Raw genomic sequence first — 57671 nt, forward strand, 5'->3', positions numbered from 1 at the left:
AGGAACGCAATGTAGAGAATTCCCAGATCAAACGAAACATCAGTGAACGGCAAAGTAAGTGTTGTCTGGAATGGTCCTAATCTCAATAAGAAATAAGCAATGATTGAAATAACGATTTGCCCGATCAGTTTTTGAATAGAGGTTAGACCTAAGTTCCTTTTTAACACGACTTTTATAAAGTCATCGAGGAAACCGATAAGTCCAAATCCGACTAAAACGATTAGTAAGACCACCGTTTGGGTGGTAAGTAATTCAAAGTAATAAGAAAGGACCAACGTGGTCAGAATGATTGAAACGATGAAAATCACGCCGCCCATCGTTGGTGTACCTGCTTTTTTCTGGTGAGCTTCCGGTCCTTCTTCGCGTATGCTTTGCCCAAATTTCATCTTTCGCAAAACTGGGATCAGCAAAAATCCACCGATTATTGAAATAGCGAAGGAAGTCGAAAGAATCACGAGTGTAGTAGCGAGTGTCATAAGTAATCTCCTTTAAACCAATGAAGTTCATTTATTTCTTCAACTAAATTATGTATGTTAGTGGGAATGGTCATGTGCTTGATCCTCTTTTACTGGATCAGTTTCCCCCTCTTTGTTAGAAGGATTCCCTTCTTCTGTTTGTTTATCGGCTGTGTAGTCCGTATAAACATGGATTATATCAGTATCCCGAATTAATCCGCCCGCTCTCGGAAGCTGCGTTAATATCTGGTCACCGGAACCATGCCATTCAAGCTTGAATGGGTACATGAGTTTACCAATTTCGGACTTGGTCTTGCCAGTCAGATCAGGAACTCTATACGTTAACTGATCTCCCCACCGGTATTCTTTTTCGATTTGTCCTTCACGCGGCTCAATATTGAGTATGGGCTGAATATCCTCCAAAATGTTACCGACAATCGGTGCCGCGATGACTCCGCCGAACTGCATGGCATGCTTCGGATTGTCAACAGCTACATAGACAACAATTTGTGGATCATCTGCAGGAGCGAATCCTATAAATGATACAATATATTCTCCATCTTTGTATCGGCCATTTTCTGCCTTTTGTGCAGTACCAGTTTTTCCACCTACACGAAGTTCATCAACAAAGGCATTTCTTCCAGAACCGTTTGCCACTACTGACTCCAAGGCTTCTCGAACTTGTTTGGATGTCTCTTCACTAATTACCTGCCTCTTAAGCTCTGGCTCGAACTGCTCGATGACTTCACCAGTTTCAGAGTCCTTGATGGCTTTCACGATATATGGCCGGTATAATTTACCGCCATTCACAGCAGCAGCAACTGCCTGCACTTGTTGGATCGGTGTAACTGAAATCCCTTGGCCGAATGAGGTCGTCGCATGTTCGACCGGTCCATAATTTTCTGGAGAGAATAGAATTCCCTTCGCCTCCCCGGCAATATTGGAGCCGGTTTTTTCACCGAATCCGAAATCACGTATGTATTGGCTCAGCTTTTCCTCGCCTACACGCCTTCCCAACTCAATGAAACCCGGGTTGCAAGAGTTTTCTACCACTTCCAGGAACGACTGGTGGCCATGGCCTTCTCGTTTCCAACAACGTAATCTCGTATCTTCGACAATTGCATACCCCGGATCATAGAAATGGTCATTTTGTAAATCCACTTTCCCTTCCTCTAATGCAGCACTTAATGTAATGATCTTGAATGTAGATCCCGGTTCAAACGTCATCCAGACCGGTAAGTTCCGATTATAGATGGAAGGATCCACTTTCGAGTAATTAGAAGGATGGAATGTCGGAGTAGAAGCCAATGCTAAGATTTGGCCAGTTTTGACATCCATTGCGATGGCAAGCGCCTGATCTGCTTCATATTGAAGGGTTGCCTGTTTAAGTTCCCTTTCTACAACCCGTTGAACGTCAAGATCAATGGTCAATTCAACCGTCGATCCCTGTTTCCCCTTCTTCCAGCCATCCTCTACGTGTGGGAGCGGTATCTGTTTCGCATCCGTGAATAGCCTGATAATATCTTCTTTACCTTTTAACTGTTTTTCATATTGATATTCAAGACCGGCCAAGCCTTGCATATCGTATCCTGTAAAACCTAAAGTCCTTGACAATAAATCTCCATAAGGGTAGTCACGAACATAGTCTACACCGGTGTAAATACCCGGAATATTCATTTGCTGAATTTCCATCGCCTGCTCATGAGTAATATTCTTGGCTTCAGGGGCTAATTTGACTAAATAGGTCCTTTGGGACATTTTCTTTACTAACCGCTCTTTCTCTACATCTATTACCGAGGCAAGTTGCTCCGCTACTTTCTCCACATTCTTATTTTGAGCGGGCATGAAATAGAGAGTAGGAGCAAGTTTGCTTCCGGCAATCACATTCCCATTCCGGTCTGTTATTTCACCCCTAAGGCCTGCGAAGGGGATTTCCCTGTCCCAATTTTCTTCCGCTTTTGCAGTCAGCCAATCGTGCCTGATGACTTGCACATGGAACAGTTTTCCGATCAGTGCTAAGAACAGAACGAATACACCGATCCATACAAGGCGCAGCCGTTTCTTTGTCTTATATTGAATATGCAGTACAATCCCACCTTATTGTTTTTAATTCAACGTATGATAAGGATTGTCTTACTATTCAAAACTAATCTTGGGGAAGGCTGTTTTCTTCATTTTCACTATTCATATTGTTATAAACCTCTGCAGGTGTTTGTAGTTTTAGGACGACCGGTGAGTTACCTGATGCTATATTACCTGCAGAAACACTCTGACTGTGGACAAACCCTTCACCAGACGTTTCGATCCGGAGTCCAGACATCTCTTTGAATATAAGCACATTCCGTTTTGACCATCCCGTGAAGTCAGGTAGTGTTGCTTGCCCTTCTGTTTTAAGGAATACACGTTGTCCCTTTAATATTTCAGTTTTTTTAGCTGGATACTGCTCAGTAATCTTCCCACCATCTCCAACAACGACCGGGACTAATCCGGTGTTTTTCAATTCCTGGATAACAGCTTGACTTTCTTTTCCTTCATAATCACCTAAAGAAGTTTTTTCCACTTTTATGTCACTTGAAGGCTCAATGCTTAAATATTTCAAACTATTCTCTGTAACAGAAGTGAAGATTTCAGCAACCGGCTGAGAACCGATTTCTGTTACTTTCAATTGCGGCTGCTGAACAGCGATATATACTAACAGCTCCGGGTCTTCAGCAGGAGCCATCCCTAAAAACGAATAGAGGAAGTCATTTTTGCCCCATAAATAATTCCCCGTTTTCGGATCAGGAATTTGTGCAGTACCTGTTTTACCCGCAACAGTATATCCATCGAGAGCAAAGCGTTTAGCTGTACCTTTTTCCGCAGTTACGGTAGAGGCCATGATTTTCCGCACTTCTTCCGCTGTTTTTGATGAGATGGGTTTCGCTTTTTCGGATGGTTCATTATCCTTAACAATCTCTTCTGTGTTTGGATCCACGATTTTATCAATGATATATGGCTCCATCATCTTTCCATCATTCGCAATGGCTGTGCCTGCTTGAATCATTTGAATCGGTGTTACGGTTGTTCCTTGACCGAATGAGGTAGTCAAGCGTTCACTTGGCCAGTTGTCCAAGATCGTCCCTGTCGCCTCATTTGGCAGGTCAATACCTGTTTTTCCACCAAATCCAAACTTACGGACATATTCGATGAAAGTTCTGTCTCCCAAATTCTCAAGCAAATACGCCATCGCAACATTTGAAGAACGCTGAAAGCCCTCCAAATAGGTAATACGCCCCCAACCGTTACCGCCGTTATGGTCCCGAATAGTCTGATCAAGTAACTTATACCTGCCTGACTGGTAAGTCGCTCCTGGATTCCATTTTCCTTCTTCAATGGCGGCAGCTAATGTGATGATTTTCATCGTAGAACCTGGTTCAATTGTATTTTCAACTGCATCATTGAGCCAGTTCGATGTCAATCCATCCAGTGTTTGAGGGTTAAAAGATGGCCGTTGACTCATTGCTAAAATCGCACCGGTCTTCGGATCTGCAACGATAGCCACCATTTTCGCCGGTTCATATTCTGTCTCAACCCGGTTCATCGCATCTTCCAGAAAGCTTTGGATTGTTTTATCCAGCGTTAAGTAAATGTCTTGGCCGTTTTGAGCAGGAGTTAATATTTGTTCCTTATTAGGAAGCAAATAACCCCATAAATCACTTTTGTAACTTAACTTCCCGTCTTTACCGGTTAATTCTTCATTATATGTGCGCTCAAGTCCCATTTTACCGTTTGTCGTGACTTTTCCTTCTTCATTTTCTTCTTTTAAAGCAAAACCGATCAAATGGGATGCAAACTTCCCGTTAGGATAAAGCCTTTTCAAATCCCGTTCAAATACGATTCCCGGTAGTCCTTCTTGCTGGATTTTCAGCATGGTATCATGACTGATATCCCGGCCAGCTTTTCCAAATTCCACTTGATATTTCCCATTCATCGACAGTCGTTCAAAAATTTCCTCTTCCGATAAAGGAATGTACTCGGCCAAAACTTGTGCAGTTTTTTCCGGGTCGACGACATGTCTTGGATGTTCTACATCATTTGTGGCCTGGGGACTTAAAATGGCAATCAGTCGGTAACTCAACGTATCTTTAGCGATTGTTTCGCCGCTCTGGTCGTAAATAACTCCTCTGCTTGCGCTAAGAGTAGTCTCACGCGAATATTTTTTATCTGCCAATGCAGCCAAAGCTTGTCCTTCCGCCTCACCAGTCGCTTGAATCAGAAACATTCTGACGAATAATACAAAAAAGAGCCCTCCATATAGCAAAAACATAAGAAAGGCTCCCCATTGAAAACGGAATTTCTTCTTCATTGTCCAGGCACTACCTTTACATTCTGCTTTTCAAACTCAAGACCAAGTTCTTTAGCCTTTTCCCAAATACGGTCGTATGTAGAAAGCTCGCTGACTTGAATGGACAAATCCGTATTCTCTTTTTTCGTTTCTTCAATCTTAGATTCAATTGCTTGAATATCCTTATTTGTCGCAGTGATTGTCGCCTGTGTATTTAACATCATAATGGCAAAACCCGCCACAATGGAAAAGAAGAAAATCATAAGCATATATTCGCCCTTAGTAAATATCTTCGGAGCGCGTTTCTTTTGTTTTCGTTTTGCCGGGACATGAGGTGTCACCGGTTGTGAAATCATTTCCTCACGGCGTCTAAGTGGTGCAGCCATTTTTCAGTTCCCCCTCATTCTCTTATTCTTTCCGCAATTCGCAGTTTAGCGGAACGAGCACGATTATTCATTTCGATTTCATCATCACTTGGAACGATCGGTTTTCTCGTTATCAACTTCAGCTTAGGTTCCATTCCTTCGGGTATAACGGGCAGACCCGGAGGTAACTCCGGAAGTGAAGACGCTTCTTTGAAGATTGTCTTGCACAGCCTGTCCTCTAATGAATGGAACGTAATAACACTGATCCGTCCCCCTACTTTCAAAAGGGTAAGGGCATCGGTCAATGAATCTTCAGCAGCGCCGAGTTCGTCGTTCACAGCAATCCGTATTGCCTGAAATATCCTTTTTGCCGGATGGCCGCCAGTTCTTCTTGCTGCAGCGGGTATCCCCTCTTTTATGAGATCGACTAATTCAAATGTAGTTTCGATCGCTTTCTTCTTCCGTGCCTCTTCAATTTTGCGGGCAACCTGCTTTGAGAATTTTTCCTCACCATACCTGTAAAAGATTCGGACGAGGTCACCATATTCCCACTTATTAACGACTTCAAACGCTGTTAAGTCTGAACTCGTATCCATTCTCATATCGAGAGGGGCATCGTAATTGTAGCTAAAGCCCCGCTCAGGAGTGTCCAGTTGGGGAGACGAAACACCTAAATCATAAAGGATACCGTCAACTTTCTGGATGCCAATAGCATGGAGTTCTTCTTTTATGTATCGGAAATTGGCGTGGACGAACGTAATTTTGTCCAAGTGTGGAGCGAGCCGCTCCTTCGCATGGGCTATTGCTGTTTCATCCTGATCAAAACAGATCAGCCGACCATCAGCACCAAGCTGGCTTACTAAGTATTCACTATGTCCAGCTCCACCTAATGTGCAATCGACATATACGCCATCAGGCCGGATGTCCAATCCGTCAACTGTTTCGTGAAGCAATACTGTTGTATGGTTGAACATTCGGTTTCTCCTCTTTCTTATGTTAAATATTAAAATCAATCATATTCTCTGCAATTTCGTTGAAAGAATCCTCAGAGTCATCGAAATATGTTTCCCAAGCCGATTTCGCCCAAATCTCGATTCTGCTGGAAACCCCTAACACAATACATTCTTTATCAACTTTTGCATAAGAGAGTAATGTGGTGGGAATATTGATCCGCCCTTGTTTGTCTAATTCCACCTCAGTGGCACCAGAGAAGAAGAATCGGGTGAATGCACGAGCATCCTTCTTTGTAACAGGGAGCTGTTTCAATTTTTCTTCGAGTTTCCGCCATTCATCCATAGGATAACCGAATAAGCAATTATCAAGACCGCGTGTTATAACAAAACAATCTCCTAAGTGCTCCCTAAATTTAGCCGGTATGATCAGTCGGCCTTTTGGGTCAACATTATGTTGATATTCACCCATGAACATGTACTTCACCCCACATTATGAAATAAATGTACCACATCCCCCCACTTTCCTCCACCAAAAATTCAAAAAAACTTTGGTTATTTCTCAAAATAAAACAATAGTACTTGTTGAGACAGATGTTCGGTTGCAAAACACCCACCTTCTATTTATAGACCTCCATCCCTTTCTTCCATTAAAGAGAGCGATAGATGTACTTTCCTATAAACAAAAAGCTCCCTTCATCTTAGGGAGCTTTCACTACTTGATACATTATTCAACAAAGGTGGAGAGGTGATTGATAATTGTTCCTCCGATAATTTAATTCATGTTCATTCTTGAATTATTTTTTCCATTGCTTTCCTGGCCAATATGAGAAACGACCCATCACTGTCAACAATGATGGAACCAACAGCGGTCGGACAATAAACGTATCGAGTAGAATACCCACTGCTGTTATGACACCGAACTGAACTAATAATTGAATTGGTAATGTCGTTAACACCGCAAACGTTCCTGCCAATATTAAGCCCGCCGAGGTAATGACTGCTCCAGTTGAAGCTATTCCACCAATAATTGCTTCTTTATGGCTTAGACCCTTCTTTCGATTTTTCCAAATGTCTGAAATCATAAAGATATTATAGTCATTTCCAAGCGCAACAATAAAGACGAATGAATATAACGGAATAGAACTTCCGATGGAATCATGCCCCAATAGTCCTGACAATATAAGCCAACCGAGTCCCAGTGCTGCGAAAAAAGAGACAATTACTGTAGCCATTAACTGAATTGAAGTAAGTATGGCTCGCAGATAAATTAGAAGAACAGCAAAAATGATCAAGATCATAACTGGCTGAATCCGCTTTTCATCCCCTAACTGGATTTCTTTTGTATCTAATTGTGCACTTGTTTCTCCTCCGAGCCAGTAATTATGTTGCGGCATGTCAGCAGCTGATAAGATGTCTTTCAAGTCTTCTTTCATTACCTCCAGATCATCCATCGCTTCATTTGAGTATGGGTTTTTACTAAGTTCCACTTCATATAGATGGATCTCAGCATTGTTCTCTCCCATACGTCGATCGTCAACTTTTGATACATAGGGTAAGTTTTCTAACATCGGTTTTAAATCAGTATCATTTCCATGCGAATTTACTAACACATGAACAGGCGCCAATTGGCCAGCAGTGAAATTTTCTTCAATTAAGGCAAAACCCTCACGGGAGGGCATTTCTTCAGGAAATGAAGATAGCAAGTCATAATTATATTTGATAGTTGTTGAAGTAATGGCCAAACCGATCAAAATTACACTTGTAATACTAATGATGATCCAAGGGTGTCTTGTAACGATAGCCCCCACTTTTTTCATATAACGGTGATTTTCTTTCGGTTTTTTCAACTTCCCGTTTTTTCCTATCGTATACTCATTTCCAACTGAAAGTGGGCGAGGAATGAACGGCCAAAAGGCACCTCTTCCGATTACGGCCAGTATTGCTGGGAGCAAGGTCAAAACTGCGGCACTCGTTATTAATACACCAAAACTAAAAGGAATCGCAAACCGTTGAAATGCTCCGAATTCCGCTAAACTCAGGGTTGCTAAACCAACCACTACCGTTAATGCGCTGATAATGATTGCACCCGCCGATTCAGAAATAGCACGATTAATGGCGTCGTATTTATTTTCCACAACGTCCAGTAAGTCACGATAACGAGTAATTAAAAATAAACAATAATCAGTTCCTGCCCCGAAGAGCAAAACGATCATAATTGAAACAGCTTGTGCATCTTTATCTATCCAACCAAACTCCGCCATAGCCCCAAGTAGCGGGCTAATCACAAGAAATGCTATGGATACGACGATAATAGGAAGGATTGCCAGGATTGGCGATCGGTATATAAGAAGTAAAATAACTAAAATGATGAATACGGTGGCAGCCATTAACTTAAAGTCTGCCGATTTAAATAAGTCTGTAGCATCCACAGCAATTCCAACAGGACCAGAGAATCTGGCAATAAGATTTCCTTCATCTGTGTTCAAAGTAAAAGGATCTTCCCCAATCAGCTGTTTTGTCATCTCACTGATTTTTTCAAGCTCTTCTTTCAAGACCTCTGTATTTGTTGCTTCGTCAAAGAAAACAGGCGTGACGATTGAATGACCATTTACCGAACTATTTTCCATTAACATTTGAGGTGGCAAGGATGCAAATGGGGGCAAAGCTACTTGACCATTTAGAGGTTTATCTTCCAATTCTGCATACAGTTTTTGAATCACTGCAATATCATCAATCGTTAATCCTGACTCCTTATACCATACGATTAGTAGAGGGATTCCAGAATCACTCGGGAATTCGCCTTCCATTATTTGATCAGCCTGACGGGACATCACTTCTTCTGGCAAGTCGTCGCCACCAAAGTTTTCGATTGAGTTTATTTGAGGAAATAATCCGCCTAAAAGTACGACTAATGCCATACAAAGAATTATGGTTATCCATCGTGAACGCTTGCCCGCCACCATACTTCCCCATTTATTGAATGGTTGTATTTTCATCCTTATACCTCTCTTCATTTTATTAGGAATACTACATTCCTTTTTCGAGCTAAACAGTGCGATCATACTTGTACGTCAGACCATAAAAATACAATCATCCCGGCTTCAGCCTACATTTTTCTGATCTTTTTTCATTCCAATCCCCTTAACTTTTGACAAACATTATACAACGACTATACTTTAATTATTGTTACACTTACTCCTAATGTCGATCATGCATAAATGGAATATGTATCTTTAATCTTATTATACAAACATTATACAAGTGTTGTACACTTATTACCAACACTTTATAATATTTTTTTAGATTTCATTTAACTTTTCGTAAATTAGCAAGGAAATTGAGGCGAATACTGATGTTTAATGATCATGAACGTTCCTATACAATACAACAAGTGTCTGAAATGACGGGGTTATCCAAACAAGTAATAAGAAAGTGGGAAGATCGATATGGAATCATACGTCCAGATCGTTTAGAGAATGGTTATCGCGTGTATTCACAGGATGAGGTCAAACTGTTAAAAGACATTACTTCGTTTGTAAATGCAGGCTATACCATTAAACAAGCTGCACAAATGGCACAAAATCAAACTATTTCTAACCGAACACCGATAGAAAGCGATTTTACAACATATATAAATTCCTTAGAGGAAGCTGGTCAGCAACTGGATGATATCAAACTGTTGCAATTACTTCAGCAAGCTCAATATACCTATGGAATGGAATTGCTGATTCAAGACATTTTGTTGCCATTTTTAAAACGAATTGGGCAACTATGGTGCGACCATAGATGGGGAGAATTTCAAGAGGCCGTTAGTAGCCAAACAATCCGTGATTATTTAGCCCAAGCACGACGTTCTATAATTGTTTCCGAGCACGCACCACTCGTCGTAGGTAGTTGCCTTCCGAGGGAACAACACGAAATACCGATGCAAATTTTGCTTTTACAATTTAGAATTCGTGGATACCGAACTTTAATGATCGGACCTTCTCCCGCTACTACCGCTATCCAATCTACTGTGGAAAGGACGAACCCTGAAATTGTATTACTGACAGCTACGACTTCATTTCCATTTAACGATGGAGGGGTATTTCTGAAGGACTTAGATGATTTCGCTTCAAAACACCGGCAAACTAAATTTTTCATTGGTGGAACAGCAGCGAGAGAACAACTAAACCTTATGAACTTGTCATCTATTCAGTTTGCTGACAATATTGATCGCGTTCTAACATCAGCTTCAAGCTAAGAAATTCAATCTCTTTTTTATATTTATTGCTTTCTGTTTAAGTAAATTTACTAAGACAAAAAAACAGCCTCACCAAAAGTGGTGAGGCTGCCCTGTTTAAAGATAAACAATATGGTGACTGCCGTCACAACGGTAGTCGAGCTTAAGTAAATCGTTGATAAGATCCGGACCGTATTGATTTAAATACATGTACGGATTGTATTTGCGCTCTTGCAAACCACCCTCAGGCAGCAAATGATTCATTAATGTCTCATAGCGTCTCAATTGGACATCGTGACGTATTAATGTACTCTCTTCAAGTTTCCCCTTTAAATAAGCAAGTTGACTTAAATGAAAAGACACATTCTTGTCGATCAACTGTTGAGTCAGCAAACCATTCACTTTCGCTGCATCTTTGATCTGCTCATATTTTTCCAATATTAACTGTTGCGTCTCATTTAAGAGTGTCTCGGTTTGAGAATCTGAAACACTTGTTAGGAATTCTTCCCTTTTAACTGAAACACTCCCCTGGAAGACGTCCTCTACCGACATCTTTTCTTCCTTCAACAGTTGTTCCACCTGACGATCCACTAACGTAATCGAAAAACGCGGCGCTACAATCGGCATTTCGATTCCCATTACCTCGAACGCTTCCTTTAGCAATCCCCAATACGCAATTTCTCCCTGTCCCCCAACAAAAGTCAAGACGGGAAATACCAGATCCTGCATGATCGGGCGCGTCACTACATTATTGCTTAATAATTGCGGCGATGTTTTCGCAATGGACATTAATTCACTTTTTGTAAAGTGGAGACCTAATGTTTCGTTTACAAAATCACCATCCACTCTTTTTAACAAGGCGCGTTCGCCATTTTGCAAATAGAAAAGATGAGCGGCATCTTGTGAAACACCAACAGGTTGTCCATATCCAGCCTGTTCCATAATCGCTTCTTTTGCAAAAACCGCTTCTGCAATCTCCTCGGACCTGTCTATTAGTTTTTCGAAGAAGCTGCTCTCATAAGTACGCAACGGTCCATATGCAGCATCGATTAATAACAACCCTTCGTTTTGGAAGAGGCTATTCATCAAACGGGCAAAGAAGTCTGTGAACGTAGTACTAACAGATAAAACTTCCTTAACTTCTGCTAATAACGATTCTGTATGGATTGTTTCGCCAAATTGACGAAATACTTCATCTACAAAATCCATAACCTCATTTTGGTCAAGTGCAGTTTCAGCTGCCATGGACTTTTGCATGTACGGAATAGGAACGGCATGCTTTCTCAACTTCCCGGAACTGATGGTATATGTATGATTGATTTCATCCAAGTCATGATCTTCACCGGCAATCCAGAAAATCGGTATAACCGGAACTCCCGTCATAGCCCTATACTTTTTAGCCATAATTACAATCGAAATCACTTTATGAACCGAATATAGTGGACCGGTTAAAAGACCTGCTTGTTGCCCACCGATTACAACCACGGCATTCTCTTTCAACTCGTCGAGATGTTTGCGTGCCTTTTTTGAAATTCCAAGTGGTTCCATATAGCTTTCTATAACAGCTGTCAGTTCTTCCCTGCGAACCGGGTGTGATTGCAAATATTTTAACCGCTTATCTATAGACGCCCCATGGACATCGTGATGAAAGAATTCGTTAGCCTGTCCTGCTCCTGTCAAATAATCCGAGAGGAGACGGCTCATATTAGGCATTTTGCTCGTTTCTGATTTCACTGTTGCATCCCTCTTCTACCTAAATCTTCTCCATAGAGTATAGCATTGCAAATGTGGCTATGAAACAGTTTAGCTCATATAGTGCAGAATGAATTGCACTGCTCCTGCAATGAATGCCCCTACGTATAAAACATTGAGTATTAAAAACAAAGAACGCCATATCTTCCGTAACAGTGGAATGACAAGGACTTCTTTTTGTGTTTTCCATTCAAAAATAGTGAAAATCATTCCAATTAGCAGGGCACTAATGATAAGGTAACTAAAAATATTCAATGTCCAAAAAACATAAACGACAGCAGGTACCGACCAAAATAAGATTAACGTGGTTACATCTGCTGCAATCCCAAATGCATCCATTTTTTTCTTCCGGAAAAGCAAATACAGAAGAACATAAAAAAGAATGAATAAAACAATCGGGAAAGCGATGAGGAATGAAACGATTCCCGTTGATATCTCACCCATTTAAGCTGTCTCCTTCCTCAATGGCCTTAATCAGAGAATGAAGAACGCGTATGGAAGGGAGTTGCATGTTTCTCTGCTGAGCCATTCGGAGTAATGCTCCAGTAATGGCATCAGCCTCTGTTTTCCTTCCTGCCAATCGATCCGACAACATAGAAGACCGGTTTTCGGCAGTCCGTTCACATAGATTCAGGACATCTTCGAAAGTAACACTATCACTCATTTCAGGAAAAACAGTGATAATCTCACCATATAAGGTTTCTAAAAGCTGTAAACTTTCAGACTTTAGAAGTGCTCCATTTTCAACTTGTAGTATAGCAGTAAGCGGATTGACCAATGAATTGAGAATTGCTTTTCGAAGAAGCATTTTCTCTGCATTTTCCTCAATCTTAATGGGAAAATCCACCGAATCCGCTTTAAGAAGATGCTTGTATTTAGACCAGTCCCCACGGAACATGGCAAGACGTAGCAATCCTGACCCTGTATGTTGTACAGTATGGTCGTCAATTTTAAAAGCACCGTGTTCGACCGACCCAAACGCAATATTCTGATGCGGTATCTCCGATGCATATTCAAGATGGGCCAAACCATTCTGAACGAAGAGCAGCGGTGTGTGAACATCTATTTTGGAGAGTAGTGAGTTTAAACCCTTTAAATCATATGATTTTACAGCGATTATGTATAATTGATCGTTTATGGCCTGATCCACGTTAGTAGATGCAAATAATGGAAATAGTGATTTTTCCTCTCCTCTAATTAAAGTCAAACCAAAATGGCTGATTGAATCGGCCTGTTCCTGCCTTCGTGTAACTAATTGAACTTGCATGCCTGCATCCGTTAAATAAGCAGACAGAAGCATGCCGATAGCACCTGCCCCAATGACTTTTAGCATGACCTTCCCCCTATATCAAACTGAACAATCTAAAGAAAAAAGCCCACCAATTTGGCAGACCTTTTTCACTTTTATTAAATTATACAGGATAAACCGGATGTTTTCGATGCACCTCTTGAATTTCTTTCGTGCTGTAGTAACTTAAGCGCAACGATAATTCCTTCCGTAAATCTCCAGGAGCTACTATCTCGTCAACAATCATTTCAGATGCAAGTTTGTATATATCGATTTGCTCCTTATATTCCTGATGTTTTTCTAACACAAACGCCATGCGTTCTTTCGGATCTTCAATCGCTTCAATTTTGTTGGAATATACTGCGTTAACAGCAGCCTCAGGTCCCATAACAGCGATTTGGGCCGTTGGAAGTGCAATGCATACATCCGGTTCAAAAGCTGGACCAGCCATCGCATAGAGTCCTGCTCCGTATGCTTTTCGGACGACCACAGAAATCTTCGGAACAGTTGCAGAACTCATTGCAGCAATCAGTTTAGCACCATGACGAATAATTCCAGCCCGCTCTACTTTCGTTCCAATCATGAATCCTGGTACATCAGCCAAAAAGAGAAGTGGAATCGAAAACGCGTCACAAAGTTGGATGAATTTAGCTGCTTTATCAGCTGAATCCACGAACAGAACGCCGCCTTTCACTTTTGGCTGATTAGCGATAATGCCTACTGGCTGTCCGTCAATCCGCGCAATTCCAGTGATGAGTTCTGGAGCAAACAATTTCTTCACGTCATAGAAGCTTCCTTCATCAATTAGTGCATCTATCGCTTCATACATATCGAATGGCGCATTCTGATTTTCCGGGATAATGTCTTTTAGTTCCCTGCCTGCTTTCGGTAAAGCAGGTGACTTAATCGGTGGTTTTTCCTCAAAGTTTAATGGGAAATAAGAAAGGAATCGTTTTGCTTCTTCAATTGCATCCTGTTCAGTTTGAACTAATACATCCCCACACCCACTGACCGTACAGTGCATGCGGGCACCGCCCATCTCCTCGAGTGATACCTTCTCCCCAATCACTTTTTCTGCCATTCGTGGTGAACCCAAATACATAGAGGCATTTCCCTCAACCATGATGACAACATCACAAAATGCAGGAATGTAAGCACCTCCTGCAGCGGAAGGACCGAAAAGAAGACAGATTTGAGGAATGAAACCTGAAAGCTTTACTTGGTTATGAAAAATCCTTCCCGCTCCCCGGCGGTTAGGGAACATATCCAGCTGATCCGTAATCCTAGCGCCAGCTGAATCCACCAAATATAGCATTGGAACACGATTTTTTTCCGCAATTTCCTGGATTCTAATAATTTTCTCAACAGTTCTGGAACCCCATGAACCTGCCTTTACTGTCGAGTCATTCGCCATAACGCAGACTGTACGGCCATCAATTTTCCCCATTGCTGTTACAACACCGTCAGCTGGCAGATCACCTGCTTCCGAATTGGCAAATCTACCATCTTCCAAATACTCCCCATTATCGAAAAGGAGCTCCAGTCTTTCACGGACAAACATCTTATTTTGCTCTTTCAATTTTTCATGATATTTCGGATGACCACCAGCAAAAATCTCTTTCAATTTTTGTTCCAGACGATCATGATATCCTGTAGTAGTAGTCAATGTGGGACCCCCCTTTGTGTATTCTCTTATGCTTCGAATGAAATGACTGCGTCTCCCTCGTTTACAAAATCCCCTTCGGCTACTAACACTTCAGACACTTTCCCATTAAACTCTGCATCAACCGGTATTTCCATTTTCATGGATTCCAAAACAATAACCGTTTGACCAGCCGACACTTCTTCCCCTGCGCTTACCATTACTTTAAAAACTGTACCTGCCATAGTTGAATTCAATGTTTTCATATTAAAGAACCCCTTTCTTTGATTGCTGCCATTTCCCGATCACATCGGTTGCATAATCCCCGTTTTTAAATTCCTCTGATTCGACAAATTCCCGGAAGAACGGAACGTTTGTCTTAACCCCTTCGATGGATGCATCTTTAAAGAACTCTTTTGATTTATTAATTGCTTCTTCACGACTTTCGCCATGGATGATCACTTTGGCAATCATCGGATCATAAAAAGGTGTCACTTGATTCCCTTCTTCGTATCCACTATCGATACGGGCATGCTGGCCATCCCAATGAATCAATGTGATTTTCCCTGGGGAAGGCATGAACTTTTCTGGATCCTCTGCATAGATCCGGTATTCAATTGCATGACCTTTTAGTGGAATCTCGTTTTGTTCCTTAATAGGCAGTTCCTCACCTGAAGCAATTCGTATTTGCCATTCAACGAGATCCAAGTTCGTAACAGCCTCTGTAACAGGATGTTCGACTTGTAGACGTGTGTTCATTTCTAAGAAGTAGAATGTCTCGTCCTGGTCAACAATAAATTCCACCGTTCCGGCATTCGTATATTTCACTGCCTTTGCAGCTTTCACTGCAGCTTCGAATAATCCATTTCTTGCTTGATCAGACAAAGCTGGTGAAGGTGATTCTTCAATCACTTTCTGATTCCGACGTTGTACAGAACAATTTCTCTCAAACAAGTGAACAATATTTCCCGAATGATCTCCAAAGATTTGAACCTCTACATGCCTGGCTCCGACAACAAATTTTTCAATAAACACCAAATCACTGCCGAAATATGCTTTCGCTCGATTTTTGACAGATTCAAATTGCTGAACGAGCGCTTGCTCAGTTTCACAGCGAATCATTCCTACACCGCCACCGCCAGCACTAGCCTTCAACATGACTGGATATCCGATTTTCTTTGCAGCTTCCACTGCATCACCTAATGTGTCAATCCCGTCATCAGTTCCTGGTACGACCGGTACATCTGCGGTTATCATCGTTTTTCGTGAAGCGATTTTATCCCCCATTAAACGAATTGTATCAGCATTAGGACCGATAAATACCAAATTAGCCTCTTCGACCTTTTTCGCAAAATCCCCATTCTCAGATAGCAGGCCGTAACCCGGGTGGATTGCATCCGCCCCTTCACGGACGGCCAATTCGATTAGTTCCTCTCCCTTTAAATAGGACTGCTGAACGGGTCCCTTTCCAATTAGGAAAGCAAAATCCGCTTCCTTCACAAATGGAAGCTCTGCATCGGCTTCAGAGTATACTGCGATCGTTTGAATCCCCATGTACTTGCAAGTCCTAATAATCCTGCGTGCAATTTCGCCACGGTTCGCTATCAATACTTTTTTCAATCAAATTCCCCCAATTGCCTTAAACTATGAAACTCCCATCTATCTTAGTCTATACGAAACATGAAACCGTTTTCAACTATTGGATAATTGAAAACAAAAAAGGAGTTCAATCTCTAACAATTGAACCCCTACCTTCATCAATCCTTCCTGCTGGTCAATTCGAATCCCTTCGACAACCAAGATAGCAATCGGTGATGATCTTGGGAAAGCTTTTCATAATCCCTTTTTAATTTCAAATGTGCTTCCGAAAGTTGGTCATAGCTCGTAATGGCCATTTTCAAATGTGATCGGACATGATTTTCCGGTTTACGCTTCGCTTCATCAAGCTCCGCTTTATAAATTTCCCTCAAGTTTTTATTCCATCTGAATCCACATGCTTGCTTCGTTCTACCAAGTTTACGTGCAGCCTCTTCAAAGCCGAATAGTTGGGTCTTACCTTCACGGACACATTGGAGGACTGTTTCAGCTAATACTAAATCATCCTCTTTTGTCCAGTTATCCTTCCGTTTCTTGACCGTCACTCTATCACCCCGCCGTTTTTTAATAATATATGCGGAATACATTGAAATAGAAGCGTTATAGGAGGTCAAAAAACATATTATTCTAAACTTCGTTCACTTCTTTTTAGATAGAAAATTTTGCACAGCCTGTTCATGCACTTCACTTTCCCAAAGAATGGCGCAACGTCTTACTTCTTTTTCGATCCGTTCTCTCAATTCAGATTGTTGCCATTTACGGATCGCTATTTCTTTGTATGCCCGATGGACGGAAGGATCAACAGACTCCATTCGTTGAATGAATTGGGTGAAGGCACCCCAATGATCATTAGAATAGACATCTGATGCCCATCCGATCTGAAGAAGTTCCTTTGAATCCAAAGGCGTTGCTTCACTTAAAAATTTTAACATCCTGTCAGTATGACTAAACTTTTCGATTAAATAAGTTCCCCCACCCCAACCACTCGTAATTCCTAAAGAGCCTTGAATGAATCCGCATTTTGCTTCAGACGAAACAATCCGGTAATCACAGGCGGTCGCAATCTCACAACCACCGCCTACTGCACTTCCATTTACTAATGCAATGACCGGTATAGGCAATGTGGCAATTCGATAAAGGATGTCAGCCATTCGACTTAACATAGAATAAGCTTCCTCTTCCGTTTTCAAAGAATGAAATTCAGATAAGTCTCCCCCTGAACAGAAAGACTTGTCCCCTTCTCCAGAAATCACCAGATAACGAATGGATGAATTCATCACAATTTCAACTGCTCTTTCTAAGCCATCCATCACTTCAAAATTAATGGCATTTCTCTTTTCTGGACGATTGATGACAAACTTCAATATTCCTTGATCGTTTGTTAACACATAAGACATAAGAGACATCCCCTCTTTGAAGAAACTAGTTAATATGTATATAGAAAAAGGCTATCAAGAGCCATGGTCTCTTGATAGCCTTTCAGGAACAAATACTGAATTATTTGCTCACTACTTCTTTTCCTTTGTATTGACCGCAAGATTTACATACGCGGTGAGCCAATTTCATTTCACCACAGTTTGGACATGCAACCATGCCAGGCACTTGTAGTTTGAAATGCGTACGGCGTTTTCTTTTAACAGTTTTAGAAGTTCTTCTAAATGGTACAGCCATTGGTGACACCTCCTAACAGAGCTATTCCTCGGATTGATCAAAATACTTGGCCAAATCAGCCAGTCTTGGATCCACTTTTGGTTTTTCATTTTTCATCTTTTCAGCAAATGCCTCTTCTGTCGAAAAGGACCAACCGTTGCCTTCTTCATGTTCAGGAGCGTTTTCGTCCTCATTAAACACTTGCATCGGGACTTCCAATAACACCATTTCTTCGAAAACCGGTGTCGGATCGATGATTTCACCACTTACAGCATGGACCTCATCTGCCTTTTCAGCTAAGTCATCCCAGCTGAACTGTTCATCCGATTCTACGGAGAATGGGTATTCTACGTCCTCCCATGTTCTGGCATCCGGAAGGGTCATTGTACCGGAAAGCTTAAAATGACAGGTCATTGATCGGGCTCCGATTGTACAGAACCCTTGTACTTGGACAGGAGAGATTGCCCGTATTTCCGGGTTTCTCTTTGTTACGTCATCCAAAAGGACTTGTTCATCTATTTGCATGCCGTTTGCCCTATATTTTTGCAATTGCTGAAGGGACCATTTCATGTCTATCACCTCAAGACAACAAAGTTGATTATATAATGAGCTAAGAAGGATGTCAAGATATTTTCTTGTCACCAAAATGCTGACCACGTATAATTCTAAATACAACGTTTTGATCGGGGAGAATTATTATGAAAGCTACTGGGATTATCACAGAACACAATCCGTTCCACAATGGACATAAACATCATATCAATGAATCACGAAAAAAGACAAATGCGGATGTCATCATCTCTGTCATGAGCGGTAATTTCCTCCAAAGAGGAGAACCGTCATTTGTAGACAAGTGGACACGTACTAAAATGGCTCTTCAAGGCGGTGCAGATCTTGTTATAGAACTTCCTTATGTGTATGCTACTGCCCAAGCCTCTGATTTCGCAAAAGGTGCAATCACCTTATTAGATGCATTATTCTGTGATGCATTTTGCTTCGGCAGTGAAGTTGGTGACATCCAGCCATTCTTGAGAACGCACCATCTTCTAAGTCAAGAAGCAAAACGATATAACAATTATATAAAAGAAGAAATCGCCACCGGCATCAGCTACCCTAAAGCGTTAAATATGGCTTACGAAAGGTTGACTGACGGACAAACTGGTCCATTTGCAGACTTGTCCAGACCAAATAACATATTAGGATATCATTACGTGGAATCAGCTAAACAAATTAATTCTTCCATGATTCCGCAAACGATTCAGCGTATCCAGGCAGGATATCATGATGATATCAATGACCAACTGACAATTGCAAGTGCAACCGGAATTCGAAAGTCCTTCTTTGAAAAGGGGGATCTTTCAGATGTCCGGCAGTTCCTTCCTAAAAATTCAGTACAAGAATTGATAACATTCAACGAGAAATATGATTTCGCCAGTTGGGAAAGTTTCTGGCCGCTCCTACGATTTACCATTTTGCGTTATTCACCCGAAGAATTACGAAAATTTTCCGAAGTTACGGAAGGAATCGAATACTTGATCCACAGAGCGGCCAAAACCGCAAACAGTTATTTGGATTTTATGGAAAAAGTGAAATCTAAACGTTTTACGTGGACAAGAATACAGCGAATGCTAACCCATATCTACACGAATTTCACATGGGAAGAACTACGGTCTTTTGAATCTCCAACCTACATCCGGCTGTTAGGAATGAATGCTACCGGAAAAGAATACTTGAATTCAGTCAAAAAAGAATTGAAGCTTCCGCTAATCAGCCGAGTAGCGTCATCACAAGATCCTATGCTACAGATCGATATCCGTGCGACAGACGTCTATTTTTCAGGTCTTCTAAATGGAGCTGAACGAATCGGAAGTGAGTATCGGACGCCTCCGATTGTTATTTAGATTTCCCCTTTGGTTCCAATTCATCCAAATAGTTTAGCGCGTCATCAACTGTTTTTACGGGCACGATGATCATATCTGTGCCTATTTTTTCTGCCGTTTTTACTGCTTCTTCATAATTCGATAGGATATCGGGGTTCCTTTTTTTCACTTCCTCTGACAATTCATCGTCTGGAGCAAAGAAAATTTCAATGCCTGCGCGATCGGCAGCCATTATTTTATAATTGATTCCCCCGATTCTTCCTACTTCACCATTCGTGTGCATTTCACCTGTACCAGCAATTTTATATCCTTTTGTCAGGTCTTCATCCAACAGCTGATTCATGATTTCCAATGTGAACATTAATCCGGCGGATGGACCTCCGATATCAGCGGTATTAATAGAAACTGAAGGCTTTGTTTCGATATTCCGATCTTCTGTAAATTCAATTCCCAGTCCAGCACGTTCAGTTCCAGGTATGGTTTTTAGCGTAATCGTTTCCGTTCGAACTGTGCCTTCACTTTCCACCTGCAACGAAACGGTATCGCCTACTTCCTTTTCACCTAAATAACCGATTAGTTCTTCCATCTTTTGAAACGGCTGCCCGTCAATCGATACAATTTTATCTCCTGCGAGCAAACTGCCATCAGCAGCTCCATCTGGCAACACATTTACAACATAAACTCCGTCATACGTAATAGTAAACGGTTTTCCTGCCCTACTGAAGGCAACGTAAAGAGCGTTGAATTGTGAGCCGGACATCAGTTGCAGCTGCCTGAAATCATACTCCCTGTCGTCTTCATTCGGTCGTCTAATCTGTTGCGGTTTCACTATTTCCTGGTCATCCGCAACACTAGCCCATAAATAGGAGATTGGGGTGGCGTCTGCAATTGCAACCGTCATAAGGCTCATGGATCCTTGATCATCCCGATCCCCTCCCTCTACCGAAATGATAGGGGATAAATCGTAAGCTCCGCCAGGCTTTTGTATGTATAAATTTAGTGGATAAAAAGCAAGTAATGATACAGCCGCTGTCAATAAAATCAATAAAGAGATCCTTTTGAATTGCATAGGTCCCCATCACCTCCGTTGATAGCCTGTTCCTATGTTGCATATACATTAGTGTAGCATTCGGAAAATTCATTGACAAAGCATTTTAGAATTACATCCAACAATGAACGCTTCCTCATAACTGGAATTGGTGGGATCAAATTGACGACATTTACATTATGGTTCATATGGGGCATGATATTCCTCTTATTATTCCAACCGGGAATTGCGCATGATGGCGCAGATTTTGGCTTAGAACTTTTCGGTGAAGCGCTGTTGCCTTATTTACTTCCTTATCTCATCTTGACTCAATGGCTAATACGGCTGCCCAAAAAAGAACGTAATGAAGGACGTGCCTGGCTATACACTAAAACCTATGCCATTAGCGCGTTCGGAGGGTTTCCGACTGGAGCAGCTGCCATTGCCTACCTTACTAAATCAGGGACATTATCCCGAAAAGACAGTAGTCTCTTGCTTGCCGTCTGTCACTCGCCCAGTCCGATGTTTTTGATAGGCTTTGTCGGCGTCGAATTATTGGGCAAGCCTTTTGAGGGATGGAAACTACTAGCCATTATCCATTTGGTCAATTTAATTTTATTGATTTTCGTTTATTTTAAAGGCGGACATGTCACCAACAACTCCAAGAAACGCGCACAAGAAACGCAATTTAAGAGCCCATCCCCATTGAGTGACAGTTTAAAGGAAAGTTCTAATATAATCCTACTGGTTGCGACAACAGTCATTTTCTTTGCAACCATCAGCACTGTTTTATCTTCATTAATCGCCAACTTCATGGGACCGGCAGCAGATTACTATGCACTTGGGATTTTTTCTGCACTTGAAATGACGACTGCCCTTCAAATTGCAAAAGATCTATTTGAACAAGCTTCTCTATTCCCATATATCATTGCAGCTATTTTGTCTCTAAACGGGTTAAGTATCCACCTTCAAGTGTTGGTGATTGCTAAAAGTGCTAAAATCCCAATTCGCCCTTATATCTTTTTAAGGTTTCTCCATGTATTGATCGTTCCATTCATTTACTCTTTGCTTCAATGAACTTCTTATTGGATAATAAAAAACCCCGGAAATTTCCCGGGGCTTCTGCTTTTATTCTTCTTTGAATTTTCCCTTTAAAGATTCCGCTACTTGTGGAGGGACGAGTTGATCTATGTCTCCACCGTATTTCGCCACTTCTTTGACGATGCTGGAGCTAAGGAAAGAATATTTTGTGTTTGTCATAATGAAAAATGTTTCAATTTCTTCATTCAAGTGTCGGTTCATCGAGGTTAGTTGCATTTCATATTCAAAATCAGAAACTGCTCGGAGACCTCTGACAATTGCTGTAGCATTTGCTTCTTTTGCATAATCGACGAGAAGCCCGGAAAACGAATCGACTTTCACGTTTGGAATCGTCGCAGTGACTTGTCTGATTAAATCTTCCCGTTCCTCTACTGTGAACAATGGTTTTTTGGCAGAATTGTTAAGAACGGCTACGCGGACCTCACCAAAAACATGTGCTGCTCTTTTAATAATATCTAAATGACCATTTGTCATTGGATCGAAGCTGCCTGGAACTACTGCAATTTTAGACAACGTAATCTACCTCCCCTATTTCTCTCTGCTATATATGGAAATTGCGGTACTCCCATATACTTCATGTCTGCTGCGGGAAAATTCACCATATGTACCTGGCAGCTCAACAGCTGGATCGTGTTCGCAAACAATAAGTCCATTTTCATTCATCAATCCCCCACCCACCAAATCTGAGATGAGTTCGTATTGCTCTGCTTTTTTATACGGTGGGTCTAAAAAAAGAAGGTCAATCTTTAGGTCGCGTTTCAATAGTGCTTTTACCGCCCTCTTTGCTTCAGTACGGAACACTTCTGCCGAGTCCTCAAATCTACATTTTTTCAAATTCTGGATAATCGTTGAATAGGCATTCGCGTCTTTTTCAATGATAATGGCCAATTCGCAACCCCTGCTTAACGCTTCAATTGCAAGTCCGCCGCTGCCTCCAAAAAGGTCTACAACCGTGCCACCATCAAAATATGGACCAATCATATTAAAAATGGATTCTTTCACTTTATCCGATGTAGGTCGCGTATTCATGCCTGAAACAGCTTTTAACGGCATTCCCTTCCGATTGCCTGAAATGACTCTCATTCGTCATTCACCTAACCTCTCCGGCTTAAAAACCGTCCATTCGTTCAATGCTAATCTTTTCGGCATCCTTCTTTACATCTAATAAGAAAAGAAGGATCAGCCATTTTTCTTCAATGTAGTATTGTCCCGCAATTTTAATCATCGGTTCCGTTGGTGCATCATAACGTCGCTCATTTAAAACATAGAACGGTTCATCCACAGGAAAGCGGAAGGAGCGTTGGCCGTTATCTATGTATAGGCCATGTTCTCCCTCACTCAGTGAAAAGTCTAACGCATCCATAAGTGGCGAGAGTGAATAAAACACTCGCTGATCTTTTCGGATGACATCCACATTCAACGGCTTCCCATCAAACTGTACTTGGCGCGACTCATCAAGAACAAGAGGGAAAAAGGGTCTATTTGAAACATTCCGTTCAAAATAGGAGACTGGTCCTTTAAGAACTTCACTAAGAAGCGAATCTAAAAGTGCTGCGTTCAATTCTTCATCCGTGTGATTCCAAAAATTGTTCAAGTAGATTTTTCTCTGTTCTTCAGAAAGCTTATTAATTTCAACTGTAATTGCCTTAGCGCGGCTGTTGCCTTCCATTTGATCCGTCATAAGATTTGCCATTACTGATAGTAATATAGCGTCTTTGTTATTCAATCTGAACGATGATTGAATAGTGGCAATCGCCAAATCACGTTTAATAATTTCTTCATTCCCTTGACGGATGAATAATACTCGGTTAGTACCGACTGGTCTTTCAGCGCTGATAATGAGATCGGTATGTTTTTCAAAAGCAACAGAATCCAACGTCTTCTTCATGAAATCTGATGGCATTTCTTTACTATAAAACGAAACGTTTTCGCTTTTATATGTCATAGATAACTGCTTTTGTTGCCAATACAATTCTTTTACCTCCCCCTCACCTGCAAAAAGGAAGTAGTCGACAAAGGACAGTTTTTGCTGACCGATCATCGGTAGGCCGGTCAACCAGGTTCCTCCAGTCTTTTGCCGGTCAGTTAAATGTAGAACTGTTTGGTCAACCTCTCCACCATGGATGGATGCAAAGGGGATTGAACGAAGGAAGTAACCCCCGTTATGCTCAAAGGGGATTTCATACGAAACGGACAGCTCCTTTTCCTCCCCTTCAGATATAGTGGAAAAGTCCGGAGACAGCCGTTCGCAGTTCGTTCCTGAAACACAAGCGGCTTGTCCACTATCAGAAGGCCATAGAATAGATAGACTGTTTTTTGGCAAGCCACTGAGGTGCTGAATCACCTTTAATTTCCCATCCTGTAAAGTGATGTCTATTTCTTGGTTATATGTAAAATTAATCGGCCGTTCTGCTTTCTCTACAGAAAATGCCTCATACTGGAAAGTTAATAGGATGATCAGCGTAAAGAAGAGCAAAGAACTTATGCTTAATGCGAATTTCAAGATGGACACCCCGTGCCATGTTATGATATGTATCAACCAGACGTTAATTGAACTTTAGAAAGGTTGTATAACTATGATTCAGCGTTTTATCGAGCTCGGTGAAGGATATGGTGATGTATTCGAACTCTGCGAACTTATGCAAACCAACCAGTCAAGGATTTACCGAACATTCCTATTCACTACCGAGATTAACGGCAAGAAAATGCATTCAGCTGCACTTGCTTTAAAAAGTGTGGGAGATAGCAAGTTCATGCCGATCTACTTATGCCGTGAAGGAATACCTGAATCATCCAAGAGAGTTGAAATTTTCATAGAAGCTTCCAAAAAAGCCGGTATAAATCCAGTTCAAGTTGAGGTTAAACCTTCAAAAACTTTTGCAGAAAAAGATTTATACTTCCATTATTTGACTGGGGTTCTACGTTTAAACCATCTCTTACCGCAAATGAGTTAAAGTTTTAAAGACCGACTTTATAATCGTATTCCTTCGCCTTATCTGGCTTTGCATTTTCAAATTCAGTTTTCAAGAATGGACGATAAGATTCGACAGCGTCCTTTACAAAGGATAACTTTTTTATTTTCTCCAGGACAGTTTCAGTCTGATCGCGATTGCAGTAAATGACTACGTACTTCATACGGCGGGAGATATAATGCACATGCCCGTATTTCCGAAGAGATTTCGCTTGTTTTAAATGGTGCAAGAAAACGATGATTCCCTGTCTTTCAATCATTTCAATCCCCCTCTTTTCTACCATTTAGAATACCATAGGGCAGAATTTCCCTGCAACCGGCATATAGCTGACAGTTTTTCGACTTTCTTCTATAATAGAAATAGATGCATGCGTAAGAGGAGGATCCAAATGGGGAAAAAAACAAAGGTGGCACTTACAATAGCAGCTGCGGGAGTTGCTGCATGGGCAGGTTCCAAGGCTGTAGCAAAACCACAAGTGCGTCCTGAAAAAGAAGCGTTGCAATACGGTCATCCAATCGTTTTGGCGCATCGCGGAGGAAGCCATTTGGCTCCCGAAAACACGATGGCAGCATTCAAAAAAGCTGCAGAACTTGGTGTACACGGCTTTGAGATTGATATACGATTGACGAAAGACGAAGAAATCATTGTATTCCATGATGATACATTGAATCGGACGACTGACGGAACTGGAAGAGTGGCGGATTTTACGCTAAGGGAACTTAAAAAACTCGATTTTGGTTATCGGTTCATCGATTTGGATGGAGAACTCTCTTATCGTGGCCAGGGAGAAACTGTAGTCACGTTAAAAGAGCTGTTGAATGAATTTCCACAAATGCTGGTCAATATCGATATTAAGGATTCTCCTGATACATACGAAGGAAGCTTAACACCTTCAAAATTATGGAGGCTGATTGAAGAACTAGGAGCTGAAAACCGGGTAGTCGTGACAAGCTTCTACGATGAGCAAACGGACCGCTTCAACTTGTATGCCCAGAACAACGTGGCATTAGGGGCAGGTGAAAATGAAGTACGTAAAGCTTTTGCTTCCTATAGCAGCCAATTTGGCCATTTGTATAAACCACGAGCAGACGTATTTCAAATCCCCCCGAAGCATAGTGTTTTTTCACTTGATAGTGAAGGTTTCATCAAATTCCTCGCCGGCTTGAATATCCCTGTCCATTATTGGACAATCAATGATCAATCAACGATGGAAAAGCTTTTGAAGGCTGGAGCCAAGGGGATTGTTACAGACAGACCAGACATAGCTATGGAACTAATGAGTGAATATCAATAAGCAAAGAAACAAAAAGAATCTGCTTCTCAAGAAGGTCTTGAGAGGCAGATTCTTTTAATATGGTCAATTTCGATGGCGATTTGAATACTAAGCGGAGCAGGAACAAGAGCCACCTGAACCGCATCCTCCACCACATGAAGAAGATGTTGAAAAAAATGGATTACTGACAGGTACCATGACTGAGTCAGAAACTGTCTTTCCTACTAAAAGGCTTACCTCGTCCAGAAGATCTTGAAGCTCATTTTCTGCAACTTTCAAATTCGCAACCTTTTCGTTTAGATCGAGATTACGTTTTTGGACGCGCACGTCCTTCATGATTTTATTATAATCCGGATGATATCGTCCGAAACGCTGTACATCCTCATAATGCTCTTTCATTTGTTGGAAAAGGCGGATGTCTTCGACTAACGATTGGTCGGAATAGACTGCATGATAGGCTTCATGGTATTGAAGTGCCTGTTCAGAAGCTAAAATCATACTGCATAAGTCTTCGGCCTGATCAATGATGCGAGTCCATGTATCGGTCATCATCATGGTTAATCCCTCCAATCTGCTATAATCATAACAGATTTTAGGAAAATCGAACACCACATTTACTCACTCACTGTTTTTTCCTCGTCCATTTCTTCAAAACATTTAGCAGCTATTTCGTAGTCTGAGAAGTGAATCGTTTCTTTTGCAAAAGTCTGGGTCTTTTCATGCCCTTTTCCTGCAATCAACACAAAATCTCCTCTCCTTGCCTCACTCAAAGCCTGTTTAATCGCTTTCTCCCGATCAGGTTCAATAAGATACCTCGTCGTATCTTCCCCAATACCAGATAGTATGTCGTGGATAATTGATTGAGGATCTTCGGAACGGGGGTTATCAGAAGTGATCCAAACAATGGAGGAGTAAAATGCTGCAATCTCTCCCATCTCTGGCCGTTTCCCTGGATCCCGGTCGCCTCCACAGCCAAAAACCGTAAGAATCCTACCTCTGCAAATGAGTGCAAGGGATTTGAGAACAGCCTGTAAGGCATCAGGGGTATGGGCATAGTCTATATACACATGTACTCCATTTGCACCTCTGATTTCCTGTAATCGGCCTTCCGGTAATTTTAACACTTTTATATGTTTGCTGATTTCTTGCAGTCCAAACCCTAAGTGCTCCAACGCACTAATGGCAGCGACAGCATTCAGTGCATTATGGACTCCGCTTACCGGTAATTCAAAGAAAGTTGAAAATCCCTCGTGTTGAACGATCATCTCTGTTAAAGACTGATCAGACTTTAACAACTCGATTGTATAATCATTTTCAAGGTTTTGACCAAATGACATGACAGGTTTATCTGTTTTACGGATGATGGAAGCACAGAAATCATCATCCCCATTGACGATCACTTCAGAAGCAAGATGTGCGAGCCGCTCCTTTGCCTTCTTATATTTTAGTCTGCTGCCGTGCTCAGCGTAATGATCGTTACCCAAATTCAAAAAGAGGCCAAGATCAATCTTACAATGGTCAAGGCGAAGCTGAGAGAGTCCTAAAGAAGAAGCTTCCATAACAATATGCGTAATACCAAGATCTCGGCAATAACGCAATGTACGATGAAGGTAAACAGGAGGTAATGTCGTCATCGCGGGCAGTGGAAGATTATGATTGATCCCGTCAATAACGAGGCCAAGAGTCCCGATTACTGCTGATTTAACACCCATACTTCGTAATAATTGGTCGATGAAGTGTGTCACCGTTGTCTTTCCATTTGTACCTGTCACGGCAATGACTGTTAAATCCTCTGAAGGATTGCCTTCAAATCGGGCACATGCATGGGAGAGAAACTGAAGACAGTCCGCTACAAAGACATAGGCCACTTGATCCTTTTGCTTTAAATCCGTCATTCTGTCAGTAACAATGCATACTGCTCCTCTTTCAATCGCCTCATCTATAAAACCAAGTCCATCCGATTTCTTCCCTTCCCTTGCCACGAACATATAACCTGGCTGGACTTCGTCAGACCGTTCCGTAATGCCTTTTACTTCAACTCGGACAGATCCGCCTTTTACTAAACAAGGCCAATCTTTTAATAGCTCCGTTAACGCGAGCATTCCTTTCTCCTTCCCGAACATTTTGGAAATCAGCGAATACATTACTATCAAGTACACTTCATCGTATGAAAATACTTTCCGAAATGTCACGAAGAAAGTTGGGGAATGAATGATCGTTCAAAAGTTTGGCGGTGTAGCAACCCGGAATAAGGAAATGCGCGAATTATGTATCCATCACATTAAAAGAGGCATCGAACAACACGGGAAAGTGGTAGCCGTCGTCTCCGCCATGGGGAGAAAGGGTGAGCCTTACTCAACGGATAGCCTTCTTTCTATAACTAAAAGTTTTTGTACTTCACCGGAAGCTTCAGACTTAGTCGCAGCTTGTGGTGAACTTATATCTTCCGCCGTCATGTCAGCAGAGCTTCACGCTGCTGGAATTACAAATGAGATTGCGTATGGACATCGAACAGGAATCTTTACCGATTCAAATTTTACAGACGCAGACCTGCTCCGTGTCGATGCAAGGAAATTGAAAGAACTATTCAATGAGGTGGATTGTGTGGTTGTACCAGGCTATCAAGGAGTAACACTTGATCAAAAATTCACTACGCTTGGCAGAGGCGGAAGTGATTTGACGGCAGTAGTCCTCTGTTCTGTCTTGAATGGAAAGTTTGTGGAATTTTACAAAGATGTTCCTGGTGTCATGACAGAAGATCCTAAGTTCACGAAAGATGTTAAAAAAATCGATGGACTGAATTATGAGCAGTTTTCCGATATGTTAAAAATGGGCAGTACCATCATTCAGAAAAAAGCAGCAGATTTCGCTGAAGTATACAAAATTCCGCTGCATATCAGAAGTGTTTACAATGAAGAAACCGGGACGTGGATCCCGGCAAAAACAGAAGCATAATTATTTTGTTTCACTTATGATCGGCTCCCGCTCCAGAAAGTTCTGGGTATAATACTTGCCGAAAACCCCGACACCTACATGTGTAAAGCTTTCCTTCATCATCACTTCACGGTGATCCTCTGAGTTGGCCCAGCCATGAACCGCTTCTGCAGCGTCCACATAATTGGAGGCTATATTTTCTCCGGCAGCGTCGTAGACGATACCTGAAACTGTTAGCCGTTCCTCCAAGTCTCCGTATTTCGGGGACTCGTGAGAGAAGAAGTTCTGTTTTGCCATGTCGGCACTATGCAGCCTTGCAGCCACATCAGCAGCCTTATCACTTTTGAGGACTGACAGACCGTGTTTTAACCGAAATAAGTTCGTGAGATCAAAGAGCTGACGCTCATTTGCCAGGTCAATTGCCGGCTGCAGTTCAGAAGACGGGGTTTCTGCAGACATTAATTGTCCTTTATATGTCATATCGTATGGTTTATGCAACACTAATGGCTCAGGAGAAATGAACCTGACAGCTTCTAACGTTTCATCCACTTCATCGACGTAAAGTTGTGCGTACACACCCTCATAGGCTACCAACATCCGATTATCCATATCATCATCATTTAAGGTGAAGACATAAATGTTCGAACCGATGGGCACAGTGATCTCAGGGATCAGAATTGTGGTACGGTAAATGTCATCAAGGGATTCACCAATTTTAAATGGCATGACGTCTAAGCTTTCTCCACCTGCATAAATCTGATTGACTTCACCGTTTTTTATGCCTGCCATCATGAAAGTGGAATACGCAGTATTATAGATCCACCATTCATATCCATATGCAGAAGGCTCAATCCGATTCGGTTCTCCCGCCAACTTAATCAGTTCGGAGGCAGCCTTCCCCACAAGGATGGACAAGCCCTCTTCAGGACGAGGGGGATTTTCTCCTTGGATCGGTGTTGAATTGTTCATCGGCAAAGCTTGGCCCGGAGAAGATGGAGCTTCGAGCACTTTGTTTTCTTTAATCGACTGATCTGTGCAGAAAGCCACCAAAAGTAGGGCGGCCAATATGATTAGTACTCTTAGAAAAATCCTCATAGGTCGTTCCCGCCTTTCGTAGCTATTTTTGTTATTATAACAATGGTCCCTTAATTGACACAACGTTGTCATTGCAAGTCCCGCAAAATTGCTCTATGATAATATGGTATAGATATGGGTAATCGACAGTTAAGGAGGACTTGATCATGTACTTTGAAAACAGCGGCATTGAAAATACTGTAGCTGAGCAAAAATTACTTACAGAAATCATGGCAAAACACGGATTCGTTTTTGCCGAGCAATATGACTATGAAAGAGCGACTTTCGACAAGAAAATCATCCTCAAAGAAGGAACTTACTACTTACGTATATTTGGAGCGGCCATTGAAGGCGACGTTGGTGTTGGAAATGCCATTATCCAATTGAAAAAGCCTGTTTTAGGGAAACACTACTACCCACATGGAGTAGAATATGGTGATGACGAGAATTTCCCAAATCATTTAGTGAAAGCTTCAGTAAACGATTTAATAGCATTGAAGGAAGATCTTAAACCATTTGAAATCCATGCCTAAGCCAATATTAAAAAATCCGTCTGTTAATTGACAGAGGGATTTTTTTAATGGTAAAAGTTGCTTTCCACCGTTCAAAAAAGCAATTCTTGGTAATACTGTCCTTTAGATAAGGAGAGATAGGAATGGCCAAATGGGTAACAAAACGCAATATCATTATTCTAAGCTCCATCATTTTATTTGCTTTATTTTTGCTATTCATTCTTCCTATTTCAATTCCCATTGTATTGGCCCTGTTTGTTGCTTTTTTGATGGAGCCTTTAGTAGAAGTAACGATGAAAAGATATAAGCTTACAAGAAAGATTAGTGTCATTGTATTATTCTCTCTATTTTTAGCCATAATAAGTATGTTTTTCTACTTTGCTATTACACAGATGATAGGAAAGATTATTCAACTTACTAAAACTGCTCCTGATTATTTCAATAAACTCACTGGTGTATGGATTGATATTCAGAACACACTTTTCAACTTTACGGAAGGATTACCGATAGAGATTGTGGAGTCTATTCAAAGTGAGCTTGATCGCTTACTGATCAGTATACGAGACTCCCTATTGGCTATTCTCGACTATGAAACTGTCACATCCCTACTGACGAGCATACCTAATTTATTCATAAGTTTCATATTCTTTCTGATTGCCCTCTTCTTATTTATGCTCGAATTAAATGAACTGAAAAAGATGTTTTTCCGTCATCTGACAACAGAAACTGCTGAGAAGATGAGATTTATGATCACTCGGTTGAATAAGGTCATATTTGGTTTTTTAAAGGCTCAATTATTGGTCAGTTTAATCATTCTTTCCGTTACATTAGTAGGATTGTTCTTCATTACACCGAAATATGCCATTGTCATGTCCTTTATCATTATATTGATCGATGTACTGCCGATTTTAGGGTCCACCATGGTGTTAGCACCGTGGGCAGCCTATCAATTCATTAGCGGCGATGCAGCATTCGGTACAAAGTTAGCGATATTAGCAATTATACTTTCCCTCATAAGGAGAGTAATCGAGCCAAAAGTTATGGGATCCCATATCGGGTTATCTCCTTTGGCTACCCTCATTTCCATGTTTATCGGCTTAAAACTATTTGGCCTAATCGGTCTCTTTCTCGGTCCATTTGTAGTTATAGTATTCACAACCGCTCGTGAAGCCGGCATTATTAAAATGAATTTCAGAGTATGAAAAAAAGAATGATTCCCAAACGGGGATCATTCTTTTTGTCTTATTAATTAATATCCTAAAATTGCCCGGAATACAGATGTGGTTTCTCCACCATGATAAAACACATAAAGGAGTAAATAAACAGCTACTCCCGTTATGGCAGTGAAGAACCAAATGATACTGGTAATTGGTCCAATCTTACGATGACGTGTTAAATTATTTTTGTATCCAGCCCAAATCGTAACGAGACCGAAAACCGCTCCAGTTGTAGCCAAAATAATATGGAACACTAAGAAAATCGTATAATAGATTTTTATATCATCCGGTCCGCCAAAGGATGTATTGCCGATAAAAATTGTACGTGACATATAAATGATGAAAAAGATTAAAGCCGCAATTGCCGCAGCAAACATCGTTTTCTTATGCGCCTCAATTTTTCGCTTGGAAACTAAAATCCATCCAATTGCTACAAGAACTGCGCTAAGTACGATAAAAAAAGTGCTGATTGTCGGTAATATAGGTAAACTTGTCATACGTCTTCTCCTTTTCCCCCTAATGCATCAAATATGACGGCTATTGGCGGCTAATCTTTGTCTTTCTACTATTGTTTTTTGTGTAATTTCATCTGCATTCATTTTCTCGCTTCGATACCAAGCGATAAAGAAATTAAAGAGGAATACTCCATAGATAATTTCCTGTAGTACTTTCATGATGACTCCACCCATTTGTTGATCGTAAAGGGCGGGTACATTCGTAAAAACTTCTGGTGGTATCGGAGGTATATTGGCAAGAGTTGAAGCAGGTACACATAACGCCATCGCTTTTAACCATGCCTCTCCGCTCGTATATGTTTCATACATAGGTGCGTCAGCAAAGATGATTAACGCACAAGCAGGGGTTATTAATACAGCACTTGCAATGATGAAGAGCATTTTCCTTAAACCATCAAGTTGATGATTAGGATCCTTGCTAAGGACCGGCATCCACATAAGTACTGCAGACGTAAATAGAATGAACGTGTAAACTGCATGTAGTAATACACTGTACTTAATGGTGTCGTGAACAAGCGGAATATGATAGAAAGAAAACAATGCAGTGAAAATAATTAGAGATAGAATCGGATTTGTGAAAATCCTTAAAAACTTATCTATAAACGGTTTTTTCACTACTGCATTCCAAAGCCAACCCGGTACTCCACCTAACAAAAGCGGAGGTACTAATAATAGTAAAAAGGCCATTTGCACCATATGGAAAGTAAACATAATATGACCCATTAAATCGACAGGCGACCCTTTTACAATGTATAAAACAATGATTCCCGAAACAAACGATATCGCTTCCCGGCGTTGCAACGGCTGGCTACCTTCGAATTTATGCTGCCATTTAACGGTAATCAAAAAATATAGTAACACGATGAGAACCATTGTTACAAAATACCAAGGGCTCCATAGTGCTTGAAAACCAAAGATACTGATCGACATGGATGAATCTCTCCTTTATAGCATCAGTACCTATATTATAAAGGCGTTAAGACTATTGAGCAATGAATGAACTATGACAATCCTGTGTTATTGAAGCATTCATCACAAAAATGTGAACAAAGAAAAAGGTTGCCCTGAAGCCATCTAAGGACTTCAGGACAACCTTTATATTTTTACCACCAAACGATCGATACCATTGCCAAGACAGTTAAGAAGGCAATCAGCATACCCGTGTACATAAAGAACGCAGGAAGTTCATGGCCTTTATGTTTCATGTGCATGAAGTAGTACAACTGTAAAATTACCTGCACACCAGCCAATAGTAAGATGATTGGCTTAATGAAGTTTTTGTCAAAACCAGCAAGGACAGTAGTGAAAGAAACTAATGTGAAGAAGATCATCATTGCAAACATAGTCAACTGATTGCGCATGTCTTCATTAGAGCGGCGTCTGCTTAGTTCAAACTCTTCTTTCGACTTTTCATGAATATGAACATCATGTGCCATCGTTTATTAGCCCACCTTTCCCATCAAGTAAACGACTGTAAAGATGAAGACCCATACAACATCGATGAAGTGCCAATACAACGAGAATGTATAGTATTTTGTCGCATTATATAAATTCAATCCACGTTTTCTGTTTCTAAGGATCAATAAAGTGATCCAGACAAGACCGACAACAACGTGAAGTCCGTGTGTTCCGACAAGAGCAAAGAAAGCGGAACTGAATGCACTATGGCCAAAAGTGAAGCCGAGATGTGCATAGTGATTGAACTCATAGATTTCAAAGCCAAGGAATCCAAGACCTAAAATAGCTGTAATCGCCATCCAGATTTGCATGCCTTTGAAGTTGTAATTCTTCATGTGATGAATTGCATAGACACTTGTTAAGGACGAAGTTAAAAGGAGCATCGTCATGACGAAAACAAGCGGCAATTCAAATAGTTCTTCGGCATAGAACTGTGGATCTGTGACGCCTTTATTTTTCAAAGCAAGGTACGTTGCAAATAAACTTGCGAATAGTACAGTTTCCCCGCCAAGGAATAGCCAGAAACCGACGAACTTGTTTTTCGCTTCCATTGTCGCCGTCTCCGGATGATCCGGCCAAGTTTGTGGGGTGTATTTAGTATTCAAATCCATTTATTTGCGCCCCCCTTCTTCTTTTAATACTTCTTCTTTCGTTACGTAATAACCAAGGTCGTCCTTCAACGAACGTGTAGCCATAGATAAGAAAGTAATGGCAAGACCAGTGATTAACACTACTAATCCCCAAGCATGTTCAGTTCGGTACATTGCACCAAAAGCTGCAACAAAGAGACCGAATGACATAATTAATGGAATAATTGAGTTATTTGGCATATGAATATCGCCAAGAGGCTCAGCAGGTGTGAAGCCTTTCATATTACCTTCTTGCTTTTCAATCCAATACGTATCCAAGCCACGTACAAGTGGTGTTTGAGCAAAGTTGTAGAATGGAGGTGGAGACGGAATTGCCCACTCGAGAGTACGGCCGTCTTCCCAAGGATCATTCCCCACACGTACATTTTTAACGGAAGTCACAATCACGTTGATGACTGCAACAATTACACCAATCGCCATGAATATAGCTCCGATTGAACTGATCAGGTTCATCAAATTCCAACCTTGGTCGCCCATGTAAGTGAATACACGACGAGGCATTCCAAGAAGTCCAAGGAAATGCTGGATAAAGAATGTTAAATGGAATCCGATTAAAAAGAACCAGAACGTAATCTTACCTAATGTTTCACTTAACATCGTACCGAACATTTTTGGCCAGTAGAAATGAAGTCCGGCAAAAATCGCAAATACGACACCACCAACGATTACGTAGTGGAAGTGGGCAACGATGAAGTAAGAATCGTGCAATTGATAGTCAAGTGGTGCAGCTGCCTGCATGACACCTGTTACACCCCCCATGACGAATGAAGGGATAAAGGCTAATGCCCAAAGCATCGGTACAGTAACTCGAATGCTACCGCCCCATATTGTTAACAACCAGTTAAAGATTTTAACGCCTGTCGGTACGGCAATTGCCATTGTTGCAACCGCGAAAATAGCGTTAGCTGTTGGTCCAAGACCTACTGTGAACATATGGTGAGCCCAAACCATGAATCCTAAGAATCCGATCAGGACAGTCGCGAATACCATCGCAGAATATCCGAAGAGACGCTTACGAGCAAATACCGGGAAGATTTCGGAGAAAATACCGAAAGCCGGCAAGATCAAGATATAAACTTCCGGGTGTCCGAAAATCCAGAATAAATGCTCCCAGATGATTGTGTTACCACCCATAGCATGGTCGAAGAAATTACCCCCGAACATACGGTCAAATGTTAGGAAGAAAATCCCTACTGTCAATGGAGGGAACGCGAATAAAATTAACGCAGAAGCAACAAAAGTTGTCCATGTAAACAATGGCATACGCATATAAGTCATACCAGGCGCACGCATGTTAATGATTGTTACAAGGAAGTTAATCCCCGCAATCAGTGTACCAGCACCCGCGATTTGAAGACCTAACGCATAGAAATCAATACCATGGCCTTCAGAAGTAATCGCTAGTGAAGTATAAGAAGTCCATCCAGCATCAGGTGCTCCGCCAAGGAACCATGAAAGGTTCAAGAATACTCCACCGAAGAAGAATAGCCAGAATCCTAAAGAGTTCAAGAACGGAAACGCAACGTCACGCGCACCAATCTGTAATGGAACAACAGCGTTCATATACGCGAAAAGTATCGGCATCGCTGCCAAGAAAATCATGGTTGTACCATGCATTGTGATAATTTCATTAAACAGGCCTGCGCTCACGAAATCGTTATTCGGTTGAGCCAGCTGGATACGAATCATCATCGCTTCAATACCGCCCACGGCGAAGAAGAAACCTCCGCCAATGAGGTAAAGAATCGCGATTTTCTTATGGTCCACTGTTGTTAAGTAGTCCCAAAGAGTCGCACCAAAGCCTCTTTTTTGTGCATGTGAACTCACAGCTTTTACCTCCCTTTAATTTCTGCCGTTTATTGCTCGACAGATAATCCCATTAAATACTCAGCAAGTGCATCAAGTTCTTCATTCGAGAGTTTGCTTTCGAATGCTGGCATAACATTGCCTGGTTTGTATTTTTGTGGGTTTTTGATCCAGTTTTTCAAATTTTCTTCATCATGCTCTAAGAAACCACCGATCCGGTTACGGTCGCCGAAAGTAGCTAAGTTAGGTCCTACGGCATTAGCAGGTCCTGCTCCGGAAACTGCGTGACATCCGATACAGCTTGCATTGAACACATCTTGACCAGCTTGTGCAGTTGCTGAAGCTGGGGTTGCAGGTTCAGCAGTTTTTTGCATTGCCGCTACCCAATTATCGAAGTCTCCACGATTCATAGACTTAACTTTGAAGTCCATCAAAGCATGGGATGGTCCGCAAAGCTCAGCACACTTACCGTAGAACACACCATCTTTAAGTCCTTCTGATTCCTTATCGAAAGTCAAGTAGAACTTGTTGAGGTTATCAACGTTCGTATCCATCTTACCGCCTACTGCAGGAATCCAGAAGGAGTGTTTAACATCGCCCGCTTTAAGATTGAAGTACACTTTTTCATCTGTCGGCACTACAAGCTCTTGCGAAGTGACAATACCCAAGTCAGGATATTCAAATTCCCACCAGTATAATTTAGCCGTAACATTGACAACCAAATTTTGTGCATTTCCTTCTTCATCCTTCATTTCCGCACCTGCTACATCACCTTGTTTATATGTGTAGTAGACTGTTGGAACTGCAAGGATCAATAGAAGAATGATCGGAATAACTGTCCAAATCATTTCAAGTGTATGATTGCCTTCGACTTGTTTAGGAATATGATTTTCCCCTAATTTCGAACGGCGGAACTTTAGTAGTGCAAGAATATAGATTACAACAACGACTACAATGACCAAGACCATGATCGATGTAGATAATACCAGCAAATTGAATTGCTCTTGGCCAGTTTCCCCTGCTGGTCTTAACGTGGAAAGGTATTCTTCGCCACAGCCAGTCAAAAAGACTGTTAGAGCTGCCAGCAGTGAAAACAGCCGCCACTTTTTAAGCCCTTTCATCATTGGTTAATCAAACCTCTCTTTCATAGTTGTTTACGGGTCGCATTAGGACAATATGTCCTTTTATATGAATCCTATCGAGTAGAAAGAATCCCGTGTCTCAATGTTAACTGAAAATCGAGAATATAATCATGGAAACGAACAGAATGGTCATGTAATTCAAGGAGTAGATGAACATTTTCGTCGCCCATTTCAAATCATTCCCGGTTTTGAATCCTCTAATGCCGAAATAGAGCCAACCGACATTTAATAGTGTAGCAAGAATGATGAACCATATTCCCAAACCGCTTAATAGGAACGGTAGGGGGAACAGTAAAAGTATCCACGCAATAATCGATTTCTTAGTGCGGGCAAATCCTTTTACAACTGGAAGCATAGGTATCCCGGCAGCTCGGTATTCCTCCGTCCTTCTCATGGCCAATGCATAGAAATGCGGTGGTTGCCATGCGAACATAATGAGGAATAGTGCAAGTGCACCCGCACCTAAGGTTGGCTCAACAGCTGCCCATCCGATCAGTGGAGGAATAGCACCAGAAATGCTTCCTACAATCGTATTTCCAACATGCCTTCTCTTGGACCACATAGAGTAAAGAACAACATAGCTCAATATTCCGGCGATTCCCCATAGTCCTGCTGAAGTTGTAGCAGAGAATAGTAAAACCTCACCGATCACCATAAAGGAAATTGACAGGATTAGTACAGAAGAAGGTTTGAATCTTCCTGTAACGGTCGGTCGTGATTTCGTTCTGGACATGACCGGGTCAATATCTCTGTCTATGTAGTTATTCATTGCTGCAGAACCCGCTATAATCAATGCTGTTCCAGCAATTGTATAGAACAGTAAGTCCAATTCAAACAGGAAATTCCGATTTGAAAATTGAAATGCGAGCCAAAGCCCTGTAAACGTTGTCACCAAGTTCGAATTCACAATTCCGATTTTGATGAGTGCTAGAAAATCTTTCAGAAATGAAGAAGTTTCTATGGAATCAGCTGATTGTGCCATTGTCCGTCCGTTCGACATGAAATCCCTCCTTTCTTCTTCACATAAATCCTACCCTTTACTATAACGAAAAAATGGTCACAATGCTATATTTAAACCGTTTTCCGAAAATAAAGACCGCTTGTTGCACATTACTCGGCATATCTATAGTAAAGCATTTTGTGATTTCTTTTGTGAAGGGAAAGAGTCTTTTTTATGAACAATTTGTGAAAAGGTTTCCCTCATGGATGAAGTTCGGTTCTTAGCCGTTGTTTTTTGTAAATTCTTTCGCTATTATCAGGGAAGCGGACACATTGTTGTCTATATTCACTTTAAAGTAGGTGGCCTTTCATGCAACAAAGTAAATACTTGAAATGGTTTGCTGTTGCGGCGACGATCGGCATGCTGTTGATCCTCTTGGGAGGAGCACTCGTGACGAAAACGGACAGCGGGATGGGCTGCGGCCGTCATTGGCCTGGTTGTAATGGCCAATTAATTCCTGATGAAATAACGAAAGAAGTAATCATCGAATTTTCCCATAGATTAGTGACTGGTACAGTCGGCATCCTTATTTTAGTACTGAGTGTTTGGTCTTGGCGCGCAATTGGACATATCCGTGAAACAAAATTTCTTTCATTCATGGCGCTTTTCTTCCTGATACTGCAAGCGCTCATAGGAGCTGCACAAGTTCTTTGGGGCCAAGGAGACTTCATTTTGGCTCTCCATTTCGGAATTTCGCTCATTTCATTTGCGTCGGTTCTTCTTCTCACTTTGCTCGTTTTCGAAGTGGATCGTAAATTTGACACAGAGCGGATGATAATCGGGAAAAAGCTTAAATGGCATACAATTGGTGTAACTCTTTATTCTTACATCGTCATTTATACAGGTGCACTTGTACGACATACAAATTCCAGTCTTGTCTGCCGGGATTGGCCAATGTGCCGTAATGGTGACTTCGGGCTCCCATCTAATCTATATGAATGGGTACAAATGGGACACCGTACTGCAGCTGCTCTGATATTCGTTTGGATTGCGTATATCGCTTATCACTCTTATAAAAATTACAAGGACCAACGAGTCATTTACTGGGGTTGGATTATTGCTTTCATCTTAGTGTCACTCCAAGTTACCTCCGGTGCTGTAGTCGTCCTAAGCAGACTGAATTTAATGATCGCTTTACTACATTCTCTATTCATTTCCCTATTATTCGGACTACTATGCTATATGATTTTACTCATTTCCAGAGGCCGGACACGAAAAGAAGAGAAAAAATCCGCACAAAGAATATTTGAGTAGCATTTAGTGCTAAATAATAAAACGACCAGCGAAAAATATCTTTCGCTGGTCGTTTTATTTTGTTATCTTCCACTCATTCTTTTTCCATCACGACCAACAAGTCTCCCGATGAAATGCCATCACCAGCGGAAACATGGATAGCTTTTACTGTCCCAGCATACGGTGCTTGAACAGTCGTCTCCATCTTCATCGCTTCTGTGATTAATAGCTGCTCACCCTTCTTCACAGATACTCCATCTTCTACAACTACCTTCAACACAGTGCCTGGCATCGTTGCTCCGATATGTCCGACATTGGAAGGGTCGGCTTTCATTCGGGAAGATACGTCTGTCTCTACCGTCATGTCTTGAATGACTATTTCACGTGGTTGACCATTCAGTTCGAAATATATGACTCTTGTTCCATCTTTTTGCGGTTCCCCGATTGACATAAGCTTGATGATTAACGTCTTCCCTTTTTCAATCTCTACATCGATTTCTTCACCAAGGCGCATACCATGAAGGAACGTTAAAGTATCCAATACTGATACATTGCCAAATTGGTTGTGAGTTGCCACGTACTCTTCAAACACTTTTGGATAAAGCGCAAACGCAAGTGCTTCTTTGTCTGTAGCCGGATGTTTTAAACGTTCAGTCAATTGCTCTTTCAACTGATTGAAATCCACAGGCTCAAGCAATTCTCCTGGTCTCACCTTAATCGGTTTGCGGTCTTTTAAGATGACCTGTTGAAGATCCTCCGGGAACCCACCATAAGGCTGACCGATATAGCCTTCGAAGAATTCAATGACAGAATCAGGGAAATCAATGGATGGACCCCTTGAAAGGATGTTTTCTTCATTCAAATCGTTTTGGACCATGAAGAGAGCCATATCCCCCACTACTTTAGAGGAAGGAGTTACTTTAACAATATCTCCGAATAAAAGGTTCACACGGGAATACATATCTTTCACTTCTTCCCAGCGAGGTCCCAAGCCTACTGCCTTCGCTTGTTGCTGAAGATTACTGTATTGACCGCCTGGCATTTCATGAACATAAATTTCTGAGTGTGGACTGTTCATGCCGCTTTCAAAATCACGATAGTACTTTCTTACATCTTCCCAATAATGGGATAGCTGCTCAAGTGCATCGATGTTTGCGCTAAGTTCTCGGTTTTTACTACTTATTGCATAGTGCAATGTGCTTGCACTCGGCTGTGACGTCAATCCTGACATCGCCCCCAATGCTGTATCGACAATATCTACTCCGGCATCGATTGCCCGTGAGTAGACGAAGACACCATTTCCGCTCGTGTCATGTGTATGCAAATGAATCGGTAAGTCGACCGTATCCTTTAATTCTGAAATAAGGCGGTATGCCGCTTCCGGCTTAAGAAGTCCAGCCATATCTTTGATGGCTAAAATATGTGCACCTGAATTTTCTAACTCTTTTGCCATGTCTTTATAATATTGGACTGTATATTTATCACGTGATGGATCTAAAATGTCTCCTGTATAGCAAATTGCGGCTTCTGCGATTTTACCCGATTGCCTTGCTGCATCAATCGCCACTTCCATGCCTTTAATCCAATTCAGACTATCGAATATACGGAATACATCGATTCCAGCATTTGCGGAAGTCTTAATGAATTCCCGGATGACATTATCCGGATAGTTTTTATAACCCACCGCATTTGCTCCGCGTACAAGCATTTGGAACATGACATTCGGGATCATTTTCCGCATATCCTCTAAGCGATTCCAAGGATCTTCCTTCAAGAAACGGTAGGCAACGTCGAAGGTTGCACCTCCCCACATTTCCAATGAGAATAGATCTGGCATCAACCGGGCTGTCTCACGGGAAATCCCTTTAATATCATACGTTCTTAAACGGGTAGCCAATAATGATTGATGGGCGTCACGGAACGTCGTATCTGTTAACAAAACATTATTCTGCTGTTTGATCCATTCCACTACCCCCTCAGGTCCAGACTGTTCTAAAATCTGTTTTGTACCTGACTTCGGAGGGGATTTTAAATCGACTGCCGGCTTTCGAGGCGGATTCATGAACGGCTTTTGTTTCTGTTCGATTCCCGGGAATCCATTTACTGTTACATTACCGATATAATTCAATAATTTCGTACCGCGGTCCTTCCGTTTCGGGAAGTGGAAAAGTTCAGGAGTATGGTCAATAAAACCAGTATCAAAACTGCCCGTTATGAAATTCGGATGCTTAACGACATTCTCCAAGAATGGAATATTCGTTTTAATTCCACGGATCCGGAGTTCCTGCAGATTCCGACGCATCTTTGCAGCAGCTTCCTCGAATGTATGGCCCCAAGTAGAAACTTTAACCAACAAGGAATCATAGTAAGGGGTTATGACGGCACCTTGGAATCCGTTCCCGGCATCGAGACGCACGCCAAATCCACCACCGGACCTATATACCATCAGTTTACCGGCATCAGGCATGAAGTCATTCAATGGATCTTCTGTCGTTACACGGGATTGGATTGCATGGCCAAAGATACGTATCTCTTCTTGCTCTGGAATGCCGATGATTTCACTGTGAAGGTCCTCGCCGTCCGCAATGTGAATTTGGGCGTGAACAATATCAATTCCTGTAATCATTTCTGTAATGGTATGCTCTACCTGGATACGTGGATTAACTTCAATAAAATAAAAATCATCTCCGGCAACTAAAAATTCGACTGTTCCTGCATTTATGTATCCTACATTTTTCATCAATTTTACAGCCGATTCACAAATTCGTTTCCGCAGGTCGTCTGATAGTGCAGTAGATGGAGCAATCTCCACCACTTTTTGATGTCTCCGCTGAATAGAACAATCACGTTCGTATAAGTGAACGATATTTCCATGTTGGTCGCCTAAGATTTGTACCTCGATATGTTTCGGTTGGATAATACATTTTTCCACGTACACTTCATCCGAACCGAATGCAGCTTTCGCCTCAGATTTTGCCCGTTCGTATGCTGACGCCAATTCCTCTTCCGAGTTCACGATCCGCATACCTCTTCCTCCACCGCCGAGAGAGGCTTTGATCATTAAAGGATACCCGTTATGACTGACGAACTCGCGAATTTCTTCTAATGAAGGGACAGGTCCGTCACTACCTGGAATGACGGGAATACCAGCTCGTTCAGCTTGTTGGCGTGCTTTAACTTTATCTCCGAACATATCGAGATGTTCTGAAGTGGGACCGATGAAGATAATCCCTTCTTCTTCGCACCGTTTAGCAAATTCCACGTTTTCCGAAAGGAATCCATAACCCGGATGGATGGCATCTGCACCACAATCTTTTGCTATTTCAATAATGCCCTCAATATCTAAATAAGCGTCAATCGGCTTTTTCCCCTCACCGACCAAATATGCTTCATCTGCTTTATACCGGTGGAAGGAACCCCGATCTTCCTTTGAATAAATGGCAACCGTCCGCAAATCCAATTCTGTACATGCACGAAACACACGTATTGCAATTTCCCCACGGTTTGCTACAAGAATTTTAGTGATTGTTTTCACGCCATTTCTCCCCTTTTCGCCCTATTTACTGTTTTCGTATCTTACAAACATCGACACATTCATAAGGATCCCCACTGCAAATGATAACAAGATGACAGATGTCCCTCCGTAGCTGATGAACGGTAGTGGAACACCAGTAAGTGGAATCAATCCTGTTAATCCACCTAAATTGACGAACGTCTGGAACCCGATCATACTTCCGAAACCGGCTGCAATCATCCTTCCTTGCGGATCTTTGGAAGCTAATGCAATATACATTGCCCGCAGCACGATAAAACCAAGCCCCCCAATCACTATGGCTACACCCAATAGTCCCAGTTCTTCCGCAATAATAGCCATGATGAAGTCTGTTTGGGGTTCAGGAAGATAGCCTAATTTTTGGATAGATTGTCCAAGACCAAGTCCTGTTAATCCGCCGGAACCGATGGCAATATACCCATTTACTACTTGAAACCCTAAATCCTGAGCGTGTTCAAACGGATTCAGGAAAGCCTCCAGCCGTCCTAATCTTCTTTCAGTAAGAATCTTATCGTGGAATAAATAGAGGAATGGGGATATTGCAGCCATGATGGCAAATAACACTCCGCTCATTTTGGCGAATGTACGGAACTTTATTCCACTGGCAGCCATAACAGAGATGGCCGTAAAGAAAATGATTATGGATGTACCAATATCCGTCTCCAACATAATACTGAACAGTGCGAGTACCAGCACCGCCAATGGGGGCCCTATAGAATAGTTGATATTGTCAATCATACCCTTATCATATTTGTTTGCAAACACAGCTGCAAAGTAGAGAACAATGATGATTTTCGCCACTTCAGATGGTTGAAGATTAGCGAAACCCAAATGAATCCAGCTCTTTGCCCCGCCTGCATCATACCCGATAATATGAACTGCAAATAGTAGAGCGAACATGACGACCAACATTGAGATCATCATACCTTTCCGCTTATAGTGCTTGTACGGTATGATGGCTCCAATGAGGAATGCCGGAACTGCTAAGGTTAAGTTAAGAATTTGTTTCCGGTAAAAATGGTCTGGTTCAAACCCATACCGTTCAACTGCCCAAACCATACTGGCTGAGTAAATCATTACTAGCCCAAATAAACATAATAAGATATACGTGATTAATAATGGATAGTCCATATTTTTAGCAAATCGCTTCAAGTAATGATTCATGGAGAAACCTCATTTTCAATAAAGATATTTCTTCAAATAACAAAAAACTCAAACCCTTTGACGTGTTTGAGTTTTGAATTTATTTCTTTGTATACGCATCATGAAGGATGGAAAGTTCTTTTTCAAGAGAGTGTAGGATTTCCTTTCCGACTTCTCGCTCAATCAGCCCGAGTTTTGTAGCGAAATCAATTTCGCGTGATAACCCGAACATTTGAGTATCAAGCACTTCCTCATACAATGGACATTGTGGCATCGTCAAATGGTCCATTTGAACTTTAATCAGCTGTGCAATTTTTTCAGCATCCGCTATTAGAAGTTGGAGTGCCTTCTCCTGATACGTTTCGTGCAAATTTATATCCATGAGGACGCCCCCATCAGCTAATATTTCAACTCTATTTATCCATCTACTTTTTCGAAAGAAGACAAAAATCTATAACAACTAAATTTTATCTTTTAGAAGGCAAAATTGCAAGTGTCTATACGACTACAGTACACTTCTTCAACATATTCCTTTTTTAGACACAATTGCGTTATACTAAATAAGAGCAGAAAGCATTGGAGGTTTTAACTATGGAATTCATCATACCCATTAAAGGTGCTGTGAATTATAAAATAACTTTAGATTCAAGTGTTTGGATCTTTGACGATCGAAGAATCGATCTGAATACGTATTTCAATACGGAACGGAATGAATTGGACGAGGATCTCGAGTACACTAAAGTGACGTCTGCCCACTGGTCTCGCGAAATTATGGAAGGTGCCACATTCCCTCCTACTTTAAAATCAGAGAAAAAGTTTGAAAAAACGAAGATGATGACCGGAACTTTCGGAATTCATCTAAAGCATTTCATTAAAAATTCAGAACCGCATCCTGACGCAAGCGAACTTGTTTTCGAAAGTGAAGCAGGAGATGTCTTTTCAATTCCATTTGAGGAAGTCGATAAAATCATCCTAAAGTTCAGCCAAGAAGGGAAGCCGTTGAAAGAAGATGGCCCTATTCATGTTCTGCTTGAAGATGGCTCCAACTATGAGTCTCCTTACAAAAACATTTCCGCTATTCGGATTCAATAGGAGGACAATACATGAAAGTCAAATGTGTCCTATGCGACCGACTTGAAGAACTGAACGAAGATACTTCAATGGCCAAGAGGTTAAAAAACCGTCCGATTCACACGTATATGTGTGAGGAATGTACAAAAAGGATTGCTGACCGGACATGCGAACGGATTGCAACCGGAAACTTCAAATTCTATCGAAGCTCTTCAAAAATTGAAAAGGACTTTTAAGAACCAATATATTCTTTAAGAAAATTAGCTGTTTATAAACCAGCAGTGCCCGCCACTTCGCTTTCCGTGGGCTTGGGCCAACAGGAGGTTGGTCACAAAGGCGTTGCCGCAGGACGCGGCGCATTTAGCCTTTGTTCAACTCCTCGTCACTATGTTCCTGCGGGGTCTTCAGCTCAAGCTATTCCCACAGGAGTCTTCGTGGCGGGCACTGCTTGTTAAAAAGGCTGAACAAGGGAGTCACTAATTTCCTATCCTACCCTTTTTGATTCCTACTAACTAACATGTCATAGTATCTTTTGAAACAGTTCTTATGGTTACAATCTATTTGAGAAACATCAAGAGTGGAAGGCGGCGACTCCAGCGGGACAGCGAGACAGTCCGAGACCCCGCAGGCGCAAGGGGAAGGGATGCTAAGTGCGCCGCATCGTGCGGCAACGCATCCATAACCGACATCCTATCGGTCGAGGCTTGGCGCGAGCCCGCGGAAAGCGTCCGCCTGGAGCGATTGCTCCAGTTTAATTTATATATTGTATTTACAGTTATTAAAATAAATAATATGTAAAACGGAGACGCATCAATATGAGCGTCTCCGTTTTGTTTTACTATGAAGTTGCATTTTGTTTCTTTTCGTTTCTTAGACGGATCTTGTAAATGATCAGTATGAGCGCTGCTACGATTAAACCTTCGATGATTGGCAAGAAAAATGCCAAGAAGGTTAAAATGAGGCAGCCAACGAAAAGGAAGATGAAAATGACCAAGTTTTGTGATCTTTTCAGACTTTTGGCGAATCCGAGCTTATAAACCAATGCCGACAATAGAAGGGTTATGATGAAAACTACATAACCTGCACTATCATAAGATGGCATTGATTCGTAAATAAACCTGGCAATCGGAGACATCTTCCCGAACACCATTTGCTGTTCATCCAATCCATTTCACCCTTTCAGATTCAAACTCAAGAATCTGCTAATTTTTTCTTTTTAGCCATACGTTCCCGTTCGTTCTTATCCAAAATCTTCTTACGAAGACGGATTGATTCGGGTGTCACTTCGCAGTACTCATCATCATTCAAATATTCAAGCGCTTCTTCAAGTGTCATGATCCGCGGCTTTTTAAGTGTTGAAGTTTGCTCTTTGTTCGCGGATCGGATGTTGTTGGCTGCCTTGACCTTCGTAATATTGACGGTTAAGTCATTATCACGTGTATGTTCACCAACAATCATTCCTTCATAGATTTCAGTTCCCGGCTCAACAAAGATTGTACCGCGATCCTCTACCTGCATGATTCCATAGGAAGAAGCTGCGCCAGTTTCCATCGATACTAATACACCTTTACTCCGTCCGCCAACTCGGCCATGAGCCATCGGTTTATAGCTTTCAAAGGTATGGTTTAAAATTCCGTAACCACGTGTAAGTGTCATGAATTCAGTCGAGTAACCAATTAGTCCACGTGCAGGTACGAGGAAGATCAAACGGACTTGTCCACTTCCGTTATTAACCATATCCAGCATTTCACCTTTACGTTCCCCCATCGATTCAATGATAGAACCTACATTTTCTTCAGGAACATCGATTTGGACACGCTCAACCGGTTCACAACGTACACCATCAATCTCTTTAACGATAACTTCCGGTTTTGATACTTGCAACTCGAAACCTTCACGGCGCATATTTTCAATCAAAATTGACAAATGAAGTTCACCACGACCAGAAACGACCCAAGCATCCGGTGATTCAGTCGGATCTACTCGGAGAGAAACATCCGTTTGAAGTTGAGCGTTTAAACGCTCTTCGATTTTACGTGATGTCACCCATTTACCTTCTCTTCCAGCAAACGGACTATTATTTACAAGGAATGTCATTTGTAACGTCGGTTCATCAATATGCAATACAGGTAACGGATCTTGGTGATCGACCGGGCAAACAGTTTCCCCTACGTTAATATCTTCCATTCCCGAAACGGCTACAAGATCTCCTGCATATGCTTCTTCAATTTCTACTTTTTTCAAGCCGAAAAATCCGAACAATTTCGTTACACGGAAATTCTTAACAGAACCATCGAGTTTCATAAGCGCAACGCTTTGACCTACTTTAATCGTTCCTCGGAACACACGGCCAATCCCGATTCTTCCAACATACTCGTTGTAGTCTAATAGCGCGACTTGGAACTGAAGAGGTTCTTCACGATTATCAACTGGTGCCGGAATATGTTCAACGATTGCATCGTACAGCACCTGCATGTTCTCTTCTTGGTCAGCGGGATCATCAGAAAGACTCGCAGTTCCATTGATTCCAGATGCGTAGATTACAGGGAATTCAAGCTGTTCATCGTTCGCTTCAAGTTCAATGAAGAGTTCAAGCACTTCATCTACCACTTCTGCCGGACGTGCAAAATCACGGTCAATCTTATTTACAACAACAATCGGTTGCAAGTTTTGTTCAAGAGCCTTTTTCAATACAAATCGAGTTTGAGGCATCGTTCCTTCATAAGCATCAACGACGAGTACAACACCATCAACCATTTTCATGATCCGTTCTACTTCTCCACCGAAATCGGCGTGTCCTGGTGTATCTAAAATATTAATACGCGTATCTTTATACTGAATAGCTGTATTCTTTGCTAAGATAGTAATTCCACGTTCACGTTCAATATCACCAGAGTCCATTGCCCGTTCTTCGACATGCTCATTCGATCTAAATGTACCGGATTGTTTTAACAATTGATCCACCAAAGTCGTTTTCCCATGGTCAACGTGGGCGATGATTGCAATATTACGTATATCTTGACGCTCGTTAGTCATAATTCCACTCCATTATTCTTTTTTCAAGTCCATAACTGTGTTATTATATCACAGGAAGTGTACTTGTATAGTATTTCGTTTTACATATTGGAGGCTCATAGCATGAAAAATTTAAAATGGGTTTTCGTCCTCTATTCTCTTGGCGCACTCATAACTATGATGTTAATCGGTGTGGCTGTAGGCATGAGAAGTATTCCGCTCATGGTTTTATTCCTCATATTACTTGGCGTAATAATGGGCTTTGGATTCAAAACCAAAAAGAAATTTCGCGAAGACGGGAAGCTATAGGCATAATGTACAAAAGAATCTGCAGATGTGCAGATTCTTTTTTTGTAGATCGTGTCACTTAGAAACAGGTGCGTGTTTAAGTCCGGTCTTTCAACCGAATAAAATCATGTAAGATTCGACCGTGTAAAGCAGGATTGGCAATGATGAATGTATCTTGTCCCAACAGATTTGCCGGCTTCCCTTCTAAGTTCGATGCGACCGCTCCGACTTCAGAAGCAATAATCATGCCACCTGCTATATCCCATGGCGCCAGTCTCATAGATATATAGGCATCTACTCTACCTGTTGCCACATAAGCAATTTCTATCGCAGCAGAACCGAATGAACGGGTTCCCCTGCACGTGTGGATAAGTTCTGCCATCTTTTCATGATCGACGTACCGATTTGGCGCTACCCAGCTGGCATTTACACCGATCACCGCTTCTTCTAAGTTAGCTTTACGAAGAGCTGGTATGCGTTCATCATTCAAATAGGCACCTTCCCCACGAAATGCGTTATAAAATTCATCTCTCATGACATCATATATATAGCCGAGCATTCCAATCCCATCCGAATAGATTCCAAGGGATATGGCGAAGTTTCTTTTTTGGTGGATGAAATTCATCGTCCCATCAATCGGATCAAGCATCCAGACAACGCCTTTCAAGGAGTTGACCTCATCTCCAAAACCCTCTTCTCCTAAAATGGAATGTCCAGGAAAGTCGCGTTTAATATGCGATATAAAAAATTGTTCAATTTCCCGGTCGATATTTGTCACCAAATCATTCGCATCTGCTTTCGTTTCAATATCGATATGTTGATAAAACGAAATACGAATTCGGTGCCCTGCTTCTTTAATCAAAGATTTAGCGTAACGATCGATTCTGCTCCAATCCACAGACAAAGCATGTCCACCTTTCAAAACCATTTCCTCTATTATAACAAAAAACCCCTCCGTTACATTCCAAATAACAGAACATAAGGAGGGCCTTTAGTGAGGAGGTCCAGTTTAGTTATTGAACGCATGGAGCTTCTCCAATTCGCTGTGAATTTCCGTCAGACGATTCTTGCTCTTAACTTGTTGTTTTTCATCTTCTTGTTGAATCGCTTCATGTAACGTTGCAAGCTCATAGTCCAATTCGAGATTCAACAAGTTGATATACTGCTTTTCAACATCTGCTTTGCGAATAATATGAACGACTTGTTTCATCTTCTACACCCCTTCTTTTAATCGGAATATTCCGACTGGTTGTTATACAGTATGTTGCTGAATTTTTAATTGCCACTTCTAATGACCTTGTTGCAAAGATTCTTCCCCGTTTTCTGTTAAAATAAACTTAAAAATGAAAGGTGTATGTGGACTTATGAAGTTTGAAGGCTTTTCCCAACAAGATTTTAACGTGTTTACCATACCTGGTCTCGACGGAAGAATGAAAGAGATTCAGGAGAGAATCCAGCCCAAATTCCAACAAATTGGAGAGGTGCTGGTCGATGATGTACAGATGATGAGCGGTAGTGAAATGTACTTACATATCGCAAAACATGCGAGGAGAACAGTGAATCCTCCTAAAGATACTTGGCTCGCCATCGCTGCCAATAAACGAGGTTATAAACAGCATCCCCATTTTCAAATTGGCTTATTCGATGATCGTGTATTCATCTGGCTTGCATACATTTACGAAGTGCCCGGGAAAGAACAAATTGCGAATTCGTTCCTGAAAAACAAGAAGGACCTTCAACGAATTATTCCAGACGACTATGTCATTTCCCAGGATCACTACAAAAAAGAAGCGGACAAGTTTTCCGAATTGGACTTAGAGAACGTACTACAAAGATTCCGTGATGTTAAAAAAGCGGAGTTATTAATTGGACGCCATTTATTCCCTGAGGATCCGATTCTTACGGATGGAGAACGCTTTGTAGAATTCGCCCGGGAAACATTCGAAACACTCATGCCGATTTATCAACTATCGTTCAAATAACATTAAGTTACGGCTCCTTCATATAGGGAGCCTTTTTTTAATTGACCCTTGATTATTTTCCAATCAATTGGCAATATGTAGGTGAGGTGGGTGACATGGTCGGTCTTAAAATATGGAAAAGTAAAGCTCTCAAAACCATCCTGCTAAGCCTTTTCACACTTTTATTCTTGGTTGTAGCCGTACTCGGAATCACGTTTTGGCTTCTGCTCTATTTGGATTCCAAAACATCAGATCAGATAGAGTATGATGATATCAGCATGCAAAAGGAAGAAGGAATCCAGATTCCTTCTTCCTTCTGAGATTATCCTCTAATGATTTCGCCATCTGATCCTTCCTTCGTACGTTTAACGATCGGATAACTGGCATAGCCGCTTTCCTCTTCAAACTCCCGGAAGAACTTTTTCTCTTCAGCAATGGAAGGGACAATTTCTTTGAACCGACGGTATTTGGCCATCATATCTTCCCTTTTGATGCCTTTTTCATAAGCTTTTTCGATTCCTTCGAAAAATACGACCACATCTACGATTTCCTGTGTGGACCAATCAGTCGAAAATGGATAAGAATAGTCCATTCAGAATCCTCCTTTTATTCAGTAATACCCCATCTTCTGCGGATTTGTTCCGCTTCAGCAACCATCCGTTCAACGAGTTCTTCTACGGTAGGTATATCATGGATCAGACCGGTCACTTGTCCTGCCCAACCGAACCCTTCAGACTCATTCCCCACATGGATATATTTCATATTCGCCTCGCCACTGATGTATTCTTTTAACGCTTCATATGTAGGCTGTTCTTGTTCAATCTCCACTATACGTCTTGTCCATGAATTGTCCAATGCCCTTGCAGGTGCACCTAAGGAACGTTTAATAACTATGGTATCATTCTCAGTGCTATTCAGAAGTGCTTGTTTATACGGTTCTGATGCGTGTACACATTCTTTTGTTGCGATGAAACGTGTACCCATTTCTATTCCTTCCGCTCCTAATGCTTGGGCAGCCATCCACCCACGGCCATCCCCTATCCCTCCGGAAGCGATGACAGGTATGGACACTGCATCGACAACTTGGGGAACAAGCACCATTGTGCCTACATCATCTCTACCTAAATGCCCGCCGCCTTCCTGCCCTACGACCATGACCGCATCAGCGCCTAAATCTTCCGCTTTTTTTGCTTGTCTCCGTGCTGCTACGAGGACCAATTTTTTAATTTCTGTTCCTTCCAGCTTTTTAAGAATAGGGGCGGGATTTCCTCCCGTCATTGTGACGACGGGCACTTTTTCATCTATCGCTACTTGCAGCATATCTTCATATGACCGACCATGTTGGCCGATCGCATAGTTCACGCCGAATGGCTTTGAAGTCATTGTTCTTATTTTTTGGATTTCCAATTTCAATGCTTCCGGCGAAGGTAGACTCATCGCGGTGATTTGACCTAATCCTCCAGCATTCGAAACGGCGGAAGCAAGTTCAGCATATGCAAGATGTGCGAGTCCCCCTTGAATAATTGGGTATTGTATATGTAAGAGGTCCGTTACTCTTGTTTGCCAATCCATATTTATTCCTCCTTCTTTGACTCACAATACTAAATTCGATATCTAACGAAAAAACCCTTTGTTTTTGTAGTCATGCATGGATGAAGGTGCTATAATTCACTTTGTTTTATTTGTTTTAATTTCAATGAGAGGTGGTACGTGAATTGTCCCAACTTGAAACCCCATTGTTTGATGTATTACTAAAACATCGAAACCGTCATCCGGTTCAGTTTCATATCCCTGGACATAAAAAGGGGAAAGGAATGGATCCGGCATTCCGAGAATTTGTCGGCGATAATGTTTTATCAATTGACCTGATTAATATTGCACCACTTGATGATCTCCATTCACCAAAAGGCGCGATTAAACACGCACAGGAATTGGCGGCAGAAGCCTTCGGTGCCGATTATACATTTTTCTCTGTACAAGGGACAAGCGGCGCAATCATGACGATGATCATGAGTGTAGTAGAACCGGGAGATAAAATCATCGTTCCCCGGAACGTCCACAAATCTGTCATGTCCGCTATTGTCTTTGCAGGAGCGATACCCGTATTCATACATCCTGAAGTGGATGAGGACCTTGGAATATCCCATGGCATTTCACCTGAAGCTGTTGAAAAGGCGCTTGACCGCTATCCTGATGCAAAAGCAGTTCTTGTCATCAACCCGACGTATTTCGGAATTGCCGCGGATTTGAAGCGCATTGTGGAAATATCTCACGAACGTGGTATTCCGGTAGTTGTGGATGAAGCGCATGGCGCTCACCTTCCATTTCACGACAAATTGCCGATTTCCGCTATGGAAGCCGGAGCAGATATGGCCGCTACATCCATTCATAAGTTAGGCGGCTCTATGACACAAAGTTCAGTCTTGAATATGAAGGAAGGGCTCGTATCACAGAAGCGTGTACAGTCAATCCTTTCGATGCTAACCACTACATCGACATCCTATCCACTTTTGGCTTCTTTGGATACAGCCCGCAGGCAGCTTGCTATTCATGGATATGATTTGATAGACCAATCGTTGCGGCTTGCTCAAGATGCCCGTAAACGAATTAACCAAATCCCACAACTTTGCTGTGTCGGCAGAGAAATCTTAAAAACTTCTGCCACCTATGATCTGGACCCGACGAAATTACTGATCAGCGTCAAAGATTTGGGAATTACAGGTCATCAAGCTGAAATATGGCTCCGTGAAAATGCGAATATCGAAGTAGAGCTATCTGACTTGTATAATATTCTCTGCCTCATAACATTCGGGGATACGAAGAAGGAAACGAATATCCTGATTAATGCTCTGCAACGAATGGCTAAAGCGTTTGATTCTGAAACAGCCATTCAGGATATCCATGTAACGCTACCGGAGATTCCTGCACTCGCTATGTCACCACGTGCTGCCTTCTACGCAGAAACAGAAGTCATTCCGATGGCAGAATCTGCTGGAAGAATTTCAGCTGAGTTCATCATGGTTTATCCACCAGGAATCCCTATTTTTATTCCCGGAGAAATCATTACGCAAGAGAACATCGATTATATCCATATGAATATTGAGGCTGGCTTGCCCGTGCAAGGACCAGAAGATGACACATTAAAGAATTTACATGTAATTAAAGAACAAAAACCGATTTGGTAATGAAAAAGCTGTCCAGTAGTAATAATCCTGCTGGACAGCTTTTATCATTTTTGTTCAATTCCTTTAATCGTTGCGGGATCAATCAGTTCATATCCAGAAGCCCTTAAGCCCTCTACAACCCCAGGTAAAGCTTCAGCAGTCCATTGACGATCATGCATCAAAAGAATAGCGCCATCTGTTAAATACGGCGTATGTACCATGATCTCGATCAAGGAAGCTGAATCCCGGTACTCCTTCTCCCAATCATAGCCATACGTCCAGTTCATCGCCAGCATATTTTCATCTTTAGCTAATTGACGGCTATAATCCGTATTCGCGCCAAAAGGTGCTCTGAAAAAGACGGGTCGCTCTCCAAGTATACTCTCAACCGTATCGTTCAATTTCACTATTTCAGTAGACTGTTCAGTTTCGTTCAATTGTTTCAAATTTGGGTGTGAATATGTATGATTGCCAATAGGAAAACCAAGATCATGGATCTGTTTTAGAACACTCTTCTCTTCTTCCGTGTCCAAGAAATGGCCATTCACGAAAAATATTGCAGGGGCATTCAGCTCTTTCAAAGTCTGTGCCATCTCCAGAGCATAACGATCTGGAGCATCATCAATTGTTAATAGTACAGCCTTTGGATTGGCATTTGAAATGGGCTTTAATGTCCAATTGGCTTCGCTAATTTCATAGAGAGGTTCTGGTTCAGCCGGTTCCTCTGTTTCTTCGGGCTCTTCTTCAATCCCTGGTTCATCTACCGGATTTTCGATTTCATCACTTACATCTTTGGAAACCTCAATCTTTTCAGGATTTTCCTCTACCGGTGTTTGTTCATTCACTTCATTGGCTGAACAAGCAGCAAGGACTAAACTTAAAGCCAATAAGCAACTAAGTTGTTTGTTTATCATGATGGATCGCACCCTTTCCCTGTCATTCTATCATGCAAGGAATCTATGAAACAACGAAGGATACATGAATACAGTAAAAATAAGAAGAAAGATTCATCGAATGACTCAGGTTCGATATGAATGGCTGGAAATAGTCCTTTGGCATAATGAGGTTCGGTTTCCTCAGGTCAAATTGGAGGTATTGCGGGAACTTCAGGTTATATTGCGGGAACTATGGTCTATAATGCGGAGATTACCTCGTGTATTGCGGAATAAATGGAGCAAATTGCGGTGCACAAATCTATGGACCCCATTAAAGTTTCCAATGCTTGCCCGTCATATTGCGGTTACTGCGTTCCATATTGCGGAATAAACGACTCCAATTGCGGGGCACTACACCTCTACAGAAACAAAAAAAGGTTCCGGAATTGAAATTGAAATCAATCCGGAACCTTTTCTTATAGCCTATTATTTTTTCAAGATATGGATTGGATGACCCATAACCACTTCTGCAGCTTCCATTGCAATCTCGCCCAATGTAGGGTGAGCATGGATTGTCATGGCAATATCTTCTACAGTCATTCCAGCTTCAATAGCTAAGCCAAGTTCAGCGATCATGTCAGATGCGCCTTGACCGACGATTTGAGCACCCAATAGCAAGCCATCTTCTTTTCTTGCTACTAATTTAACAAATCCGTCTGTAGCATTTAACGCCAATGCACGGCCGTTTGCGCCAAATGGGAACTTGTCAGCTTTCACATCATAGCCTTCTGCCTTCGCTTGCTCTTCGGATAGACCGACTGTAGCAAGTTCCGGATCAGTGAAGCAAACTGCAGGAATCGCCAAGTAGTCAACGACAGATGACATACCAGCAATCGCTTCTGCTGCAACTTTACCTTCGTAAGAAGCTTTGTGAGCCAATTGAGGACCCGCAACAACGTCACCAATTGCATAGATGTTCGGAATGTTTGTGCGGCATTGTTTATCCACTTCGATCAAACCACGTTCGCCAACTGTTACACCAACAGCGTCAAGACCCATTTCATCCGTATTTGGACGACGGCCTACAGTCACTAATACGTAGTCGGCTTCGACTTTCTTCTCTTCTCCGCCTGCTTCATAAGTGACTACCACACCTGTGTCAGATTCTTCTACGCCTTTAGCAGATGCATTTACAACCACTTCTACACCTTTTGCTTTCAGGCCTTTTTTAACGATTTGAGTCATTTGTTTTTCGAATCCAGCCAAGATATCCTTGCCGCCTTCGATGATTGTTACCTCAGACCCTAAGTTGGCAAAAGCAGTACCAAGCTCAGTTCCGATATAACCGCCGCCGATCAATACCAATTTCTTAGGTACTTCCGGCAAGTTCAATGCTCCAGTAGAGTTCAAGACACGTTTAGAGTATTTGAACGTAGGGATTTCTACAGGACGAGATCCTGAAGCAATAATTACATTTTTGAATTTGTAAGTTTGTGCTGAATTTTCATCCATAACACGTACAGTATTCGCATCAACGAAGTATGCTTCGCCACTTACAATTTCAACTTTGTTGCCTTTAAGCAAGGATTCTACTCCGCCAGTCAATTTTTTAACGACGCTGTTCTTGAATTCCTGTGCTTTTGAGAAATCGATTGTTACATCAGAAGCAGTGATCCCCATGACATCGGAATGTTTTGCCTGCTCAAAACGGTGCCCTACAGAAATAAGGGCCTTGGATGGGATACATCCGACGTTCAAGCAAACCCCACCAATATATTCTTTCTCAACAATTGTCACTTTTTGACCGGTTTGTGCAGCACGGATTGCCGCTACATAGCCTCCGGGACCTGAACCGATGACAAGAGTGTCTGTTTCAATCGGGAAATCTCCAACTACCATGATTTTACGCCTCCATTAATAAAAGTTCTGGATTGCCTAACAAACGCTTAATATGATTTAACGCATGTTGGGCAGTCGCACCATCGATCATCCGATGGTCAAAGCTCAATGATAATGCTAACACAGGAGCGGCTACAATTTCACCATTTTTCACGACAGGTTTTTCTGAAATTCGACCAATTCCCAAAATAGCAACTTCCGGATGGTTAATGACCGGGGTGAACCACTGGCCACCTGCAGAACCGATATTCGTGATTGAGCAAGAAGCCCCCTTCATTTCATTCGGAGCTAATTTGCCTTCACGTGCTTTTGTCGCGAGAGAATTAATTTCATCAGAAATTGAAAATACAGATTTGCGGTCTGCATGCTTGATCACAGGAACTAACAGCCCTTTTTCCGTATCTGCAGCAATTCCGATATTGTAATAATGTTTTTGAACAATTTCTCCTGCTTCATCGTCAAGGGAACGGTTCAAGTCAGGGAACTCACGCAGTGTGCTAACTAACGCCTTTACCACATATGGCAAGTACGTAAGCTTGATATTCTTTTCTGCTGCCATTTCCTTGAACTTTTTGCGATGCGCAACCAATTCTGTTACGTCTACTTCGTCCATCAATGTAACATGAGGAGCTGTATGTTTGGAATGAACCATCGCTTTTGC

59 protein-coding genes (2 of these 59 running past the window's edge) are annotated in these 57671 nt (G+C 41.7%); 15 read left to right on the plus strand and 44 right to left on the minus strand.

Annotated features, from left to right (window positions below; genetic code table 11):
- The 7 genes from mraY to ACFOZY_RS02535 form a co-directional block, all read right to left on the minus strand.
- A protein-coding gene (gene mraY / locus ACFOZY_RS02505) for a phospho-N-acetylmuramoyl-pentapeptide-transferase (RefSeq protein WP_378151898.1) crosses the window boundary here: on the minus strand, nucleotides 1–476 show its 5' end (the start). 496 nt of this gene lie to the left of the window's left edge; 476 of the gene's 972 nt are visible here — the first part of the coding sequence; its start codon is at nucleotides 474–476; its stop codon lies beyond the left edge, outside the window.
- Nucleotides 477–533: 57 nt separating this feature from the next.
- Nucleotides 534–2546 (minus strand): stage V sporulation protein D, encoded by a 2013-nt coding sequence (locus tag ACFOZY_RS02510; protein WP_378152209.1) that lies wholly within the window; start codon nucleotides 2544–2546, stop codon nucleotides 534–536.
- A gap of 55 nt (nucleotides 2547–2601) precedes the next feature.
- Nucleotides 2602–4800 carry a penicillin-binding protein gene (locus ACFOZY_RS02515; protein ID WP_378151900.1) on the minus strand — a complete coding sequence of 733 codons (2199 nt, stop codon included), beginning with the start codon at nucleotides 4798–4800 and terminating at the stop codon, nucleotides 2602–2604.
- Nucleotides 4797–5165 (minus strand): cell division protein FtsL, encoded by a 369-nt coding sequence (gene ftsL / locus ACFOZY_RS02520; RefSeq protein WP_378151902.1) that lies wholly within the window; start codon nucleotides 5163–5165, stop codon nucleotides 4797–4799. Before ftsL ends, ACFOZY_RS02515 begins: the two co-directional genes overlap by 4 nt.
- A 14-nt stretch (nucleotides 5166–5179) precedes the next feature.
- Nucleotides 5180–6118, minus strand: a complete 939-nt coding sequence (gene rsmH, locus ACFOZY_RS02525) for a 16S rRNA (cytosine(1402)-N(4))-methyltransferase RsmH (RefSeq protein WP_378151904.1) — start codon at nucleotides 6116–6118, stop codon at nucleotides 5180–5182.
- 22 nt (nucleotides 6119–6140) lie between these two features.
- On the minus strand, nucleotides 6141–6572 hold the full coding sequence (gene mraZ, locus ACFOZY_RS02530) for a division/cell wall cluster transcriptional repressor MraZ (protein ID WP_378151906.1): 432 nt from the start codon (nucleotides 6570–6572) through the stop codon (nucleotides 6141–6143).
- Nucleotides 6573–6891: 319 nt separating this feature from the next.
- Nucleotides 6892–9093 carry an MMPL family transporter gene (locus ACFOZY_RS02535; protein WP_378151909.1) on the minus strand — a complete coding sequence of 734 codons (2202 nt, stop codon included), beginning with the start codon at nucleotides 9091–9093 and terminating at the stop codon, nucleotides 6892–6894.
- Between the two features lie 356 nt (nucleotides 9094–9449).
- Between ACFOZY_RS02535 and ACFOZY_RS02540 the strand changes: the two genes are divergently transcribed.
- Entirely contained in the window at nucleotides 9450–10340 is an 891-nt protein-coding gene (locus tag ACFOZY_RS02540) for a MerR family transcriptional regulator (protein WP_378151911.1), read from the plus strand.
- Between the two features lie 96 nt (nucleotides 10341–10436).
- Here ACFOZY_RS02540 and bshC read toward each other — a convergent pair whose 3' ends face one another.
- The 10 genes from bshC to ACFOZY_RS02590 all read right to left on the minus strand — a co-directional run bounded on the left by bshC (nucleotide 10437) and on the right by ACFOZY_RS02590 (nucleotide 18817).
- Nucleotides 10437–12053, minus strand: coding sequence for a bacillithiol biosynthesis cysteine-adding enzyme BshC (bshC, locus tag ACFOZY_RS02545; RefSeq protein ID WP_378151913.1), 1617 nt, complete (start codon nucleotides 12051–12053; stop codon nucleotides 10437–10439).
- 69 nt (nucleotides 12054–12122) lie between these two features.
- Entirely contained in the window at nucleotides 12123–12515 is a 393-nt protein-coding gene (locus tag ACFOZY_RS02550) for a DUF3397 family protein (RefSeq protein ID WP_378151915.1), read from the minus strand.
- The gene (locus ACFOZY_RS02555) at nucleotides 12508–13404 is read right to left on the minus strand and encodes a 2-dehydropantoate 2-reductase (protein ID WP_378151917.1); all 897 of its coding nucleotides are present in this window, start codon (nucleotides 13402–13404) and stop codon (nucleotides 12508–12510) included. Before ACFOZY_RS02555 ends, ACFOZY_RS02550 begins: the two co-directional genes overlap by 8 nt.
- 79 nt (nucleotides 13405–13483) lie before the next feature.
- Nucleotides 13484–15025: an acyl-CoA carboxylase subunit beta gene (locus ACFOZY_RS02560; protein WP_378151919.1), complete on the minus strand. Its 1542-nt coding sequence runs from the start codon at nucleotides 15023–15025 to the stop codon at nucleotides 13484–13486.
- A 26-nt stretch (nucleotides 15026–15051) separates the two neighbouring features.
- Complete coding sequence (locus ACFOZY_RS02565; RefSeq protein WP_378151921.1) at nucleotides 15052–15267, minus strand: biotin/lipoyl-binding carrier protein; 216 nt, start codon at nucleotides 15265–15267, stop codon at nucleotides 15052–15054.
- Between the two features lies 1 nt (nucleotide 15268).
- Complete coding sequence (locus ACFOZY_RS02570; RefSeq protein ID WP_378151923.1) at nucleotides 15269–16621, minus strand: acetyl-CoA carboxylase biotin carboxylase subunit; 1353 nt, start codon at nucleotides 16619–16621, stop codon at nucleotides 15269–15271.
- Between the two features lie 137 nt (nucleotides 16622–16758).
- Nucleotides 16759–17142 (minus strand): hypothetical protein, encoded by a 384-nt coding sequence (locus ACFOZY_RS02575; protein ID WP_378151925.1) that lies wholly within the window; start codon nucleotides 17140–17142, stop codon nucleotides 16759–16761.
- A gap of 93 nt (nucleotides 17143–17235) precedes the next feature.
- Nucleotides 17236–17994, minus strand: a complete 759-nt coding sequence (locus ACFOZY_RS02580) for an enoyl-CoA hydratase/isomerase family protein (protein WP_378151927.1) — start codon at nucleotides 17992–17994, stop codon at nucleotides 17236–17238.
- Between the two features lie 100 nt (nucleotides 17995–18094).
- Nucleotides 18095–18268: a 50S ribosomal protein L32 gene (gene rpmF / locus ACFOZY_RS02585; RefSeq protein WP_378151929.1), complete on the minus strand. Its 174-nt coding sequence runs from the start codon at nucleotides 18266–18268 to the stop codon at nucleotides 18095–18097.
- Between the two features lie 21 nt (nucleotides 18269–18289).
- Nucleotides 18290–18817 carry a YceD family protein gene (locus tag ACFOZY_RS02590; RefSeq protein ID WP_378151931.1) on the minus strand — a complete coding sequence of 176 codons (528 nt, stop codon included), beginning with the start codon at nucleotides 18815–18817 and terminating at the stop codon, nucleotides 18290–18292.
- Between the two features lie 128 nt (nucleotides 18818–18945).
- Here ACFOZY_RS02590 and ACFOZY_RS02595 point away from each other — a divergent pair, with 128 nt between their 5' ends.
- Complete coding sequence (locus ACFOZY_RS02595; RefSeq protein WP_378151933.1) at nucleotides 18946–20148, plus strand: nucleotidyltransferase; 1203 nt, start codon at nucleotides 18946–18948, stop codon at nucleotides 20146–20148.
- Here the strand turns inward: ACFOZY_RS02595 and ACFOZY_RS02600 are convergent.
- Nucleotides 20141–21196, minus strand: a complete 1056-nt coding sequence (locus ACFOZY_RS02600; protein WP_378151935.1) for a SepM family pheromone-processing serine protease — start codon at nucleotides 21194–21196, stop codon at nucleotides 20141–20143. The genes ACFOZY_RS02595 and ACFOZY_RS02600 overlap by 8 nt on opposite strands.
- Before the next feature lie 141 nt (nucleotides 21197–21337).
- Here ACFOZY_RS02600 and ACFOZY_RS02605 point away from each other — a divergent pair, with 141 nt between their 5' ends.
- Nucleotides 21338–22231, plus strand: a complete 894-nt coding sequence (locus ACFOZY_RS02605; RefSeq protein ID WP_378151937.1) for a hypothetical protein — start codon at nucleotides 21338–21340, stop codon at nucleotides 22229–22231.
- A gap of 51 nt (nucleotides 22232–22282) precedes the next feature.
- On the opposite strand, the gene coaD is transcribed toward ACFOZY_RS02605, so the two are convergent.
- Genes coaD through ACFOZY_RS02620 form a run of 3 tightly spaced genes read right to left on the minus strand, consistent with a single transcriptional unit; the run spans nucleotide 22283 to nucleotide 24758 of the window.
- Complete coding sequence (coaD, locus tag ACFOZY_RS02610; protein ID WP_378151939.1) at nucleotides 22283–22768, minus strand: pantetheine-phosphate adenylyltransferase; 486 nt, start codon at nucleotides 22766–22768, stop codon at nucleotides 22283–22285.
- 15 nt (nucleotides 22769–22783) lie between these two features.
- Entirely contained in the window at nucleotides 22784–23338 is a 555-nt protein-coding gene (gene rsmD / locus ACFOZY_RS02615) for a 16S rRNA (guanine(966)-N(2))-methyltransferase RsmD (RefSeq protein WP_378151941.1), read from the minus strand.
- 25 nt (nucleotides 23339–23363) lie between these two features.
- Nucleotides 23364–24758, minus strand: coding sequence for a hypothetical protein (locus ACFOZY_RS02620; protein ID WP_378151943.1), 1395 nt, complete (start codon nucleotides 24756–24758; stop codon nucleotides 23364–23366).
- Between the two features lie 73 nt (nucleotides 24759–24831).
- Between ACFOZY_RS02620 and ACFOZY_RS02625 the strand changes: the two genes are divergently transcribed.
- Nucleotides 24832–25209, plus strand: coding sequence for a DUF7147 family protein (locus tag ACFOZY_RS02625; RefSeq protein ID WP_378151945.1), 378 nt, complete (start codon nucleotides 24832–24834; stop codon nucleotides 25207–25209).
- 4 nt (nucleotides 25210–25213) lie between these two features.
- Here ACFOZY_RS02625 and ACFOZY_RS02630 read toward each other — a convergent pair whose 3' ends face one another.
- Nucleotides 25214–25486, minus strand: a complete 273-nt coding sequence (locus ACFOZY_RS02630) for a YlbG family protein (RefSeq protein ID WP_378151947.1) — start codon at nucleotides 25484–25486, stop codon at nucleotides 25214–25216.
- 129 nt (nucleotides 25487–25615) lie between these two features.
- On the opposite strand from ACFOZY_RS02630, the gene ACFOZY_RS02635 reads away from it, so the two are divergent.
- Nucleotides 25616–26521: a glycerophosphodiester phosphodiesterase gene (locus ACFOZY_RS02635; protein WP_378151950.1), complete on the plus strand. Its 906-nt coding sequence runs from the start codon at nucleotides 25616–25618 to the stop codon at nucleotides 26519–26521.
- Between the two features lie 87 nt (nucleotides 26522–26608).
- Here ACFOZY_RS02635 and ACFOZY_RS02640 read toward each other — a convergent pair whose 3' ends face one another.
- Nucleotides 26609–27055 (minus strand): YlbF/YmcA family competence regulator, encoded by a 447-nt coding sequence (locus tag ACFOZY_RS02640; RefSeq protein WP_378151952.1) that lies wholly within the window; start codon nucleotides 27053–27055, stop codon nucleotides 26609–26611.
- 59 nt (nucleotides 27056–27114) lie between these two features.
- On the minus strand, nucleotides 27115–28644 hold the full coding sequence (locus tag ACFOZY_RS02645; protein WP_378151954.1) for a UDP-N-acetylmuramoyl-L-alanyl-D-glutamate--2,6-diaminopimelate ligase: 1530 nt from the start codon (nucleotides 28642–28644) through the stop codon (nucleotides 27115–27117).
- Nucleotides 28645–28711: 67 nt separating this feature from the next.
- Here ACFOZY_RS02645 and ACFOZY_RS02650 point away from each other — a divergent pair, with 67 nt between their 5' ends.
- Complete coding sequence (locus tag ACFOZY_RS02650; RefSeq protein WP_378151956.1) at nucleotides 28712–29455, plus strand: amino acid kinase family protein; 744 nt, start codon at nucleotides 28712–28714, stop codon at nucleotides 29453–29455.
- On the opposite strand, the gene ACFOZY_RS02655 is transcribed toward ACFOZY_RS02650, so the two are convergent.
- Entirely contained in the window at nucleotides 29456–30529 is a 1074-nt protein-coding gene (locus ACFOZY_RS02655; protein ID WP_378151958.1) for a CAP domain-containing protein, read from the minus strand. It lies immediately after the preceding gene.
- 146 nt (nucleotides 30530–30675) lie between these two features.
- On the opposite strand from ACFOZY_RS02655, the gene ACFOZY_RS02660 reads away from it, so the two are divergent.
- Both ACFOZY_RS02660 and ytvI read left to right on the plus strand, forming a co-directional pair.
- Nucleotides 30676–31041: a YugN family protein gene (locus ACFOZY_RS02660; protein ID WP_378151960.1), complete on the plus strand. Its 366-nt coding sequence runs from the start codon at nucleotides 30676–30678 to the stop codon at nucleotides 31039–31041.
- Nucleotides 31042–31163: 122 nt separating this feature from the next.
- Complete coding sequence (ytvI, locus tag ACFOZY_RS02665; protein WP_378151962.1) at nucleotides 31164–32222, plus strand: sporulation integral membrane protein YtvI; 1059 nt, start codon at nucleotides 31164–31166, stop codon at nucleotides 32220–32222.
- A 47-nt stretch (nucleotides 32223–32269) separates the two neighbouring features.
- Here the strand turns inward: ytvI and ACFOZY_RS02670 are convergent, their stop codons facing one another.
- The 7 genes from ACFOZY_RS02670 to cyoE all read right to left on the minus strand — a co-directional run bounded on the left by ACFOZY_RS02670 (nucleotide 32270) and on the right by cyoE (nucleotide 38808).
- Nucleotides 32270–32734, minus strand: a complete 465-nt coding sequence (locus ACFOZY_RS02670) for a DUF420 domain-containing protein (protein WP_378151964.1) — start codon at nucleotides 32732–32734, stop codon at nucleotides 32270–32272.
- 27 nt (nucleotides 32735–32761) lie between these two features.
- Complete coding sequence (gene ctaG / locus ACFOZY_RS02675; RefSeq protein ID WP_378151966.1) at nucleotides 32762–33682, minus strand: cytochrome c oxidase assembly factor CtaG; 921 nt, start codon at nucleotides 33680–33682, stop codon at nucleotides 32762–32764.
- A 173-nt stretch (nucleotides 33683–33855) separates the two neighbouring features.
- On the minus strand, nucleotides 33856–34188 hold the full coding sequence (ctaF, locus tag ACFOZY_RS02680) for a cytochrome c oxidase subunit IVB (RefSeq protein ID WP_378151968.1): 333 nt from the start codon (nucleotides 34186–34188) through the stop codon (nucleotides 33856–33858).
- 6 nt (nucleotides 34189–34194) lie between these two features.
- On the minus strand, nucleotides 34195–34821 hold the full coding sequence (locus tag ACFOZY_RS02685) for a cytochrome (ubi)quinol oxidase subunit III (protein ID WP_378151970.1): 627 nt from the start codon (nucleotides 34819–34821) through the stop codon (nucleotides 34195–34197).
- Nucleotides 34822–36687, minus strand: coding sequence for a cytochrome c oxidase subunit I (gene ctaD / locus ACFOZY_RS02690; protein WP_378151972.1), 1866 nt, complete (start codon nucleotides 36685–36687; stop codon nucleotides 34822–34824). It abuts the gene before it with no gap.
- Between the two features lie 29 nt (nucleotides 36688–36716).
- Entirely contained in the window at nucleotides 36717–37790 is a 1074-nt protein-coding gene (gene coxB, locus ACFOZY_RS02695; RefSeq protein WP_378151974.1) for a cytochrome c oxidase subunit II, read from the minus strand.
- A 103-nt stretch (nucleotides 37791–37893) separates the two neighbouring features.
- Nucleotides 37894–38808, minus strand: coding sequence for a heme o synthase (gene cyoE / locus ACFOZY_RS02700; protein WP_378151976.1), 915 nt, complete (start codon nucleotides 38806–38808; stop codon nucleotides 37894–37896).
- A gap of 309 nt (nucleotides 38809–39117) precedes the next feature.
- Here cyoE and ACFOZY_RS02705 point away from each other — a divergent pair, with 309 nt between their 5' ends.
- The gene (locus ACFOZY_RS02705) at nucleotides 39118–40062 is read left to right on the plus strand and encodes a COX15/CtaA family protein (protein ID WP_378151978.1); all 945 of its coding nucleotides are present in this window, start codon (nucleotides 39118–39120) and stop codon (nucleotides 40060–40062) included.
- Between the two features lie 73 nt (nucleotides 40063–40135).
- Here ACFOZY_RS02705 and pyc read toward each other — a convergent pair whose 3' ends face one another.
- The 3 genes from pyc to ACFOZY_RS02720 all read right to left on the minus strand — a co-directional run bounded on the left by pyc (nucleotide 40136) and on the right by ACFOZY_RS02720 (nucleotide 45119).
- Nucleotides 40136–43567 carry a pyruvate carboxylase gene (gene pyc, locus ACFOZY_RS02710; RefSeq protein ID WP_378152211.1) on the minus strand — a complete coding sequence of 1144 codons (3432 nt, stop codon included), beginning with the start codon at nucleotides 43565–43567 and terminating at the stop codon, nucleotides 40136–40138.
- Between the two features lie 30 nt (nucleotides 43568–43597).
- Nucleotides 43598–44758 (minus strand): FtsW/RodA/SpoVE family cell cycle protein, encoded by a 1161-nt coding sequence (locus ACFOZY_RS02715; RefSeq protein ID WP_378151980.1) that lies wholly within the window; start codon nucleotides 44756–44758, stop codon nucleotides 43598–43600.
- Nucleotides 44759–44837: 79 nt separating this feature from the next.
- Complete coding sequence (locus ACFOZY_RS02720) at nucleotides 44838–45119, minus strand: Fpa/YlaN family protein (protein ID WP_378151982.1); 282 nt, start codon at nucleotides 45117–45119, stop codon at nucleotides 44838–44840.
- 209 nt (nucleotides 45120–45328) lie between these two features.
- On the opposite strand from ACFOZY_RS02720, the gene ACFOZY_RS02725 reads away from it, so the two are divergent.
- Both ACFOZY_RS02725 and ACFOZY_RS02730 read left to right on the plus strand, forming a co-directional pair.
- Nucleotides 45329–45829: a molybdopterin-binding protein gene (locus tag ACFOZY_RS02725; protein WP_378151984.1), complete on the plus strand. Its 501-nt coding sequence runs from the start codon at nucleotides 45329–45331 to the stop codon at nucleotides 45827–45829.
- Nucleotides 45830–45840: 11 nt separating this feature from the next.
- Nucleotides 45841–46044, plus strand: coding sequence for a YlaI family protein (locus ACFOZY_RS02730; protein ID WP_378151986.1), 204 nt, complete (start codon nucleotides 45841–45843; stop codon nucleotides 46042–46044).
- 602 nt (nucleotides 46045–46646) lie between these two features.
- On the opposite strand, the gene ACFOZY_RS02735 is transcribed toward ACFOZY_RS02730, so the two are convergent.
- Both ACFOZY_RS02735 and typA read right to left on the minus strand, forming a co-directional pair.
- Nucleotides 46647–46973 (minus strand): YlaH-like family protein, encoded by a 327-nt coding sequence (locus ACFOZY_RS02735; RefSeq protein WP_378151987.1) that lies wholly within the window; start codon nucleotides 46971–46973, stop codon nucleotides 46647–46649.
- 26 nt (nucleotides 46974–46999) lie between these two features.
- Nucleotides 47000–48844, minus strand: coding sequence for a translational GTPase TypA (typA, locus tag ACFOZY_RS02740; protein WP_378151990.1), 1845 nt, complete (start codon nucleotides 48842–48844; stop codon nucleotides 47000–47002).
- Between the two features lie 102 nt (nucleotides 48845–48946).
- Here typA and ACFOZY_RS02745 point away from each other — a divergent pair, with 102 nt between their 5' ends.
- Complete coding sequence (locus ACFOZY_RS02745; protein WP_378151992.1) at nucleotides 48947–49132, plus strand: YlaF family protein; 186 nt, start codon at nucleotides 48947–48949, stop codon at nucleotides 49130–49132.
- 76 nt (nucleotides 49133–49208) lie between these two features.
- Here ACFOZY_RS02745 and ACFOZY_RS02750 read toward each other — a convergent pair whose 3' ends face one another.
- Together ACFOZY_RS02750 and ACFOZY_RS02755 are read right to left on the minus strand one after the other, a co-directional pair.
- Entirely contained in the window at nucleotides 49209–50039 is an 831-nt protein-coding gene (locus ACFOZY_RS02750; protein WP_378151994.1) for an inositol monophosphatase family protein, read from the minus strand.
- Nucleotides 50040–50120: 81 nt separating this feature from the next.
- Entirely contained in the window at nucleotides 50121–50321 is a 201-nt protein-coding gene (locus ACFOZY_RS02755) for a hypothetical protein (protein ID WP_378151996.1), read from the minus strand.
- Between the two features lie 154 nt (nucleotides 50322–50475).
- Between ACFOZY_RS02755 and ACFOZY_RS02760 the strand changes: the two genes are divergently transcribed.
- Both ACFOZY_RS02760 and ACFOZY_RS02765 read left to right on the plus strand, forming a co-directional pair.
- The gene (locus ACFOZY_RS02760) at nucleotides 50476–51093 is read left to right on the plus strand and encodes a YktB family protein (protein WP_378151998.1); all 618 of its coding nucleotides are present in this window, start codon (nucleotides 50476–50478) and stop codon (nucleotides 51091–51093) included.
- 41 nt (nucleotides 51094–51134) lie between these two features.
- Nucleotides 51135–51392, plus strand: a complete 258-nt coding sequence (locus ACFOZY_RS02765; protein ID WP_378152000.1) for a hypothetical protein — start codon at nucleotides 51135–51137, stop codon at nucleotides 51390–51392.
- Nucleotides 51393–51394: 2 nt separating this feature from the next.
- On the opposite strand, the gene ACFOZY_RS02770 is transcribed toward ACFOZY_RS02765, so the two are convergent.
- Both ACFOZY_RS02770 and ACFOZY_RS02775 read right to left on the minus strand, forming a co-directional pair.
- Nucleotides 51395–51664, minus strand: coding sequence for a UPF0223 family protein (locus ACFOZY_RS02770; protein WP_378152002.1), 270 nt, complete (start codon nucleotides 51662–51664; stop codon nucleotides 51395–51397).
- 14 nt (nucleotides 51665–51678) lie between these two features.
- On the minus strand, nucleotides 51679–52644 hold the full coding sequence (locus tag ACFOZY_RS02775; protein ID WP_378152005.1) for an NAD(P)H-dependent flavin oxidoreductase: 966 nt from the start codon (nucleotides 52642–52644) through the stop codon (nucleotides 51679–51681).
- Between the two features lie 143 nt (nucleotides 52645–52787).
- Here ACFOZY_RS02775 and ACFOZY_RS02780 point away from each other — a divergent pair, with 143 nt between their 5' ends.
- Nucleotides 52788–54257, plus strand: coding sequence for an aminotransferase class I/II-fold pyridoxal phosphate-dependent enzyme (locus tag ACFOZY_RS02780; protein ID WP_378152007.1), 1470 nt, complete (start codon nucleotides 52788–52790; stop codon nucleotides 54255–54257).
- A 44-nt stretch (nucleotides 54258–54301) separates the two neighbouring features.
- On the opposite strand, the gene ACFOZY_RS02785 is transcribed toward ACFOZY_RS02780, so the two are convergent.
- From ACFOZY_RS02785 to ACFOZY_RS02795, 3 genes are all read right to left on the minus strand, one after another.
- Complete coding sequence (locus ACFOZY_RS02785) at nucleotides 54302–55150, minus strand: polysaccharide deacetylase family protein (protein WP_378152009.1); 849 nt, start codon at nucleotides 55148–55150, stop codon at nucleotides 54302–54304.
- Between the two features lie 447 nt (nucleotides 55151–55597).
- Nucleotides 55598–57010, minus strand: coding sequence for a dihydrolipoyl dehydrogenase (gene lpdA, locus ACFOZY_RS02790; RefSeq protein ID WP_378152011.1), 1413 nt, complete (start codon nucleotides 57008–57010; stop codon nucleotides 55598–55600).
- Nucleotides 57011–57014: 4 nt separating this feature from the next.
- Nucleotides 57015–57671, minus strand: partial view of a dihydrolipoamide acetyltransferase family protein gene (locus tag ACFOZY_RS02795; protein ID WP_378152014.1) — the end only. It continues 693 nt past the right edge of the window; 657 of the gene's 1350 nt are visible here — the last part of the coding sequence; its start codon lies off the right edge, out of view — the gene reads right to left on this strand; the stop codon is at nucleotides 57015–57017.

This window comes from Chungangia koreensis (assembly GCF_042651785.1).
Lineage (GTDB): Bacteria > Bacillota > Bacilli > Bacillales_A > Planococcaceae > Chungangia > Chungangia koreensis.

Bases quoted from the DNA above. Each gene is read 5' to 3' on its own strand.
- ACFOZY_RS02515 (WP_378151900.1), bottom strand. From the start codon at position 4,800: ATGAAGAAGAAATTCCGTTTTCAATGGGGAGCCTTTCTTATGTTTTTG.
- ftsL (WP_378151902.1), bottom strand. From the start codon at position 5,165: ATGGCTGCACCACTTAGACGCCGTGAGGAAATGATTTCACAACCGGTG.
- rsmH (WP_378151904.1), bottom strand. From the start codon at position 6,118: ATGTTCAACCATACAACAGTATTGCTTCACGAAACAGTTGACGGATTG.
- mraZ (WP_378151906.1), bottom strand. From the start codon at position 6,572: ATGTTCATGGGTGAATATCAACATAATGTTGACCCAAAAGGCCGACTG.
- ACFOZY_RS02535 (WP_378151909.1), bottom strand. From the start codon at position 9,093: ATGAAAATACAACCATTCAATAAATGGGGAAGTATGGTGGCGGGCAAG.
- ACFOZY_RS02540 (WP_378151911.1), top strand. From the start codon at position 9,450: ATGTTTAATGATCATGAACGTTCCTATACAATACAACAAGTGTCTGAA.
- ACFOZY_RS02550 (WP_378151915.1), bottom strand. From the start codon at position 12,515: ATGGGTGAGATATCAACGGGAATCGTTTCATTCCTCATCGCTTTCCCG.
- ACFOZY_RS02555 (WP_378151917.1), bottom strand. From the start codon at position 13,404: ATGCTAAAAGTCATTGGGGCAGGTGCTATCGGCATGCTTCTGTCTGCT.
- ACFOZY_RS02565 (WP_378151921.1), bottom strand. From the start codon at position 15,267: ATGAAAACATTGAATTCAACTATGGCAGGTACAGTTTTTAAAGTAATG.
- ACFOZY_RS02580 (WP_378151927.1), bottom strand. From the start codon at position 17,994: ATGTCTTATGTGTTAACAAACGATCAAGGAATATTGAAGTTTGTCATC.
- rpmF (WP_378151929.1), bottom strand. From the start codon at position 18,268: ATGGCTGTACCATTTAGAAGAACTTCTAAAACTGTTAAAAGAAAACGC.
- ACFOZY_RS02590 (WP_378151931.1), bottom strand. From the start codon at position 18,817: ATGAAATGGTCCCTTCAGCAATTGCAAAAATATAGGGCAAACGGCATG.
- ACFOZY_RS02595 (WP_378151933.1), top strand. From the start codon at position 18,946: ATGAAAGCTACTGGGATTATCACAGAACACAATCCGTTCCACAATGGA.
- ACFOZY_RS02600 (WP_378151935.1), bottom strand. From the start codon at position 21,196: ATGCAATTCAAAAGGATCTCTTTATTGATTTTATTGACAGCGGCTGTA.
- rsmD (WP_378151941.1), bottom strand. From the start codon at position 23,338: ATGAGAGTCATTTCAGGCAATCGGAAGGGAATGCCGTTAAAAGCTGTT.
- ACFOZY_RS02625 (WP_378151945.1), top strand. From the start codon at position 24,832: ATGATTCAGCGTTTTATCGAGCTCGGTGAAGGATATGGTGATGTATTC.
- ACFOZY_RS02630 (WP_378151947.1), bottom strand. From the start codon at position 25,486: ATGATTGAAAGACAGGGAATCATCGTTTTCTTGCACCATTTAAAACAA.
- ACFOZY_RS02635 (WP_378151950.1), top strand. From the start codon at position 25,616: ATGGGGAAAAAAACAAAGGTGGCACTTACAATAGCAGCTGCGGGAGTT.
- ACFOZY_RS02640 (WP_378151952.1), bottom strand. From the start codon at position 27,055: ATGATGATGACCGATACATGGACTCGCATCATTGATCAGGCCGAAGAC.
- ACFOZY_RS02645 (WP_378151954.1), bottom strand. From the start codon at position 28,644: ATGTATTCGCTGATTTCCAAAATGTTCGGGAAGGAGAAAGGAATGCTC.
- ACFOZY_RS02650 (WP_378151956.1), top strand. From the start codon at position 28,712: ATGATCGTTCAAAAGTTTGGCGGTGTAGCAACCCGGAATAAGGAAATG.
- ACFOZY_RS02655 (WP_378151958.1), bottom strand. From the start codon at position 30,529: ATGAGGATTTTTCTAAGAGTACTAATCATATTGGCCGCCCTACTTTTG.
- ACFOZY_RS02660 (WP_378151960.1), top strand. From the start codon at position 30,676: ATGTACTTTGAAAACAGCGGCATTGAAAATACTGTAGCTGAGCAAAAA.
- ytvI (WP_378151962.1), top strand. From the start codon at position 31,164: ATGGCCAAATGGGTAACAAAACGCAATATCATTATTCTAAGCTCCATC.
- ACFOZY_RS02670 (WP_378151964.1), bottom strand. From the start codon at position 32,734: ATGACAAGTTTACCTATATTACCGACAATCAGCACTTTTTTTATCGTA.
- ctaG (WP_378151966.1), bottom strand. From the start codon at position 33,682: ATGTCGATCAGTATCTTTGGTTTTCAAGCACTATGGAGCCCTTGGTAT.
- ctaF (WP_378151968.1), bottom strand. From the start codon at position 34,188: ATGGCACATGATGTTCATATTCATGAAAAGTCGAAAGAAGAGTTTGAA.
- ACFOZY_RS02685 (WP_378151970.1), bottom strand. From the start codon at position 34,821: ATGGATTTGAATACTAAATACACCCCACAAACTTGGCCGGATCATCCG.
- coxB (WP_378151974.1), bottom strand. From the start codon at position 37,790: ATGATGAAAGGGCTTAAAAAGTGGCGGCTGTTTTCACTGCTGGCAGCT.
- cyoE (WP_378151976.1), bottom strand. From the start codon at position 38,808: ATGTCGAACGGACGGACAATGGCACAATCAGCTGATTCCATAGAAACT.
- ACFOZY_RS02705 (WP_378151978.1), top strand. From the start codon at position 39,118: ATGCAACAAAGTAAATACTTGAAATGGTTTGCTGTTGCGGCGACGATC.
- ACFOZY_RS02715 (WP_378151980.1), bottom strand. From the start codon at position 44,758: ATGAATCATTACTTGAAGCGATTTGCTAAAAATATGGACTATCCATTA.
- ACFOZY_RS02720 (WP_378151982.1), bottom strand. From the start codon at position 45,119: ATGGATATAAATTTGCACGAAACGTATCAGGAGAAGGCACTCCAACTT.
- ACFOZY_RS02725 (WP_378151984.1), top strand. From the start codon at position 45,329: ATGGAATTCATCATACCCATTAAAGGTGCTGTGAATTATAAAATAACT.
- ACFOZY_RS02730 (WP_378151986.1), top strand. From the start codon at position 45,841: ATGAAAGTCAAATGTGTCCTATGCGACCGACTTGAAGAACTGAACGAA.
- typA (WP_378151990.1), bottom strand. From the start codon at position 48,844: ATGACTAACGAGCGTCAAGATATACGTAATATTGCAATCATCGCCCAC.
- ACFOZY_RS02745 (WP_378151992.1), top strand. From the start codon at position 48,947: ATGAAAAATTTAAAATGGGTTTTCGTCCTCTATTCTCTTGGCGCACTC.
- ACFOZY_RS02750 (WP_378151994.1), bottom strand. From the start codon at position 50,039: ATGGTTTTGAAAGGTGGACATGCTTTGTCTGTGGATTGGAGCAGAATC.
- ACFOZY_RS02755 (WP_378151996.1), bottom strand. From the start codon at position 50,321: ATGAAACAAGTCGTTCATATTATTCGCAAAGCAGATGTTGAAAAGCAG.
- ACFOZY_RS02760 (WP_378151998.1), top strand. From the start codon at position 50,476: ATGAAGTTTGAAGGCTTTTCCCAACAAGATTTTAACGTGTTTACCATA.
- ACFOZY_RS02770 (WP_378152002.1), bottom strand. From the start codon at position 51,664: ATGGACTATTCTTATCCATTTTCGACTGATTGGTCCACACAGGAAATC.
- ACFOZY_RS02775 (WP_378152005.1), bottom strand. From the start codon at position 52,644: ATGGATTGGCAAACAAGAGTAACGGACCTCTTACATATACAATACCCA.
- ACFOZY_RS02785 (WP_378152009.1), bottom strand. From the start codon at position 55,150: ATGATAAACAAACAACTTAGTTGCTTATTGGCTTTAAGTTTAGTCCTT.
- lpdA (WP_378152011.1), bottom strand. From the start codon at position 57,010: ATGGTAGTTGGAGATTTCCCGATTGAAACAGACACTCTTGTCATCGGT.